Genomic DNA, 56,092 nt, shown 5'->3' on the forward strand with positions numbered 1-56,092 from the left:
TAGCCAATCCGCCGATGGCCGAGATTGATCAGATAGCTGATGGCGTCGAACACCGCGCGCTGGTTGTCGAGAACCACGGCGTCGGTGTCGACGCCCTCGCACAGACGGTCCAGCAACACGACCGGCACATTGGCGTCGACGACGATCCGCTCGAGGATCGCGCCGCCACCGACGCGCGCCACGATAAGCCCGTCGACCATGCGGTCGAGCAGCAGCCTGATCTGGTCGTCCTGGGTGTTCAAATCCTCGTCAGTGCAGCACAGCATGACGGCATAGCCGGCGCGGTCGAAGGCCTGCTGGATCACCGAAACGACGGCGGTGAAGAATGGGTTGGTGATGTGCGGGACGGTCAGGCCGATGGTGCGGGTCGTGCCCATCTTCAGGCTGCGGGCGATGGCGTTGCGCTTGTAGCCGATATCGCGGATTGCCTGTTCGATACGCTGGCTGAGTTCCGGGCTGACGGTCGCCGTACCATTGATCAGCGCCGACACGGTGGCGACCGAGACACGCGCGGCCTCCGCCACGTGAAGCATGGTGGGCGCGGTGGATTTGCGCTGTTTTTTTCGCCCTGACGCTGTCATTTTCGAAACGTTTCGTCCCCCCTCTGCCGCCAATACCTACGGAATCCTGTCTTTTTAAGCAAGAATCGAAATGCATCAAACTTCTGGCACCTGATATCGGCTTGACACTATCGAAACGTTTAGATTAGCGTTTGCCTGGAGTTGACGACGACGGAAGGGAGGCCGCCATTGTCATGCAAGAGAGCAGTTCCCCTTCTTCGACGCGCAATGCGGCATCGGATCGGCCGGACATCGTTCTGAGCGCCGAGCACATTTCCAAGAGTTTTGGCGGCATCGCCGCGCTCGTCGATGTCGGCTTCGAACTGCGACGCGGCGAGGTCCATGCCCTGATGGGCGAGAACGGCGCCGGCAAATCGACGCTGATGAAGATCCTCTCCGGCGTCTATACCGGCTATGAAGGCACGGTCAGCGTCGATGGCCGGCCGGTCGGCTTCGCCGGCGTGCGCGACGCCGAGGATGCCGGCATCGCCATCATCCACCAGGAACTCAACCTGGTGCCGGAGCTCAGCGTCGCCGACAACATCTTTCTTGGCCGTGAAAAGCTGATCGCCGGGCTGATCGTCGACCGCAAGGCGAGCAGCCGCGCGGCAAGCGCCCTCCTGCAGCGGCTCGGCATCGAACTCGATCCGGACGCTCGCGTCGGCGCCTTGCGTGTCGGCGAACAGCAACTGGTCGAGATCGCCAAGGCGCTGTCGATGTCGGCGCGCATCCTGATCATGGACGAGCCGACCTCGGCCCTGTCCCCGGCCGAATGCCAGCGGCTGTTCCGCATCATCGGCCAGCTTGCCGATAGCGGCGTCGCCATCGTCTACATTTCGCACCGCATCGACGAGGTGATGCATCTGGCCGGTCGCGTCACCGTCTTCCGTGACGGACGCCATGTGCTGACGCGGCCGATGGCCGAACTCGACGAAAACGCCATCATTTCTGCGATGGTCGGACGGGACCTGCTCGCATCCTCCCAAGGTGAGCGGGATCCCGGCGGCAGGACCGTGCTTTCGGTCAGCGACCTGTCGCTGTCGAAGCCCGACCGCCAGGGCTGGCGGCAGGTGGTCGGCGGCGTCAGCTTCGATCTGGCCGCCGGAGAAATCCTCGGCATTGGCGGGTTGCTGGGCTCAGGCCGCACCGAGATCATGGAAGCGATCTTCGGCTCGAGCGATGGCCGTGCCGGCGGCGAGATCCGGCTCGACGGCCAGCCAGTGGATATCCGCTCGCCGCGCGATGCAAGACGCCTCGGCATCGCGCTGGTGACCGAGGACCGCAAGACGCAGGGCTTGCACCTGCAGGCCTCGATATCGGACAATGTGGCGCTGCCGCTGGTCGGCGCGCTGGCGCGCTTCGGCATCCGCTCGCTGGCCGGCGAGCAGGGGCTGGCGCGGCAGGCGGTCAAGGCGCTCGGCATCCGCTGCCGGGACATCGACCAGCCTGCCGGCACGCTGTCGGGCGGCAACCAGCAGAAGGTCGTCATCGGCAAGTGGCTGGCGACCAGGCCGAGGGTGCTGTTGCTCGACGAGCCGACGCGCGGCATCGATGTCGGCGCCAAGCGCGAAATCTACGACCTTATCTTCCGGCTGGCGCGCGATGGCCTGGCCATCGCCGTCATCAGCTCCGAGCTGCCGGAATTGCTGCATCTTTCCGACCGCATCCTGGTGATGGCCGACGGCCGCCAGACAGGCATCCTTTCGCGCGGCGCGGCGAGCGAGGAGGCCATCATGCGCCTCGCGGCACCGCGCCGGACCCTATCGAGACCCGCCGCATGACCGCACTGAAACTCCTGTCCCGCACCAAGCTCTACTGGGGCCTGATCGCCATCTTCCTGATCGGCGTGCTGGGTTCGCCGGTGAGTTCCAAGGGCAACAACATCTTTCTGTCCTACGGCAATCTGCTCGACGTGCTGCGCCAGGTGTCGACCACTGGGCTGATCGCCACCGGCATGACCGCGGTGATCATCACCGGCGGCATCGACCTTTCCGTCGGTTCGCTGATGGCCATCTGCTCGGTGGTGTGCGCCATGCTGCTGACGGTTCCGGGCGTGACGCCCGGCGTCGTTCTGGGCGTGCCGACCGTCGCGCTGGTCGCGCTGTGCCTCGGCTTCGTCGTCACGCGCTTCATCTTCCTCAATGTGGAGAAGTCCCGCGCCGGCGCGGATGCCGCCGTTCGCGATGTCAGGCTGGACACCGTTCGCGGGCTGGTCACGCCGGCAACCGTCGGCGTCGTCCTGTGCTGTCTTTCGCTGTGGTACCTGTTGCCGCAGATCGAGCCCAAATTCGGCGTTCTCGGCGTGCTGCTGGTGGCGCCCTGCGTCGGCCTGCTGTTCGGCGCCATCAACGGTTTCATCATCGTTGGCGGGCGGCTGCAGCCGTTCATCGTCACGCTGGCAATGATGGTGACGGCGCTCGGCATCGCCCGGCTCACCGCCGGCCAGAACAATGCCGTGCTGCCGGTCTATACCGGTTCCAACGCAACCGCCGATTTCGAGCTGCTGCGCTCGCTGGTGTTCGGCGTCATCCCGATGCCCGGCCTGTTCTTCCTCGGCGCCATTGTCATCTATGGCGCGATGCTGCGCTTCACGCCCTTCGGCCGCTATGTCTATGCGATCGGCGGCAACGAGGAGGCGGCCAGGCTCTCCGGCATCGCCGCCGGCCGCGTCAAGATCGCCACCTATGCCATATCAGGCCTGCTCGCCGGAATCGCCGCGGTGCTCTACGTGGCGCAGTACCGGCAAGGCAAGCCGGATGCCGGCGCCGGGCTGGAACTCGACGCCATCGCGGCCGTGGTCATCGGCGGCACCAGCCTGATGGGCGGGCGCGGCAGCCTGACAGGCACCTTCTGCGGCGTGCTGATCTTCGGGCTGCTGTCCAACATATTGCAGCTCCACAACATCAATTCGAACCTTCAGCTGGTGCTGAAGGGGATGATCATCATCGGCACCGTGCTCGTGCAGGAGCGCAATGCCGGCGATCTCATGGCCTATCTGCGCCTGCCCGGGGCGGCGCACAAGGAAACGGCCGCCGCAAAACGGCCGTCGCAAGAGACACCGTCTCTCAATCTCGGAGGAAACAAGAAATGAAACGACGTGACATGCTGAAGCTTGCCGCACTCGGCGCGGCATTGCTGACCACCACGGCACTGCTGTCCACCGGCCATGCCTTCGCCCAGGACAAGAAGTGGAAGATCGGCTTTTCGCAGGTGACCACCATCGAGCCCTGGCGCGCCCAGTTCAACAAGGACATCATTGCCGAGGCCGCCAAGCATCCGGAGGTCGAGCTGATCATCACCGACGGCGAGGACAAGACGGAGAAACAGGTCGCCGACGTCGAGAACCTGATCCGCCAGGAAGTCGACGCGCTGCTGGTCTCGCCGAAAGAATCCGCCGGCCTGACCGGCGTCGTGCAGCAGGCGATCGACGCCAAGATCCCGGTCTTCGTGCTCGACCGCAATGTCGACACCAAGGACTACACGCAGTTCGTCGGCGGCGACAACAAGCTGATCGGCCGCGCGGCCGGCGAATACGCCGTCGAACTGCTCGGCGGCAAGGGCAAGGCAGCAGGCAATGTCGTCGAGATCTGGGGCGGCATGGGCACCCAGCCGGCGCATGACCGCCATGACGGCTTCCATGAATTCACCGACAAGGAACCGGGCATCAAATATTTGCTCGACCAGCAGTCGGGCGACTGGAAGCAGGACCAGGCCTACAATCTGATGGCCAACGCGCTGAAGACCAACGAGAAGATCGATCTCGTCTACGGCCACAACGACCCGATGGCCTACGGTGCCTATCTGGCCGCCAAGGATGTCGGCCGCGAGAAGGACATCAAGTTCATCGGCATCGACGGCCTGCCCAACGAAGGCGTGCAGATGGTGAACAAGGGCGAGCTGACGGCGACCTTCACCTATGTCACCCCAGGCGCGGAAGGCTTGCGCCAGGCGATCAAGTTCCTCAACGGCGAGAAGGTGGAAAAGACCATCACCTTGCCGACGCAGAAGATCACCAAGGAAAACGCCGCCCAGGTGCTGAAGGACAACGGCCTGTGAGTGCTGTTGCCGGAGAAGGTGGCTCCGGTGTTTAGAACTCGGCCATAGCTCTCCTGCTTCTTGGTGGGACAGCTGTGGCCGGACCTTCCTCAGCCGCCTGATTCGATAACGGAAGCTTCATCACCTTGAATTAACCATCAGCGTGAAGGAGAATCTTCCTATGGCTGAGACTTCAATCGAATGGACCGACGCAACGTGGAATCCTGTGGCCGGCTGCACGATCCTGACCGCCGGCTGTAGGAACTGCTACGCGATGCGCATGGCGGCACGACTAGATGCCATGGGCATGAACAAGTACCAGGGTTTAACACGCAAGACGGGTGGTCGAGCGAAGTGGACCGGTAAGGTCATCACCGATCCGAAATCGCTGTCGATCCCCGCAACTTGGTCAAAACCACGCCGCGTCTTCGTGAATTCGATGTCCGATCTCTTTCATGTAGATGTGCCAGCCGATTTCATTCGGCAGGTATGGACTGTGATGGAAGAGACGCCGCGGCATACGTATCAGATTCTAACGAAGCGTCCGGAAGTCATGGCTAAGGTTCTAACACGGGGTGACTTTCCTGTTCTGCCGAATGTCTGGCTCGGAACCAGCGTTGAAGACCATCGAGTGCTGGATAGACTCGACGACCTTCGCCGAGTGCCAGCAGCAATCCGTTTTGTTTCTCTGGAGCCATTGATTGGATCTGTAGCCGGTGCCGATCTCGTCAATATTCATTGGGCGATTGTTGGCGGTGAAAGCGGGCCAGGGGCACGGTATATGGATCCTCGCTGGGTTGGCGAGATCGAAACAATGTGCCGACACGCGGGCACGGCATTCTTTTTCAAGCAGTGGGGAGGCAACAACAAGAAAGCCGCCGGCCGTATGCTCAACGGTCGTATCTACGATGAGATGCCGGCAGCTACCGCCTAGAAAAGGTTGCCTTGCCTCTGCTTGTTGGCAGCCACCTTCCAAAACGCTAGAGCGAGCTCATGCTTGGCGGCCAGCAGAAGCCAATATAGCGGCTGGTTGCCCGGCCCGGTTACTAGTTTGGGTTCCAAGGAGGGCCACACGCCTAGTCGTCCAACAAGCTCGGACCAATAACGCAGAATTGCCTGACGTGTTGCGCTGACGTTCCCCGCTTTGATGGTGTCACGCCAGCCAGGAATGAAGGCATCGAACACCGTTGAGTCGCCCGACGAATATTTGTCGAGGTTCCGCTGCAGGTCCATCTGGCTGACATGTACAAGCATGTCGACGTACCGAAGGCCTGACAGCGTCCTGATCATCTCAAAATTCAGTGTCTCCAGGTTGTATGGATCCAGGTACGCGAAGTTCAGGCTATGAGGGTTCACAACGCTGACGACCGTCTTGATGGTGGCCACAGCATTACCTGTGAAAGCTACGACTGGGGCGTTCAGCGCACGTAGCCGTTTCTCGCAAGCCTCAACCCGCTCGGCTTCGATGTCTCCGATATATACCGCAGAGAATGGCGTTTGGCCGTCTGCACTCTTCTTCCAGGCAGCAACAACTCCGCCATCGATGAACTCATTGGTGCCGCGAATCTTGCATCTGCCCGGTCCACAGAACGGATCAATCAGAGTTGCTCCGGCCTTTCCGTGATCGAGCCATTTCGATCGGACACCACGACTGATGTCGACATAACGACATAGATATTCGTGTTTGGTTTTGGCCCAGGCGCCGACCTCCTCTACAGGCGATCCATCGTCGCCTTGAATAAGTTGTCCCACCAGCACCCCCGTTTTGATCGATCCAACCATCTTTAGTGTCAATCGACAAGTGGCGAGCCAACCACATTCTCCGGAGGCGACCTCCTCTCCTATCGCTATATTACATAAAACCTTGCTAGCCGGGCCATCCTCGCGGCAGGATCGCCCTATGCCAGCTTCGCCAGCAGCTTCGTGAAGGTGGCGATCTCCTTGGCCGAGAGCGGCGCCAGTGTTTCCCTGGTGATCTCGTGGGCCAGCGGGATCAGCCGTTCGATGGCATCGCGGCCTTCGGCGGTCAAATTGACCAGCAGGCGCCTTTTGTCGACCTCATGCCGGGACAGCTCGACCAGGCCACGCGCCTTCAGCCGGTCGATGACGCCCTTCACCGTCGCGGCATCCATGGCGATCAACGTGCCAAGCTGGTTCTGCGAGGTCTCGCCGACATCGCGCAGCTTGGCCAGTGCGGCGAATTGCGGCGGCGTCAGATCGGCGATACGGGCGGCGAAGATCGAGACATGGCGCTGGTGCGCCTTGCGCAGGATGAAGCCGACCTGTTCCTGCAGGAGGTAGTCGTGATCGTCGGCCTCTTCGGTCTCGACCAGCTTGAGCAGGTTGTCCTCGCCGCTCACCGCAGCCCGTCCCAGGCTTTTATGTCATCCGCAGCGAGGCCACCCATGCGGTTGTGGATGCGCGGGCCACAGGTCATGGCGAGGCAGAACAGTATCTCGTCAGGACGCGGGCCGTCGCTGATGCCGACCTCCATGGCGTCGAAATGGCTGCGCACATAGGCGGCGTTGATGTGGCCGAGCGGTACGTCGAGCTTTGATCCGAAGGCGCCGACCTTCTTGGCCGAGGGCACGATCGCCTTGGCATCGCCCAGCCGCTCGCGCATCGCGTAACCGCCGGGTACATGCCACAACGCGCCGTGTTCCAGCTCGCCTGCGCTGCCGACAATGGCGCCCTTGCCGTAGCCGTCGATCTGTTTCACGTCGCCGCCGAGCGCCGCGATCAGCCGGTCGGCAAGAAGCAGGCCGAGCGGCTTCAGATCGTCCATGGCGCTCTGCAGCTCCTCGACATAGCGCCCGGCGAAAGGGTTCTTGACCACCGCCATGGCGGCGGCACGCCGGCGCGGCACGTCAGTGACAGGCCCACCGTCGTGAAAAATCTCTTCGCTCAGCACCGCGATCTTGCGGATCGGAAACTCAGGCATGGGCAACTTCCTCCGGTTCGTGCTTGTTGGGCGGGCCGAGTGCAACGGAGCCACTGATGCGGGCCTCCCCGCCGAGAAACAGCGCCGATGCGGCAATCAGGCCGCGCCGGCGAAAATCTTCGGCGACGGCGAGGCCATTGTCCAGCGCCCGCGCCACCTCGCCAGAGGCGAGCGTGCCGACGCCTTGTGTCACCAGCCGTGCGCCAAGATCGCTGTCGGGCGACAGGTCGCTTGCGGGAGTGCGCCTGATGGCAGGATTGCCGGGCAGGTCGACGGCGTTGGCGATAAGCGTCGCCGCCGCATCTGCCTCGGCGCCGGTGCGTGCGAGCACGGTGACGGCATCGGCAATGCCAAGCGAGAAGGAGCGGCCACGCCAGCCGCTGGTTGCGACACCACGCACCCCATCTTGCGCGCGGATCGTGATCCGGTCGGCCATGCCGTTGCCGGTCCCGGCGACCGCCAAGCCAATCGACGTGGCCTTGTCGAGATGGAGGGCGCTGTCGCCGCCATTGTTGACATAGGCGCGGTCGAGCTTGCGGCCGGCAAGCAGCGCGGCAAGCATTTCGTCGGCTACCGATCCGGCGACGGCGGCCATCGGCGTGATGAAGCATTCCGCCAGGGGCATGACGGCTGCTTCCATGCGGCGCGCCGTCGGGCCGGTGAAGGTTCGCGGCGCCAAGAAAAATGCTGGGAGGCGCAGTTCGGGAAGCTCCTCGACCAACTCGATCAGGATCGTCTGGAAGCGCGCGACGGCTTGGGCATAGGCGGCGCGACACTCGTCAGCCTCGCCAAAGGCCTCGACGATCAGGTCGATCGGCCCATGGTTGAGATGCAGCCGCTTGCCATCCTGCAGCCAATGCGCTTGCGGGCCCTCCATCAGCCGGCCCCATCCGAGCCCGCGCGGCGCAACTGCGCCAGCGGCGGCCATGGATTGCTGGCCAGGGCACCCGTGCCGCGCCGGGGATTGAGGTACTCCCCGCCCTTGGCGACAATATCCGCGACGCTGCGGATTTCGGCCTCGTAGCCGCCAAGCCTGACATAGTCGTCGCGGCGCAGCGTGAACTCGATCGGCGCCACGAGCGCCGGCGTCGGCACATAGCCGAAGGCGCCTGGCGGAACCCTGGTGACATCGACCATCAGCGTGATGCCGCCACCCGGCCAGACATAGACCGGCGCGCCGCCGACGGTGACGTAGGTTTTCAGGCCTTGCACGGAACGGGTGAGATTGACCGGGTTTTCGGTGACGCCGGCACGCAGTGACCCGCCGGCGCCGCCGATGAACAGCACGGTGCACAAAGCCGGCTCGCAATTGTCCTCGATCAGGTTGACCGATTTTCGCAGGCGCTCCGGAAACGGTTTTTCGACCGGTTTCAAGTCGTCGTCGAGCTCGTAATAGGCGAACTGCTCGCCGGTGGTCGAAACCATCAGCAGCGACAAGCCCGGCCGCGCGCCCTTCTTGGCGTTCCATTCGCCGAGGATCGACAGCGGATCTGAAATGCTGGTGCCTCCCCAGCCGAGGCCGGGCTCGGAGACCTTGAAATAGCGGCCCGGTGTCGAGCGGCGGCCGACGATCTTGATACCGGTATCCTGCCAGCCCAGCACCTTGCCGGCCTGGTGTTCGGAAACGACGCCGGTAATGTGGTCGTCGACCACCACCACCTCGTCGACCAGCCCGCGCCATTGCGTGGCGAACATGCCGATGGTGGCCGAACCGCAGCCGACGCGCATGCGATGTTCCTGCTTGCCGTCGATGACGGGCGGTTTGCCGGCTTCGACAATGACCGTGGCGCCGCCGTCGATGGTGAGTTCCACCGGTTTGCAGTTGCACAGGTTGAGCAGCGCGTCGCAGGTGGCGCGGCCTTCCGCCTTGGAGCCGCCCGTCAAATGATGCACGCCGCCCAGCGACAGCATCTGCGAGCCGTATTCTCCCGTCGTGACATGGCCGATGGCTTCGCCCTCAGCCCGCACAACAGCCGTTTCGGGTCCGATATGACGGTCGGTATCGATCTTCACCTTGACGCCGCAATAGGAGAAGATGCCTTCGGTCACCACGGTGACGAGATCGACGCCTTCCACTTCCTGGCTGACGATGAAGGGAGCGGGCTTGTAGTCGGGATAGGTTGTGCCGGCGCCGATTGCGGTGACGAAGCGGCGGCCGGTGTTGATGAGTTCGCCATCCCACTGCTCGCCCTCGGCGACAAAGGGCACCATGGCGGCCCCGGTCTCGGCCGCATGGTCGAGGATGGTCAGCGGGTCCATGCGCACGATGCGGCCCGCGATATTGCCATAGCGGTCGCAGGCTCCGGTCCGTCCGTCAGCGATGTAGCACATGACGGGACAGGCGTCGCAGCGGATCTTCTCCGCCACCAGCTTCTCGCCGGGATGATGGGTTTCGAAACGCTCGGCAAGCTCGCTCATGCGCGTGCCTCCTTCTCGCGGATGGCCGCCAGGATGCGGCTTGGCGTTGCCGGCACCTTGGTGACCAGCACGCCGGTGGCGTGACGAATGGCATTGAGGATCGCCGGCGCCGTGGGGATCAGCACGTGCTCGCCCAGGCCCTTGGCGCCGAACGGCCCTTCGGGATCGGGCACCTCGACAAGGATGGTCTCGATCGGCGGCACGTCGCCGATGGTCGGGATGAGATAGTCATGCAAATTCTCGGTCCGGCCGGGGATGTATTCTTCCATCAGCGCCATGCCGATGCCTTGCGCGATGCCGCCCTCGATCTGGCCCTCGACCAGCAGCGGGTTGATCGCCTTGCCGACGTCGTGCGCGGCGATGATCCTGATCAGCGTGACCGTGCCGAGCCTGAGGTCGACCTCAAGTTCGGCGATCTGCGCGCCATAGCCATAGACCGCATAGGGTTTGCCCTGGCCCTTGGCATCGAGCGGCAGCGTCGGCGGGTCGTATGTCTCCTCGGCGTGGAAGACGAAACCGTGCGCATCCACGTCGAGTAAGCCAACATCGATGCTTCGTGTCGCCTCGCCTTCGCGGATGACGATCGCCGGGCCATCCAGTTCAAGCGAAGCCTTTTCCGAGACATTGGCAAAGCGCAGGATCTTCTCGCGCAGGGCGCGGCCCGCCTTCTCGGCCGCCTTGCCGGTGACGAAGGTCTGGCGCGAGGCCGAGGTCTTGCCAGCGTCGGGACTGATCGCCGTATCGGCGCTCTTCAGCCGGAATTTTTCCAGCGGCAGGCCGAGCGCGTCGGCGCAGATCTGCGTGATGACGGTGTTGGATCCTTGACCGATATCGACCGCGCCCTGGTGCAGGATGACCGCGCCGTCAGCCGCGATGCCGACCCGGATGGTCGACGGATTGGGCAGCGAGGTGTTGCCGCAGCCATACCAGCACGAAGCGACGCCGACGCCGCGTTTTCTGTCCAGGTTGGCGCTGTTGAAAGCGTCGGCATCGGCTGTCGCCCGCGCCCAATGCGGTCGCAACGCTTCGAGGCATTCGGCGATGCCAACTCCGGACTCCAGGACCTGCCCGGTAACCGTTTCGAATCCGTTCCGAAGGCAGTTCTTCAGCCGGAAATCGAGCCGATCGATACCGAGTTTGCCGGCGAGCTCGTCATAGAGCGTCTCTTGCATGATCGTCGCCTGCGGCACACCGAAGCCACGGAAGGCGCCGGCAATCGGCCCATTTGTGTGGATGGCGCGGCCCTCGGCGCGGTAATTCGGCGTGAAATAAGGACCGGAGGCATGCACCGGCACGCGGTTGGCGACCGTCGGCCCCCAGCTCGCATAGGCGCCGGTGTTGAAATCGCCTTCGAAGATCATACCGGTGACATGGCCCTCGGCATCCGCGCCGACGGAGGCCTTCATCCGCGCCGGATGGCGCTTGGTGGTCGACATCATGGATTCGTTGCGGGTGTAGGCGAGGGCCGCGGGCCGCCCGGTCTTCAGCGCGACAAGGCCGATCAGCGGCTGCAGGGAAACGTCGAGCTTGGAGCCAAAGCCACCGCCGGTCGCGGTCGGCACGATGCGCACCTTGTCGACGGCAAGGCCGAGCACTTTCGCCGTATCGTCGCGATCCATGTAAGGCGCCTGCGTGCAGGCGACGACGACGAGCGTGCCGCCGTCGAGATATGCATAGCCGGCTTCCGGCTCGATATAGGCGTGCTCGACATAGGAGGTTTCGATCGTATCGCTCGCGATGAACGCCGCATCGGCAAGTGCCGACTCGGGATCGCCGCGTTCGACGAAGCCCTTGGTCAGCAAATTGGCCGGGCGGTTTTCATGGATCAGCGCCGCACCTTCGGCCTGCGCATCGCCGGGCTGGAGAACATGCGGCAGTTCGGTCCAGCGGACGGGGAAATCCGACAGATCGAGATCGAGGATCGCCTCGCGTTCGCCGGCGACCAGCGCGACAGCCTCGCCGCGAAGCCGGGCAAAGCCCTCGGCCAACGCCGGCTGGTCGGCGAACGGGCCGATAACGCCGAAGCAGTTTTTTCCCGGGATATCGGCGGCCGTGAAAACACCCGTGATACCGGGATGGCTGCTTGCCCAGCCATCGATCTCGCCGAATGCGAAGCCGGCATGATGATGCGGCGAGCGGATCACCAGCACCGCAAGCGCATCGGCCGGGAAGGAATCGCCGCCGAATTTCTCGGCACCGGTCACCTTTGGCACACCGTCGAGCCTGACCGGCGACGCGCCGATGGCGTGGCCGGACCGAGGCAGACGGAAGTCCAGGCTCGCGGTCTGGAGGGAAGCCTCCATCACCGCGGTGATGATCTTGCGGTAGCCGGTGCAGCGGCAGAGGATGCCGCCCAACGCATCCTGCACCTCGGTCTCGGTCGGCCTGGGTTTCGTGTCCAGCAGCGCTGACGCCGCGACCAGCAGCGCCGGCGTGCAGATGCCGCATTGCGCGGCGCCATGCGCCAGGAACGAGGCTTGCAGCGCCGACAGGCGCCCATTGGCGAGGCCCTCGACCGTCGTCACCATAGTGCCGGAAGCAGAGGCCGCCGACATCAGGCAGGCGCAGACGGGAGCGCCGTCGACCAGCACCGTGCAGGCGCCGCAGTCGCCGGCGTCGCAGCCGACCTTTGTTCCGGTCAGCCGCAATTCGTCACGCAGCACCGAGGACAGCCGGCGCAGCGGCGGCACGTTGACCGAGACGGCGGCGCCATTGACCGCGAAGGCGATGTCGGCGCGTTCCATGCTCATGCGGCCACCTTGTCGTCCGTAGGCTTGCCCGCGGCCTCAAGGGCGGCGCGCGCAACGATTTCGCGCACCGCGTCGAGCCTGTATTCGGCGCTGCCGCGCACGTCGGCGATCGGCTGCAGCTCAGCCATCGGCGCAGACCTGACCGCGGCAACAAGCCCGGCGTCCAGGGGAAGCCCGAGCAGCGCCGCCTCGACACCGGCAAGCCGCCTCGCCACGGCCGAACACGAGCCGACGGCGACGGCCGCCTGCGCGACAGTGCCATTCTCGGCAACCAGACGCACCGCCACCATGGCAATGGAAATAACGAGATAGCGCCGCGCCCCGAGCTTGACGAAGGCCGATGTGCCGGCGGGCTTCGGCACGTGGATGGCCGTCAGCATCTCGCCAGGCCGCAAGGCCGTACGGCGGTTGCCGAGGATGAACGCCGACAAGGGCAGACGGCGCGTCGCCGTCGCCGAGCGCAGCTCGACCTCGGCATCAAGGACCAGCAGCCCCGGCACACCGTCGGCGGCCGGCGAGGCGTTGCAGAGATTGCCGGCGACCGAGGCGACGTTCTGGATTTGTGGTGAACCCACTTCCCGCGCGGCCTGTTTCAGCGCATCAAAGGCCGGCGGCAACGGATGGCGGATGATGTCGGTCCATGTCGTGCGCGCGCCGATGATCCAGTGGCTGCCGGTCTCGGCGATACCGCGCAGCGCTGTCAGGCCGTTGATGTCGAGGACATTGTCACGAAACGGTTTGCTGCCCTGCGCCGGATAGAAATCCGTACCGCCGGCAAGGATACGCCAAGCGCCCCCGCCAAGCAGCGCGAGCGCCTCGTCGACCGTGGTGGGTTTCGCGTAACGGATCACGCTTTCCTTCCCAATAAGGTGGGCCTTCCCAATAAGGTGGGGCTTCCCGATAAGGTGGGGCTTCCCGATAAAATGGGCTTTGCCCGAAACTGGCCCTCCCGAGGCACTTGCCTAGGGAAAGTCTTTACCGGCTTTGACCGGCAAATTCATTCGTATGCAAATGATATCAAGACGGCGGAAATTGTCAAAGCCAGAGTTTGCGCCGGCATCCGTCCGGCTGGCATCGCCACGCATTTGTTATGCCGCTGGAGGTTGACGCGGACCGCCATCTGGTCAAGTTTCTCCTCCAGTCGCGCCAGCGGCTTTTTCTTTCGCCGGGTGCCTCGTTCGGAGCCCGACCCCAGCCTGACAGGAAGGAAGCCCATGGCCGACGAAGCGCTCGTTGTCATCGACCTGCAGAACGACTTTTGCCCGGGCGGCGCGCTGGCCGTTGCCGGCGGCGACGAGATCGTGCCGCTGGTCAATGACATGATCCGGCGGACAGACCATGTCGTGCTGACACAGGACTGGCACCCCGCCGGCCATTCCAGCTTCGCCTCCAGCCATCCTGGGTCGCAGCCCTATTCGACGATCGAGATGCCCTATGGTCAGCAGACGCTTTGGCCGGACCATTGCATCCAGGGCAGTCTCGGCTCGGATTTCCATTCCGGACTTGCCTGGACCAAGGCCGAACTCGTCATCCGCAAAGGCTTTCGCCCGGCCATCGACAGCTATTCCGCCTTCTTCGAGAATGATCATGCGACGCCCACGGGGCTCGCCGGCTATCTGCGGGAGCGCGGCATCGACACACTGACCCTGGTCGGCCTGGCGACCGATTTCTGCGTCGCCTTCTCGGCGCTGGACGCGGTCAAACAAGGGTTTAGAACCACGGTCAGGCTCGATGCCTGCCGTGGCATCGATCTCAACGGATCGCTCGAGACAATGCTGGCGAAGATGCGCGATGCCGGCGTGACGCTCGAAGATCGCACTTCGGGCTGACTCGTGGGGGGTAGAAGGGGATACTTGCCGATAGCGACCGGGGCGGGCGGCGCGCTCATCGTCGCGATGCTGTTGCCAGCCCAGGCCTTCGCGGCCGAAGAGCACGGCCTGCCTGGCGGCGCGATGTCGCTGTGGTGGGCGCTGCCTTTTGCCGGGCTGCTGTTGTCGATCGCGACCGGTCCGCTGCTGTTCCACCATGTCTGGGAACACCACTACGGCAAGATCGCGGCCTTGTGGGCGGCGCTGGTGATCGTGCCGCTCGCGATTGCCTTCGGTACTCCCGCGGCAACCGAGGCGGTGCTGCACGCGCTGCTGACGGAATACATGTCGTTCATTGTCCTGCTGTTTGCGCTCTACACGATTTCAGGCGGCATCCTGCTTGCCGGCAACATCCACGGCACACCGCTGGTCAATGCCGGGCTGCTGATCGTCGGGGCGCTGCTGGCCTCGGTGATCGGAACGACGGGCGCCTCGATGATCCTGATCAGGCCGATCCTGCGCGCCAACGACAACAGGCCTTTCAATGCCCATGTCGTCATCTTCTTCATTTTCCTGGTGTCCAACATTGGCGGTTCGCTGACGCCGCTCGGCGACCCCCCGCTGTTCGTCGGCTTCCTGCGCGGCGTCGATTTCTTCTGGACGACCACCAACCTCTACCGGGAGACGCTGTTCGTTGGCGTCGTCGTGCTGGCGGCGTTCCTGGCGATCGACCTCATCCTGCACCGGCGCGAGGCCGGCGCACCGAAGATCAAGGATCCGACACCCGATACGACGGTGCGCCTGCGCGGCCTGGCCAACCTCCCGCTGCTGGCCGGCGTGATCGGGGCCATCCTGCTGTCGGCGGCGTGGAAGCCGGGCGTGAGTTTTTCCGTGTTCGGCGTCGGTCTCGAACTGCAGAACCTGGTCCGCGACGCGATCATCCTCGCGCTGGCCCTGCTATCGCTTCCGCTCTCCTACAAGAGCCACCGAGAAGCGAACGGCTTCAACTGGGGTCCGATCGCGGAAGTGGCCAAACTGTTCGCCGGCATCTTCATCTGCATCGTCCCGGTCGTCGCAATTTTGAGGGCCGGCCACAACGGTGCGCTGGCGCCGCTGGTCGCGCTCGTCACCTCGGCGCAAGGCACGCCCAACGACCTCGCCTATTTCTGGCTGACCGGTGCATTGTCGTCCTTCCTCGACAATGCACCGACCTATCTGGTGTTTTTTGAGCTGGCGGGCGGCGATCCCCGCCACCTGATGACGGAGTTCGCCTCGACGCTTGCCGCGATCTCGGCCGGCGCCGTGTTCATGGGCGCCAACACCTATATCGGCAACGCACCCAACTTCATGGTCTATGCGATTGCCAGACATCGCGGCGTCAAGATGCCGGGCTTCTTTGGGTACATGCTGTGGTCCGGGCTGGTGCTGGTCCCGACCTTCTTGGTCGCGGGTTTTCTGTTTTTCGGTTGATCAACCCACGCCGACATAGCGCCGGACCGCCGAGGGGTCGACGCGCAGGGCCTCGATATCGACCGTCTCGCGGTTGCGGCCGTTTTCGATGAAGCAGACACGATCGGCGACCGACAGCACGGCATCGACCCGCTGTTCGACCAGGATGGTGGAGACATCCATCTCGCGCAGCTTCGACACCGTCTCGCGAATCCTGGCGATCATCGACGGCATCAACCCTTCGGTCGGCTCGTCGAGCAACAGCACCTGCGGCTCGAGGCAAAGCGCGCGCGCCATGGCCAGCATCTGCTGCTCGCCGCCGGACAAGGTGCCCGAGCGCTGCCGTAGCCGCTGACGCAGCAGCGGGAAGAGGTCGAGAACGTTCTCGCGCGTCGCCTTGCCCTTGCCGCGCGCCATCAGTCCGATCTCGATGTTTTCGGCCACCGTCATCTCGGCGAACAGGCGCCTGCCCTGCGGCACGTAGGCGACACCGGCCTTCGGCACTTCATGGGCCGGCAGGCCGGTCAATTCCTGCCCTGCGAGCCTGATCGAGCCGGCACGCGCGGGAACCAGGCCCATGATCGCCTTCAGCGTCGTCGTCTTGCCGGCGCCGTTGCGGCCGAACAGGCACAGCACCTCGCCCTTGTTCAGCACCAGGTCGAGCCCATAGAGTACCTGGACCGCGCCATAGAAGCAATCGAGCCCGGAAATCGTCAGCGCTTCGACTGTGCTCGCCTCCGTCATGGCGCCGTTCCCAGATAGGCATCCTGAACCGCAGCGTTCTCGCGGATCGCCTCGGGCGTGCCCTCGGCCAGGATCCTGCCGGCGTTGAAGACGGTGATGCGATCGGCAAGCTGCATCACGACCGGCATGTTGTGCTCGATCAGCAGCACGGTGGCGCTCTTGGCGATGTCGCGCACGAGTTCGATGAAATTGTCGATCTCGCTGTCGGCCAGACCTTGCGTCGGCTCGTCGAGGATCAGCAGGCGCGGTTTCAGCGCCAGGCCCATCGCCACTTCGAGCAATCGTTGATGGCCGTAGGACAATTGCCCGGCCGGCATATGGGTGCGGTCGGCCAGCCCTGTACGTTCAAGCGCAGAGATGACGCCGGCACGCAGCTCAGCCTTCGAGCGGCGATCGCTGAGCGTGAGCTGCACCGGCAGCGCGACATTGTCATAGACGCTGAGATTGGCAAAGACGCTGGTGATCTGGAAGGTGTAGGCGATGCCCCGGCGGACCCTGGCATAGGTCGGCAGGCCGGTGATGTCGGCACCGTCGAAGACGATCGCTCCCGAAGACGGCTGGATGCGGCCGCTGATCAGACTGACGAAGGTTGTCTTGCCGGCGCCGTTCGGACCGATGACGGCGCGGATCTCGCCCGGCATCAGGGTGAAGTCGACTTTGTCGACCGCACGCAGGCCGCCGAAGCTGCGCGACAGGCCCTTGGTGGTCAGCAGCGGCGTCATGGCAGCCATCCGAGCCAGCGCTGGCGGATGGTGCCGAGAATGCCTTTCGGGAAAAACAGCACCAGCAGAATGAGTGCCATGCCGACGATCAGCAGGTAGGCCGACGTGTAGCCGCTGGTGACGTCGATGACATAGTACATGAACAGCGTGCCGATCAGTGGTCCAAGCGTTGTGGCCGCACCGCCGAGCAGCACCCACAGCAGCGGCAGGATCGAATACTGTACCGAGGCGAAACTCGACCCGACATAGCCGAACAGCAGCGCGTAGGCGGCGCCGGACGCCGCGCAGATCATGCCGGAGACGATAATGGCGGCAAGCTTGTTGGAGAAGGTGTCGTAGCCCAGCATCTTCGTGCGTTCCTCATTCTCCCGGATCGCGATCAGCACGCGACCGTATCTGGACCGGACGACGGCAAGCGTGATCAGCAGCACGAGCGAAAACAAGCCCAGCGCCGTCATGTAGCGTACGGTCGGGTTGGTGAGATCGAGCGAGGTGGCGCCGAGATTGAGGACACGCGCCGGCTGCGGCACGACCTGACCCTGATCGCCGCCGGTCCAGGCCGCGAAGTAGAGAATGGCCAGATAAAACACCTGCGCGAACATCATGGTGACGATCATGAAGGCCACGCCCGTGGTGCGCAGCGCCAGGAGCCCGATCACCAGCGCCAACGCCGCGCCGCAGGCAATGCCGGCGAGGAACGCCAGCGGCACGCTCCAGCCGAGCTGGATGACGGCAAGGCCGGCGCCATAAAGCCCGGCGCCAAAAAACATCGCGTGGCCGAGGCTGAGCAGGCCGACATAGCCGAACAGCATGTTGTAGCCCATGGCGAAGACCGCCAGCACCATGATGCGGGCGAGCAGGCCGTGATAATAGCCCGGCAAGAGGAAGCTCAGCATGAAGAGCAGGGCGATCACGCCGAGATGCAGCGCATAGGCCTTTGCCGGCGAAGCTTCGCTCATCGCGATGCCGTCCCGAACAGGCCTTGCGGCCGGAACACCAGCACCATGGCGACCAGCAGCGTGGCGATGATCTTGGCCAGCGTCGGCGAGAAGAACATCGAGATGATGCCATCGGAGAGGCCGATCAGCACGGCGGCGACGACCGTGCCGCGCAACGAGCCGAGGCCGCCGATGATGACGACGATGAAGGACAAGAGCAGCGGATCCTGACCCATCAGGTAGTGCGCCTGGCTGATGGGCACGATCAGCACCGCGGCGATCGCCGCCAGCATGGCGCCGAGCGCGAAAACGCCGCCATAGACGCGGCCGACCGGGATGCCGAAGGCCTGCGCCGTCTCGCTGTCATACTGCGTGGCACGCATGATGAGGCCGATCCTGGTGCGCGTCAGCACCAGCCGTGTCGCGATCAGCAGAAGAGCGGATGCGGCGATGATAGACAGCTTGTAGCCGGAATAGCCGAACCACGGCAGAAGGATGCGATAGCTGAACGGCGGCTCCACGGGCCGCGCTTCGGGGCCATAGAAGGTCAGCGCCAGCTGCTGGATGATGTAGAGCATGCCGATGGTGGCGACGATGGTGGCTTCCGGATTGTAGTTGAGCCGGCTCAGCACCAGCCGTTCGGCGACCAGCGCGATGGCGCCGACGATCAGCGGCGCGATCACCAGCGCCGCCAGGAAGCCAAGAGCCGGATGGCCGCCAATTGCCGATGTGATCGCCCAGGCAAGCACGGCGCCCAGCATGAAGAACTCGCCATGGGCGACGTTGACGACACGCATGACGCCGAACACCAGCGACAAGCCCAGCGCCGTCAAGGCCAGCACGGCCGAGGTGACGAGGCCTTCAAGGGTTGCGAGGAGAAGGTGGGGTCCAAAGTGCATTTGTTATGCACCAACGGATGCGCGAGGCACCCCCCTCTGCCCTGCCGGGCATCTCCCCCGCAAGGGGGGAGATGCGATGTCCTCGCTGGTTTCGCCAATCATCAACGCGGGCAGATGGGCGCTGCCATACGAACTGCCGATCTCCCCCCTTGCGGGGGAGATGGCCGGCAGGCCAGAGGGGGGTGCCTTGGCGCTCACGCTTGCTAGATGGCCAAGTTCACAGCGCCTGCGTCGTGTAATCCCCTTCGGCCTCGTAAAGGCCATCCTCGATCTTGGTCTTGTGCACGACTTTCAGCTTGCCGCCCTCGACCTTGGAGATGTTCTGGATGCCAAAGCACTGGTGGATCTTGCCATTGAAGGTTTTTGGCCCCTGCGGATGCTCCGGGCCTTCGGCGAATTCCTTCAGCGCCTCGGTCGCCTCGACCAGCTTGGCGCGGTCTTCCGGCCCCTTGTAGCCGGCGTCTTCCATCGCCTTCTTGACGACGTAGAGCGTTTCCCAGCAGCCGAACATGTGCGCGGCGGTGGAGACATCCTTGGCGTCGCCGACGGCGGCGCCATTGTCGTCGATTCCGACAGCGGCCCGATAGGCTTTCTGCGCTTCGGTGTCGTCGGGCTGGGCGTAGCGCGGCGAGCCTTCCCAGAAATGGCTGCCGTCGAGGAATTCGAGGCCGGGGCTGTTGATGTCCACGGCTTCCAGCGAATCGATGAAGCCGAAGAGTTGCGGCCGGTTGGAACCGTAGAACTCGCCGAGTTCCTTGACGAAGGTGAGCACCGCCGGGCCGACCATGACGTGGTAGATCACCTCGGTCTCGGGCGGGATTTGCGGGAAGTACTTGGTGAAGGACGATTCCGTCGGCGGAATGGCGATCTGCGCGATCACCTCGGCGCCTTGCGCCTTCAGCGCCGGCGGCAGGTAGTCGCGATGGTCGTAGCCGAAGGCGAAATCGGGGAATATCTGCGTCACCTTCTTGCCGGCATTGGCCGCGATCCATGGCGCCATCGACTGGATCTGGCTCTTCACGTCGGTGATGCCGGGCTGGAAGACATAGCGGTTGAGCTTGGTCGAGGCGACGTGGTGACCTTCGCTGACGACGAAGTAGGGCATCTTGTTTTCGCCGGCGGCAGGCGCCGAGCCGATGACGACATGCGAGAACAGCGTGCCGAAGACGATGTCGGTCTTGTGCTGGGTGGCGAACTTGCCGACCACTTCGGCGCCGCGGCCGGGATCGGTGCCGTCATCCTCGATGATCACCTCGACCTGGCGGCCATTGATGCCGCCGGCGGCATTGATCGCCTTGATCGCGGCGGCGGTCGTCTTCTCGTACCAGCGGCCATAGGCGGCGCCAATGCCGGTGCGGTGCGACTGGAAGCCGATCTTGATCGGCGCCGAACTCTGTGCCTGGGAGTAGCGGACGAAGCCGGGCGCCATGGCGAGGCCAGCGCCGGCGGCGAGGCCCTTCAGCGTGGTACGGCGGGTGAGTGTGGTTTTGGAGAGATCGAAAAATCCGTTCTTGTCAGTCACGTTCGTTCCCCTGTTTTTGTGTTTTGACCAACGATAAGGCGGCTCAAACATCCTCGGCAAGAGGATGCAAAATTGCATGTGTACAAACTAAATCACCAAAGGCTTGGCCTGGCAAGCGAGCTTTCCGTCGGGGCATGGCTCACAGGAGATGGCTTGTCTCATCCGACTGTCGGCGTGGCAAGCAGCCAGAGACCGAAAATGGTGTAGGCGATCATCAACACGGTGAGCGGAACCTGACTGAGCGCGGCGCGGGCCGGCTGGGGATGCAGGCGCCAGGCAAAGCCGTGCGCGACGAGGACAGCGAGCACATGGCCAAGGATGATGGCGCCCGCCTGGACATTCCACAGCCCCCATGCCGACGCCGCGCCGGCGACGATGCCGGCCTCGACCTGCATGTCGGCGGTGCCGAACAGGTTCCAGCCCAGCGCGAAGGGATCGGATAGGGAGGCCAGCGCATATTGGCCGTCGACCAGCAGCGCCGTCAGATAATGCGCGACATGGTAGGCGAGCGCGATCGGCACGATCGACCACACCAGCATGCCGGCTGCCTGGGCGAAAGGCTGGCCGCCGCGGGCAAGACGCTGGCCGAGGACGACGGCAAGCAGGAACACCGCCGCGAGCAGCACGAATGTCATAACGAGCCCAAGCGTGCCGCTGCCGATCACGGCCGTGCGGCCCGGAAACTCGAGCGGATTGATGCCGAACAGGCCGAGCCAGGAGAAGGTCTTCGACAGGCCGTCGAAGGAGACCGAGGACAAAGCGAGCAGCAGGAAGGCGATGCCGCTGGCGGGCAGCGGCTGGGCCCGGAGCAGTTTGGCGCCCGGCCAGCACAGCGCAAGACGGCCTTTGTCGCCGCGCTCGATCGGCGCGAAGCGCGCCACCACCGAAAAGAAGATGCCGAGGAATTCACCGCTTCGACCCCATCTGTCGTAGCCGAACACCAGCATCGCCACCAAGGTGAACAGCCAGTAGAGGCCGGCGGCGAAGGCCAGCCGCGCCGGATCGTCGGGAGCGGGATAGACGAGTTCGAACCAGGCGAAGGCAAAAAACAGCATGACAGCCGGCCAGCAGCCGAGCCATTGCGGAAGTTGCCTGAACCCGTCATCGCTTCCGCCGGTCAGCCGCGACAGTAGCCGCCACGGGCCGTACCAGGGGTTGAGCCACGACCAGATATCGCCGAACACGCCTTGCAGCAGTGTCAGGCCGGCCCATAGCAGCGTCCACACCACCAGTGGCAGCGGGTTGGAGAGCGGGTCGCGGCTGCCGATGAAGCCGGCGGCGAGGAGAATTGCAAAGCCGGCAAAGGATGCCAGGCTGATGGCTGCGCGGACGCTGTCGCCGAAGGCGAATAGCGGCAGGCGTCGGCGCCAGAAACGGTCGAGGGTGTCGGACGGCAGCAATGCCAAGACAAGGAAACTGGCGGCCACGGCGAAAGCGCCGCCGGCGAGATAATAGCCGGTAGGAAGGAGCAGGACGTGGCCGCGGTCGGAGGCGTGGGCGAAGGCGAGAGTGGGGGAGACGAGCCACAAGGCCGAGAACCATAAGGCGAACGGCAGACGGAGGCGTTCTACGACAGAACTCGAACTGTCCAAGAGCCCGACCACCCTCAAACCTTGACCAGTTGCTCCACGCGATCCTTCTGCCCAAATATCCTCAAATACCGCTCGATCTCCTTGAGATCGCCGGTCGCCTTGGCCGGGTTGTCGGAAAGCTTGACCGCCGGCCGGCCATTGGCCTCGGTGACCTTGCAGACCAGCGATATGGCGTCGAGGCTGTTGGTTTGCGTCGGCGCGCAGCCTTCGAAGTCGTTGGTCAGGTTGGTGCCCCAGCCGAAGGACATGCGCACCTTGCCCTTGAAATGACGGTAGGTCTCCTCGATGGTCTCGACCTCAAGCCCGTCGGAGAAGATCAGCAGCTTCTGCCTGGGGTCCTTGCCCTTCTCGCGCCACCAGTCGATGATTTTTTCGCCACCTTCGATCGGCGGCGCGCTGTCGGGGCGGAAGCCGGTCCAGTCGGCGACCCAGTCCGGCGCGTCGCGCAGGAACGAGGCGGTGCCGAAGGCATCGGGCAGCACGATCAAGAGATTGCCGCCATAGTAGCGCTGCCAGTCCTGCAACACCTTGTAGGGCGACTGCTTCAGCTCTTTTTCCGAATTGGCAAGGGCGGCAAACACCATCGGCAGTTCATGCGCGTTGGTGCCCAGCGCTTCGAGATCATTGTCCATGGCCAGCAGCACGTTGGAGGTGCCGGTGAAAGCCTCGCCGATGCCTTCCTTGAGCGCCTCGACGCACCAGCGCTGCCACAGGAAGGAATGGCGCCGGCGGGTACCGAAATCCGAGATGCGGATGCCGGGCAGCGCCTTCAGCCGTTCGGTCTTGGCCCACATCTTGGCCTTGGCGCGGGCATAGAGCACGTCGAGCGTAAAAGGCCCGAACGATCGCAAAGCGGCACGCGAACGCAATTCATTGATGATGGCGAGCGCGGGGATCTCCCAAAGCGTGGTGTACATCCAGGGGCCGGAGAAAGAGAGCTCGTACTGGCCGTCACGCTTGGAAAGCTCATAGTCGGGCAGCCGGAAGCCTTCCAGCCAGGCGAGGAATTCCGGCTCGAAAATCTGCTTGCGGCCGTAGAAATTGTTGCCGGCCAGCCAGATCATTTCCTTCTTGGAGAAGCGCAAGGTGCGGGCATGGTCGAGTTGTTCGCGCAGCTCGCCTTCATCGATCTCGTCGGCGAGGCGGACCGAAGTCGTCCGATTGATCAGCGAGAAGGTGGTGTCGACCTTGGGGTACATGCCCCAGATCATCTGCAGCATCAAAAGCTTGTAGAAATCCGTATCGAGCAGGCTGCGCACGATCGGGTCGAGCTTCCAGGTGTGGTTATAGACACGCCGCGCAATATCGGTCTTTGCCATGCTTGCTGCCGCCTTCGCTGCCTGCCACCCACAATCGCGACAGGCCTCATAGCATCGAATTGGCAAAAACGCTGCCCGCTTTCAGGCTGGCCCGACAAAAAGAAAGCCCTGCATGCGGCTATGTGGGTTTGCCGCCCATCACCTTGAGCGCGGGACGTTTGCGGCGGGTGACGAGGCGGCCCGCAACCGGGGCGTCGGCGCGGCCGTCATCCCCGGCCTTCTCGGCAAACAGCCAGTCGATGAACACCTGCACGATCGGCGTCGCCCGCATTTCATTGCGGCAAACGACATAGAAATCGTCGACCGCCGGCACCGACAGGCTGAACGGCGCGACCAGCATGCCCCTGGCCAGCAGGGCGCTTGCCGTCACCGAGTCGCCCAGCGCCACGCCGTGGCCATGGACGGCGGCTTCCGCCGTCATGCGTGCATCGCCGAGATGATGACGCCGGCCGCGCTCCAGGTCCAGCGCGTCGGCGGCGGCCAGCCAGGTGTGCCACTCGCGGCCATCGTCGCCATGCAGCAAGACATGTTCGGCGAGGTCGCGAACATTGCGGATCGGCCGGTTGTTGATCAGCGTCGGGCTGACCACCGGGAACAGCTCCAGGCCAGACCATTTGCGCATCCAGCAGTCGGTCCAGCTGCCATCGCCATAGTGCACGCAGACATCGATATGCGGCGCCCGGCTATCCCTGGGATCGTTGGAGGGAATGAGCGTCAGCTGGATGTCGGGATATTGCGCGGTGAAGCTGCCCAGCCTCGGCGTTATCCACAAGAGCAGCAACGCAGGCACGCAGGACACCGACAGCGCGCCGCTGCTTGCCGGCCGCGTCAGCCGTTGGGTGGCGGCGGCGATACCGTCGAAGGCGACCGATACCGCCGGCAAAAGTTCGGCGCCATGCGGGGTCAGCTTGACCCGCTGGCCGACGCGCTCGAACAGCTTGACGCCAAGCGATTGCTCCAGCGCCTTGATCTGGTGGCTGACGGCGCCGTGCGTGACATTCAGTTCGTTCGCCGCCTTGGTCAGCGAGGCATGGCGGGCCGTGGCCTCGAAGGCGCGCAGCGGGTTGAGTGGTGGCAGGCGCTTGGCCATGGATGCTCGGCTTTACTGTGAGATTTTCTCACAGGAAACACCCTAACAATATCAATTGCTTTTTCAAAGCGGCTGCCGGACACTTTGATCCGGAGCAATATCAAGACGTGAAATCTGCAGACTGCCAGCGGGACAACGGCCCGGCCGGATGACGGTCGGTTCGCCCGAAATGACCGCCGGCACCACTGCATCAGCCGAGGAGAAGCGGATATGGGATACGATCGCGGCAAGCTCGATGCGCTGCGTCGCAAATATGGCGAGAGCCATGGCGGCGAGATGTTCGACCCGAAATTCCGCAAGGTCGCCGACAAGATCTTTTCCAAGAGCGGCACGCGGCTGGCGCCCTATTCCGGCATCCCGACTTTCCTCACCGCGCCCTACCGCGAAATTGCAGCGGACAATCCGGACTTCGGCGACCTGCAGGTGGCGATAACAGGCGTGCCGATGGATCTCGGCGTCACCAACCGGCCGGGCTCGCGCTTCGGGCCGCGCGCCTTGCGAGCGATCGAGCGCATCGGCCCCTACAATCATGTGCTGGAATGCGCGCCGACGCATGAACTCAGGGTCGCCGACATCGGCGACGTTCCGTTCCAGAGCCGCTACCGACTGGAGACCAGCCATGAGGATATCGAGCGGCGCATCAACCAGATCGTCGACGCCGGGGTCATCCCGTTGTCGGTCGGCGGCGACCACTCGATCACCCACCCGATCCTGAAGGCGGTCGGCAAGAAGGCGCCGGTCGGCCTGATCCACATCGACGCCCATTGCGACACCAGCGGCCTGTTCGACCTGACCAAATTCCACCATGGGGGCCCGTTCCGCAACGCGGTGCTGGACGGCGTGCTCGATCCGACGCGCACCATCCAGATCGGCATCCGCGGCTCGGCCGAATATCTGTGGGAATTCACCTACGAGTCCGGGATGACCGTGGTCCATGCCGAGGAAGTGACCGGTCTCGGCATTCCCGCCATCATCGAGAAGGCGCGCAGAATAGTCGGTGACGGCCCGACCTATGTGTCCTTCGACATCGACAGCGTCGATCCCGCCTTCGCACCGGGCACCGGCACGCCGGAAGTCGGCGGGCTGACGACGCGCGAAGTGCTCGAACTGCTGCGCGGCCTCAAGGGTCTCAACATTGTCGGTGGCGATGTCGTCGAGGTGGCGCCGCAATATGACGCCACCACCAACACGGCGCACGCCGGCGCGCAGGTGCTGTTCGAGATCCTGAGCCTGATGGTGTTCAGCCCGGCAGTATCAGGCAAGGGGGCCTGACAGAGAAAGGCGGCCGCCGCACTGGAGCCGGCGGCCGACCCAAACAATCAAAAGCTTCCAGAAGGGGAATGACAATGACAATCCACCGCAAATCATCCATCGCCGCCGTTCTGCTCGTGGGGTTAGCCGGCTTCGCCACGCAAGCCGCCAATGCCGACGCGCTGGCCGACATCACCAAGGCCGGCACCATCAATGTCGGCGTCTTCGCCGACTTCCCGCCTTTCTCCTCGGCCAGTGCCGACATGAGCCTCAAGGGCTATGACATGGATGTGGCGCAGTACATCGCCGACACGCTCAAGGTGAAGCTCAACACCGTTGCCGTCACCGGCCAGAACCGCATCCCCTATTTGAACGACCATCGCGTCGACATCCTGATGAGCGTCGGCTACTCGAAAGAGCGCGAGCAGGTCATCGACTTCGCCGCTGCTTACGCGCCCTATTACATCGCGGTGATCGGTCCGGCGGCAATGCCAGTCAAAGGCAAGGAAGATCTCGGCGGCAAGTCGATCGCCGTCAATCGCGGCACGCTGGAAGACACCTCGCTCACCGAGGCAGCACCGGCCTCGGCGGACATCAAGCGTTTCGACAACTACAATTCAGTGATCCAGGCCTTCATCTCAGGCCAGACCCAATTGATGGTCGTCGGCAACGATGTCGGCGCGCAGGTGCTGGCCAAGCAGGATGCGCTGAAGCCGGAGCAGAAGTTTCAGCTTCTGACCTCGCCTTCGCATATCGGCCTCAACAAGCATGAGGATGCCCTCAAGAAGGCGGTCAACGACGCCATTGCCAAGATGCTGGCCGACGGCAAGCTTGACGAAAGCTCGAAGGCCTGGCTGAAGACGCCGCTCAATCCCGACAACCTCAAGGATTGAGTTGCCGTGGCCTTCGGCTGGCTTCCAGGTGCCGTGGCCGACATCGCGCACGGCGCGGCGACGACGATCCTTTTGATCGCCGTCACCACGCTTGCGGGCACGCTGCTCAGCATCCTCGGTGCCGCCGGGCGGCGAAGCGGCCCCGCGCTGCTGCGCCGGGCCATCGGCTGGTATGTCGAGGTGATGCGCAACACGCCGTTCCTGGTGCAGCTGTTCTTCATCTTCTTCGGCCTGCCTAGCCTCGGCATCAGGCTCGATCCGATCCTGGCCGCCATGCTGGCGATGACGCTCAACATGGCCGCCTACACGATCGAGATCGTCGGCGCCGGCCTTGACGCGGTGCCGCACGGGCAGACAGAAGCGGCCCTGGCGCTTGGGCTGAGGCCGCGCCAGGTGTTCATCAAGATCGTGCTGCCGCAGGCGCTCAAGATCATCTATCCCGCGCTGACCAGCCAGATCGTCATCATGATGCTGGAATCAGCCGTGGTGTCGCAGATCGCGGTGCGCGAGCTGACCTATGAGGCCGACATGCTGCAGGCGCGCACTTTCCGTTCTTTCGAGACGTATTTCGTCGTCACGCTGGTCTATCTCTTGATGTCGATGGCCTTGCGGCGGCTGCTGGTTGCAGGCGGCCGCCGCGCGCTCGGAGCTGGCGTGTCATGATCGAATTCACCCTCTGGGACATTGTGCGCAACCTTCTGCTTGCCGCGCGCTGGACGGTGCTTTTGTCGCTGGCCGCGTTCGTCGGCGGCGCGGTGGTCGGAATGGCGGTGCTGTTCCTGAGGATCGCCAAAAACAAGTGGAGCCGGCGCGTTGCCTCCGGCTACATCGCCTTGTTCCAGGGGACGCCGCTCTTGATGCAGCTGTTCCTGATGTTCTTCGGCCTGCCGATGCTTGGCCTGCGCATCGAGCCGTGGACGGCGGCGGTGCTCGGCCTCACCTTCTTCGCCAGCGCCTATCTGGCCGAAATCTGGCGCTCCGGCGTCGATGCGCTGCCATTAGGCCAATGGGATGCCGGCGCCAGCCTCGGCCTTCACTATCTGCAGGAGCTCAGGCTGATCATCCTGCCGCAGGCGTTTGCGATCACCCGCGCGCCGACGGTCGGTTTCCTGGTGCAGCTGATCAAGTCAACCGCGCTGACCTCGATCATCGGCTTCGAGGAGCTGGTGCGAACCTCCAACGCCATCAACAACGCCACCTTCGAGCCGTTCAAGGTCTATGGGCTGGTGGCGCTGATCTTCTTCGCCCTATGCTTCCCGCTGACGCAGTATGCGCGACGGCTCGAGAAGCGGGCTCCGGTGCGCTGAGTCCGACGGCGTGTTGCGCTGGCCAACATCGACGGCGGCCGCAAACTCCCGGTGCCTGGCGTTCGAACGCCTCTTGAAGGTCATTTGATCTGTTGGATGCTCAGCTTTCGACCGAAGAGGACCCTTGCCCCTCGCCGTTTCCAAATCCTCACGGACGAACGCGGATGATCGTCTTCCCAGTGCGTCGCCCGGTAGGGTTGAAGGCGGCGACGGCATCGTTGAGGGTCGAAACGTTGCCGATGTTCGTCCGCAGTCGTCCGTCCCGCACCCGCTGGACGATCTCGCTCAGCTGGGCACGATCGGACTCGACAACGAAGTCAACCGCCAGGCCGTCGGCAGGCCGCGCCTCTGTCGATCCGACGACGGACACCAGTGTTCCTCCGGCTCGAATCAGGCCGGCGGACCGCTTCCCGATTTCCCCGCCGATCACATCGAACACGAGAGCGACTTCGCCCACGTCTTCGAGGGCGTCGTTTTCGAGGTCGACGAACTCATTCGCGCCAAAGTCGAGCACCGTCTGACGGTCGGCGGCGCGTCCGGTGCCGATGACGTAGGCGCCCGCCTCTCGTGCAAGTTGCGTCACCATCGACCCGACCGCGCCGGCCGCACCGTGCGCGAGGACGCTCTGCCCCGCCTGAAGGCGGCCATGCTGGAAGAGTCCCTGCCACGCGGTGAGACCCGAGATCGGCAGGCTTGCGCCCACCGTGAAGTCGACGTCGCCCGGCAGCGGCGCGAGGTTGCGTGCTTCCATGGCTACATACTCCGCGAGCGTGCCGTCGCGATGCCAGTCGGCGAGGCCGAATACTCTCTGACCTACCGACAGTCCCGTTGTGCCGTACCCGAGTGCGATGACAACTCCGGCCAGCTCGTGCCCAAGGATCGACGGTGTTCGGTCAAGGCCGCGGCGGTCGGTCCAGGTCGAGGGCCATGCCAGCTCGGTCGGGACGAATCCCGAAGCATGAACCTGAACGACGACATCGTTTATCGCTGGCTGCGGCTCAGGCCGCTCCACCAGCTTCATCCCGGCCGTTCCCGCAGCCTGGTCCGTCACCACAATTGCCTTCATGATAATTCTCCTCGGTCATTTGTCTCTTGGTGGAAACGTTTGCCGCTTGGGAACCGTTCAATATCTTATGCCAGGGCCTTCTCTTAGCGGGCGTCCGTGGTCCGGTCTGAAGGCGTCGTTTTAATGGGCGGCAATGTTAGGACATGCCGGAAGGCTGGCAACCGGCCACCGGGTTCAATGTCCGAACGCGCCTGACGGCACGATGCGGTCGCGGCGCAGCCAGCGGGCCAGAAGCAGCGCTGCTACCACGGCCAGCCCCGAAGACAGGCCGATCCAGATGCCGACGCCGTGGAAGGCGAAATGGAAGGCGAGCAGCACGCCGAGCGGCAGGCCGACACCCCAATAGCCGATCGCGGCATAGATCATCGGGACCTTGGTGTCGTGCAGGCCGCGCAGCATGCCGGCGGCAACCGCCTGCGCGCCGTCGAAGACCTGGAACAGGGCAGCGAAAACCAGGAACGAACCGGCTAGCGCGATCACCCTGGCATTGGCGGGATTGCCAAGGTCGATGAAGGCGCTGATCAGGAGATGCGGCCAAAGCACCATCACCAGCCCCATCAGCGCCATGAAGGAAACGCCGATGACGAAGGCGGTCCAGCCGGCACGCGACACACCTTCGGGATTGCCGGCGCCATGGGCAAGCCCGACCCGCACCGTCACCGCTTGGTTGAGGCCGAGCGGCACCATGAAGGAAATCGAGGCGATCTGGATGGCGATGGCGTGCGCGGCCAGCGAATCCGCGTCGATCAGGCCCATCAGCAGGGCGGCGGCATTGAAGATCGTCACCTCGAAGGCAAGGATGCCGGCGATCGGCAGACCGAGCCGCAGCAGGCCCTTGAAGCGCGGCCAGTCGGATCGCCAGAAGCGGCCGAACAGGTGATAGCGCCGGAATTTTTTCTCCCACATCACCACGACAGCCATGCCGGCGAACATCAGCGTTGAGGACAGCGAGGTCGCAAGGCCCGAGCCGGCGATGCCCATGGCCGGAACACCGAGATTGCCGAACATGAACACCCAGTTGGCGAACACGTTGAAGGCCACGGCGACGAAGACGATGACCAGCGCCCAGCCCGGCCGCTCCAGCGCCGAGATGAACGAGCGCAGCACGATGTAGCCGTAGAAGGGCAGCACCGCCCACTCCAGCCAGCGCAGGTAAATGCCGGCCTGGCGCGCCAGCGCCGGCTCTTGGCCCATGGCCAGCAGGATGGCCTCGCCGTGCCACAGCACGAGCCAGATCGGGACCGAGATCAGGATCGCCAACCACAGGCCCTGGCGCACGGTGCGGCGCAGGTCACGTACGGAATAGCGGCGGCGGCCAAGCTCGGTCGCGATCATCGGCGAGGTCGCCAGCATCAGGCCGAGGCCGAAGATCAGCGGCATGAAATACAGGTTGGCGCCGAGCGCGCCGCTGGCCAGCGTGTCCGCGCCGAGGCGGCCCATCATCATGACGTCGGTGGCGGTCATCGCCGTCTGGCCGAGATTGGTCAGCACCATCGGCCAGGCCAGCGCCAGCGTCGCCCTGATTTCCTGACGCCAAAGATTTTCCGGCGCGCGAGCGCCGGCTTCGATCGCGGACATTGTCCTGCTCTTTCAAGGTTGCGGCGCGTCGGCAAAGAGCCGGAAGCCGCATTGCAAACGGCAAAACCTTCGGTTTCGCGGCGTTTGCGCCGTCTCTTGAACGAAATGCGACATGAAGGCAAGGGAGGGGCGCGAGAACAGATTGAGCCAGCGCCATTGCCGGGAGGCGTCGCCTCGTTCCCTTGCCGGCCCGGACTGCTCCGGATTAAAACGTCGGCGGCGGGCGAATATGGGAGGCAGGATGGCGTTCAGACGCAGAAAGAACACGGCGGCGATCCCGCGCACGGCGCCTTCCTTCGAGCATATCGTCACCGAGGCGAGCGACAGTTTCCTGTGGCGGCTGGACGACTATCCCTGGGAGCGCAACGTCTGGAACTTCCATCCGGAATACGAGATCCACCTGCTGCGGAAATCCTCCGGCGTGGTCCTGGTCGGCGACCATATTGGCGAGTTCGGGCCGGGCTACCTCACCATCGTCGGTGGTGGCCTGCCGCATGACTGGGTCACCGCGGTGCAGCCAGGCGAGTTGATCGAGGGTCGCGACATCGTGCTGCAATTCGATGCCGAGCGGCTGCGAGGATCGGCTGACATGCTGCCGGAATTGCGCGAACTGGAGCCGTTCCTGGAACGGTCGCTGCGCGGCATGGTCTTCCACGGCGGGACCGCGCTTGAAGGCGCCGCGCTGATGGAGCGGATGGGTACGGTGCATGGGCTGGCCCGGTTCTGCCTGTTCCTCGAACTGGTCGACCTGCTGGCCCGGACCGATGAGTATGAGCTGTTGTCATCACCGAACTTCCAGCCGGTTCTCGATGCCGCCTCGCTCGACATCATCCAGCGCACGCTGACCTATCTGTTCCAGCATTTCGCGGAGGATCTGAAGCTGCCTGACGTGGCCGAGCTGGCCGGCATGAGCGAAAGCACCTTCTCGCGGTTCTTCCAGAAGAACACCGGCAATTCCTTCAGCGACCATCTTGCCAAGCTCAGGCTGTGGCAGGCGTGCAAGCTCCTGGCTGATACCGATGTGCCGATCACCGACATCTGTTTCCAGGTCGGCTACATGAACATATCCAACTTCAACCGCGCGTTCCTGCGCAAGCACAAGATGACGCCGTCATCCTATCGCAAGCTGTCGCGGCAGCGTCTGGCGATGCGCGCATAAGCGCATCCTGAATCACCATTTTGGACCAGATCGATACTCGTGTGACGCGTCCCCTATGTGGGTGCCGTTTTTTGCGCTGCACAATGCATAAAAGTACAGGTCTGCTGCAACGGGGCTTCTAGCTTGACCCCTCACAACTGCGCATTTTGGCGATGGGTGGCATGTCGTTCGGGCGATGGTGAGGATCGCGCAACCCGAGGACCTGCGTTTCCTGCGACGTATTCCTGGAGGAGAAAAAGATCATGAGACCAGTTCGGCTCGCTGCCAGCCTTGGCGCAGTTTTCGTGCTTTCCGCTACCGTTTCAACCCTAGCCCTGGCGCAGGCGCCGGTCTGTTCGGCACCGGTCAAGGTGCTGGCGCAGCCACGCGACGGCCTGACGCTTCTGGAGGACTCAAAGGCCGAGTTCGAGAAGCTCTCCGGCGCGAGCTTCAAGATCGATTATCTCAACGAGAACGATCGCCGCGCCAAGTCGCGCGCGGACGCGTCCACCGTCGGCAACTACAACGTCTACTATGTCGATGAAGCGAATGTGGCGCTTTTCGCCTCGTCGAAGTGGATCGTGCCGCTGACCGATTTTTATCCGGCCGACTACGACTATGCCGACTTCGACCCAGGCCGCCAGAAGGTCGCGACCTATGACGGCAAGGTCTGGTTCGCGCCGCTGACCGGCGGCGGCGACCTGATGGTCTACCGCAAGGACGTGCTGGAGGCCGCCGGCATCCAGCCGCCCAAGACGCTGGACGAGCTGATCGCCGACGTGCCGAAGCTGACCAATGCCGACAAGGGCATGTATGGCATCGCGTTGCGCGGCGCCCGCGGGTCGGGCGCAAATGTCTGGCGCTGGATGCCGTTCTTCAAGGCCTATGGCGGCAAGTGGTTCGACGGCGACAAGCCGGCCTTCAATTCGGAGGCCGCGGTCAAGGCAACCGAGACCTATCTGAAGCTGTTCAAGGATTCGGCACCCGGCACGCAGACCGGCAGCTGGGACGAATCGACCGGCGCCTTCCTGTCGGGCCAGGTCGCGATCCTGGTCGAATCGACGCCGCTTTCGGGCATGGCGGTCGATCCGAAAACCTCGCAAGTGGTCGGCAAGATCGGCTTCCTGCCGCCGCCCTCGCCACTTCCCGGCGGCGGTTACGGCCATGGCCTCGCCATCGCGGCGAAGGCCAATGCCGACGACGCTTCGAAGAAATGCGCCGGCCTGTTCATCGCCTGGGCAACGTCGAAGGAAAACGAGAAGCGCCGGCTCGACGCCCACCAGTTCGGTGAGCTGAACCGCACCAGCATCCTGGCCAGCAAGGAGTTCGCCGACATCTACGGCGCCGATCTCGGCCAGGCGCTTGCCGAAACAGGCAAGGTGACGGCGGTGAACTTCTGGCAGGATCCACGCTGGCCGGATCTCGGCGACCGCTGGGGCATCATCCTCGAGGAATTGATTGCCGGCACGCGCACCGACGTCAAGGGCAGCCTCAACGAGCTCGAGGCCTATGCCAATGAGCTGGTGAAGAAGTAGGTCCCTCCCTCTTGCGGCGCGCGGTTCGCGGCAGTCTCGGGACCGCCGGAACCTGTGCGTCGCAGGAGGGCCTGCCCGTCATGTCCAGATATCAGAGACACAGCAAGGCCTGAGACCAATGCCTCGACGTTCATCCCTGCCGGTCACCTTTGTCGTGCCGACGCTGGTCATTCTGCTGATCCTGTCGATGGTGCCGACGCTTTACGCGATCATCATCGCCCTGCAGAACCGCGAGCTGAGCTCGACGGCCTATTCCTGGGTCTGGTTCTCGAACTTTTTGGATCTATTCTCCGACCGCCGCTTCCTCAACGCCGTCTGGGTGTCAGTGAAGTGGGAGGTGGTCACCGTCGTGGCAACGATGGTGGTGGCGATCGGGCTCGGCGTGCTGATGTTCGAGGCCGCCTCGCCGCGCCTGCGCAATCTCTACTGCCTGCTGTTCATCATCCCGGTGCTGCTGCCGCGCGTCTCGGCGGCCTTCGTCTGGAAGTTCGCCTATCATCCACTCTACGGCATCGCCACCTACCCCTACCGGCTGCTCACCGGCGGGCTGATCTTTGATCCGCTGTCCAAGCCTTCGACGGCGCTGTTCGCCGTCGCCTCGGTCGATGTCTGGCAGTGGGGCCTATTCTTCGCCGTCATCGTGCTCAAGCTGCTGGAGACGTTGCCGCCGCAGCCGATCGAGGCGGCCCGACTCGACCACGCCCGGCGCTGGCAGATCCACGCCTACGTCACCTTGCCGATGCTGAAGGCGCCGCTGATCAGCCTGATGTTCGTCAAGATGATCGAGTCGCTGCGCTCCTTCGACCTGATCTATGTGATGACCCGCGGCGGGCCGGGCGTGGCAACCGAAACGCTCGACATGTACGCCTTCTCGCAAGGCTTCATCGAGTCCGGCAAGGTCTCCTACGCCTCGGCGATGGCCGTGCTGATGATGATCGCCACCGTCATCACCTTCACGATGCTGTGGAAGCGGGTGCAGGCATGAGGCCCGGCCGCATCATCGCCAAGGCCGTCCTGGCCTTCGCCGGCTTCCTCGCGGTATTCCCGCTGCTGTGGACGGCGCTCAATTCGCTGAAGAACAGCGTCGACATCATCACCCGCGTTCCCCGCCTCGTGTTCACGCCGACGCTTGCCAATATCAGCTATATCCTTGGCCGCGACAGCGTCATCACCGGCCTCTACAATTCGGTCATCGCCTGCGGCTCGGCCGTGCTGATCGGCGTCGTGCTTGGCCTGCCCGCGGCCTACGCGGTGGCGCGCTATCCCAACCGCTGGGCCGGCGACATCCAGTTCTTCGTGCTGTCGCTGCGTTTCCTGCCGCCGGTGGCGGTGGCGATCCCGCTGATGGTGATCTGGTTGCAACTCGGCCTCTACGACACTTTGCCGGCTTTGATCGTCACCTACTCCCTGCTGACCATCTCGGTGATCATGTGGCTGGCCATTCCAGCCTTCCAGGCCGTGCCGAAGGAAGTCGAGGAAGCCGCCTTCGTTGACGGTTACGGCGCTTACGCGGTGTTCTGGCGGATCGCGCTGCCCGTGGCTGCCCGTTCGCTGATCGGCGCGATTGCCTTCAGCTTCGTGCTGGTCTGGAACGAGTTCCTGATCGCGCTGATGCTGTCGAGTTCCAATGCCAAGACCTTGCCGATCGTCGCCTCCGAACTCTCCCAGCAAGGCATGAATGTGCCGTGGGGGATTTTGAACGCCTCGGTCGTGCTCCTGTCGCTGCCGCCGCTGCTTTTCCTCGGCGTGCTCAGCGGTTTCCTGAATTCCGTTTTCCGGCAAAAAAAGACTTGAAGTGAGGACGACCCGATGCGGGCTTTGGTACTTGAAAAAAAAGGCGAACTGTCGCTGCGCGAGATCGCGTTGCCGCTCGATGTCGGACCCGACGACGTCAGGATCGCCATCCACACGGTCGGCGTCTGCGGCAGCGACGTGCACTATTACACCCATGGCGCCATCGGCAGCTATGTCGTGCGGGCGCCGATGGTGCTCGGCCACGAGGCCGCCGGCACAATCGTCGAGGTCGGCGTCAATGTCAGGAGTTTGAAAGTCGGCGACCGCGTCTGCATGGAGCCCGGCGTGCCGAACCTGTCGTCGCGCGCGACAAAACTCGGCATCTACAATGTCGACCCGGACGTCACTTTCTGGGCGACGCCGCCGGTGCATGGCATCCTTGCTCCCTATGCCGTGCACCCGGCGGCTTTCACCTACAGGCTGCCCGACAATGTCTCCTTCGCCGAGGGCGCCATGGTCGAGCCCTTCGCCATCGGCATGCAGGCGGCTAGTCGTGCCCGCATCGTTCCAGGCGATGTCGCCGTCGTCGTCGGCTGCGGCCCGATCGGCATCATGATCGCGCTTGCTGCCCTTGCCGGCGGCTGTTCGAAAGTGCTGATTTCCGATTTTTCCGCGCCCAAGCTGACGATCGCCGCGCAATATGCCGGCATCGTGCCGGTCAATATCGGCGAACAGTCGCTGGTCGACGTCGTCGCGGCGGCCACCGACAATTGGGGCGCCGACATCGTCTTCGAGGCGAGCGGCAGCCCCAAGGCCTTCGCCGACCTGTTCGATGTCGTGCGGCCAGGTGGCGCGGCGGTGTTGGTCGGGCTGCCGGTGGAGCCGGTGGCCCTCAACGTACCGGCGGCGATCTCGAAGGAAGTGCGCATCGAGACGGTGTTCCGCTATGCCAACATTTTCGACCGCGCCCTGCAGCTCATCGCCTCCGGCAAGGTCGACCTCAAGCCGCTGATCACCGGCACCTATGATTTCGCCGACAGCATCAAGGCGTTCGAACGGGCCGCCGAAGGCAACCCGCAGGACGTCAAGCTGCAGATCCTGCTTACAGGCGAAAAGGGCTGACCATGTCCGCGATCGTTTGCTCCCACGTCGACAAGGCCTATGGCTCCACCACGGTCATCCGCGATCTCAACCTCAGCATTGAAGAGCACGAATTCGTCGTGTTCCTAGGCCCGTCCGGCTGCGGCAAGTCGACCTTGCTCAGGATGCTGGCGGGGTTGGAGGACATCAGCGGCGGCGAGGTCTCGATCGGCGGCAAGGTGGTCAACGACCTCGATCCGGGGGATCGCGGCATCGCCATGGTGTTCCAGAACTACGCGCTCTATCCGCACATGACGATCTTCGACAACATCGCCTTCGGGCTGCGGCGCCAGAAGGTGCCGGCGGCCGAGATCCGCAAGCGGGTCGAAGCGGTGTCGGGGACGCTGGGGCTCGACCCCTATCTCGGCCGCAAACCGGCCGAACTTTCCGGCGGCCAGCAGCAGCGCGTGGCGATCGCCCGGGCCATGATCAAGACGCCCAAGGTGTTCCTGTTCGACGAGCCGTTGTCCAATCTCGACGCCAAATTGCGCAACCATATGCGCGTCGAGATCGCGCGGCTGCACCAGTCGTTGAAGACCACCACCGTCTATGTCACCCATGACCAGCTGGAGGCGATGACGCTCGCCGACCGAATCGTGCTGCTCAAGGACGGCGTCATCGAGCAGATCGGCTCGCCGGCGGAAATCTACCGGCGGCCGGGCAATATTTTCGTGGCCGGCTTCATCGGCACGCCGAACATGAATTTTGTCGATGTGACGGTCGCCCGAGCCGGCAACGGCTGGACGCTGACCGGCGCCGGAACGGTGCTTTCGATGGACGGGGCGGGTTTTCATGTCCAGCCGGGCGATCGCGCCGTGCTGGGCATCCGCCCGCCGGACCTGAAGACGGCCGGCGCCGGCGCCGCCGGCATATTGCAAGGCACCGCCGATCTCATCGAATTCCATGGCAATGACGCGCTGGTGACCTTCGGCTCCGGCGGCAAGGAGATCAGCGCACTGGTTCCGGCACGCGAATGCCCGGTGCTGCATGCGCCCGTCCGCTATACGTTCGAGGAGGAAGCGATCCACCTGTTCGACGCGACATCGGGCGCGTCCCTGCGCAAGCAGTAGAGCGACAAAACCTACCGGATGGCGTCGAGCACCTGCCGCTGCCGGTGCATTTCCAGGAAAATGCGGTAGTCGCGATCGAAGCGGGCGCCGGCCGCCGGGTTGGCGGCGCGTGCCTTGCCGCCCTGCTGCATGGCAAGGCAGGCGGCGTTGAGATCGGGGAACAGCCCGGCAGCGGTCGCCGCCACCATGCCGGTGCCGAGCAGAACCGCCTCGTCGGCCAGCGGCTCGACCACCGTACAGCCGGTGGCGTCGGCATAGAGCTCCATCAAGAGCGGGTTCTTGGTGTGGCCGCCGGTGACGTGCAGCGTGTCGATCAGGTAGCCGTTCTCATTCAGCGCCTCCAGCACATGGCGCACGCCGAGCGCGATGCCGACGGCGGTGCGCCAGTAGAGCTTGCACAGGCTGTCGAACGACGAATCCAGCGTCAAACCGCTGACGACGCCGACGGCGTGCGGGTCGGCCAGCGGCGAGCGGTTGCCGTGGAAATCCGGCAGCACATGCAGCCGCGCGGCAAGGTTCTCGCCCTCGGCGGCGCGCAGTTCGGCGACGCGCCCGGCAATCCTGGCATGCATGGCCGCGTTCGGCTCGCCGCCGGCGCCGTGCCAGCGGATGATGTGGTCGAGCAGCGCCCCGGTCGCCGACTGGCCGCCTTCCGATAGCCACAGCTTCGGCAGCGCGGCGCCGTAGTAAGGGCCCCAGACGCCGGCGAAAGGCTGCGGGTCGGGCGACATCGCCATGACGCAGGAGGACGTGCCGGCGATCAGCGCCAGATGGCGGCCGATATTCTGGTCGTCGCCGGCAAAACCGCCGAGCACGCCAAGCGCCCCGGCATAGGCATCGATGACGCCTGCGCCGACGCGGCAGTTTTCGGTCAAGCCGAGTTCCGCCGCTGCCTGCGCCGTCAACGGACCGATATCGGCGCCAACCGGGCTTGCCTTTTCGGGCAGATTGCCATGGTCAAAAAGATCGTCGAGGCCGACGAGTTCGAAGAAATCGCGCTGCCATGCGCTGTCCTGGTGCGCCAGATAAGTCCATTTCGCTGTCAGTGTGCATTGCGAGCGGGCCAGCGAGCCCGTTGCCTGCCAGGTCAGGAAATCGGCCAGGTCGAACAGGTAGCCGGCTTCATTCCATGTCTTCGGTAGATTACGCTTCAGCCACATCAGCTTCGGCGTCGCCATCTCGGGCGACATGACGCCGCCGATATAATTCAGCACCTCGTGGCCGCTCGCCGTGCATTCGTCGGCTTCGGCGATGGCGCGGTGATCGAGCCAGACAATGGTGTCCCAGCGCTTGTCGCCGGTGGTCGACACACTGAGCTGGCCGCCTTGCCTGTCCCGCACGACCAGAGAACAGGTGGCATCGAAGGAGATGCCGGCGATATCCCCGGCGGCGACGCCGGCCTTTTCCCGCGCGGCACGCACGGCGGTGCAGACGGCGGACCAGATATCGCGCGAATCGTGCTCGGCATGATCCGGCTTCGGCTGGTTCATGGCGATCGGCCGCTCGGCACGGCCGAGCAAGGTGCCACTGGCGTCGAGAATGCCCGCGCGAGCGCTCCCGGTGCCGACATCGACCGCGCAGACAAACTGTTTCGTCAAGATGCTCTAACTCTCGCTCCCAGGCCTGCAATCAGATCGGGCAATTGCAGCATGTCAGCGAATATAAAGTCCGGTTCGGTCGACGCAAGCCGCGCTTTCAATGCCGGATTGCCAGCGTGCGCGCCGCCGGTAAAGGCAAGGACGCGCATGCCTGCCGCGCGTGCGGCGGCGACACCGGCCGGGCTGTCCTCGATGACGAGACACCTGCGCGGATGGGCTCGCATGGTGGCGGCGGCGTGGAGGAAAAGGTCGGGCGCCGGCTTTCCCTTGGCAACCATGGCCGCGCTGAACAGATGCGGCTCCATCAGCGTCAGCAGACCGGTGACGTCGAGCGCGTAACGAATGCGTTCTAGCGTGCCGGAAGAGGCGACGCAGTACGGCAGGCCGAGCTTCGGCAGCATCTCCTTGACGCCGGGGATCGGCATCAGCTCCTCGCGGAACTTTCGCATGAGGTCGACGCGCATGGCGGTGAGATGCTGGTCGGTGATCTCCAGGCCGAAGTCGCGGCTGAGGATCTCGCGCACGCTTTTCATGCTCTTGCCGAGGAAATGCTCGTAGGCAGCGTCCTCGCCAAGACTGCCGCCGGCAAGTTCGATCATGCCGAGCAGCGCCGAGACGGAGAGCGCCTCGCTATCGACCAGCACGCCGTCGCAGTCGAAGATGACCAGTTCAGGCGTCATGATGCCGGCTGGCTCTCAGAGCTTGCCGGCGAGGTAGCGCGTCAGCGTGGCGCGCGTGCCATTGGCCCAGAGCACGTTGAGCGCGTGGGCGAAGGCCTCGACGAAGGCGGCGGCGCGGCCGACGTCGCCATAGATATCGTCCATCGCAAGCCACGCGGCGGGCGCGTCCTTTGCCGCCTTTGCCGTTGCCTTCAGCCGGTCCCAGCTCGGGTCGTTGGGCTCGATGACGGCGCCGCTGTCCGTCGTGCCGAAGCAGTAGCGGCACCAAAGGGCCGATTCCAGCGCCAGTCCGGCAACGCCTTTGCCGGCCTTCAGCCGGTCGGCGATGGTCGGGATGATGAATTTCGGCTGGCGATTGGACCCGTCGAGGCAGAGCCGGCGCACCGTGTCGCCGATCTTGGGATTGGAGAAGCGCTTCTCGATGAGCTGGTAATAGTCTTCCAGCACCGTGTCCGGCACCGGCGGCACCGTCGGGATGATCTCGTCGTGCTCGAGCTTGTCGAGGAACCCGCGCACCAGCGGCTCCTGCATCGCCTCATGGACGAAGTGGATGTCCATCAGCCCAGCCGGATAGGCTATCGTGGCATGGCCACCATTGAGGATGCGGATCTTCATCAGCTCATAAGGGGCGACGTCCTTGACGAACTGCACGCCGACCTTTTCCAGCGGCGGGCGGCCATCGGTGAAATGGTCTTCCAGCACCCATTGCCGGAACGGCTCGCAGAACACCGGCCAGTTGTCCTCGATGCCAAAATCGTCGGCGAGGATCTTGCGCTCGCGGTCGCTGGTGGCCGGCGTGATGCGGTCGACCATGGCGTTCGGGAAGGCGACCGTCTCGCTGACCCAGCTCGCCAGATCCTCGTCGATCAGGCGGGCAAGGCCGATAACACCATCCGACGTGACATGGCCGTTGTGGGGAATGTTGTCGCAGGACATCACGGTGAACGGCACGATACCATCCTGGCGGCGTCGCACCAGCCCGGCCAGGATAATGCCGAACACAGTCTTCGGTGTGGCGCCCGGCTGCGCGTCGGCGACGATGTCGGGATGGGTCGGGTTGAAGACGCCGGAGGCCGGGTCGATGAAATAGCCGCCTTCGGTGATGGTCAGCGAAACGATCCTGATCGCCGGATCAGCCAGCCGATCGATGATGGCGGCGGCATCTCCCGGCATCAGGAAATCGATCATCGCGCCGGTGACGCGGGCGCTCATATGGCCCTCGTCCTGCTCGACCACTGTGGTCAGCCAATCCTGCTCTTCAAGCTTGCCGCGGCCGATCTTCTCGCCGTCGAACACGCCGGCGCCGACCAGCGCCCAATCATGACCGATGCCCTGACCGAACAGGTCGTCGAGATAGACGGCCTGGTGCGAGCGGTGAAAATTGCCGACACCGAAATGCACGATGCCGGCTTTCAGCGCCGAGCGGTCATAGTTCGGACCTGCGACCTTAGGCGGAAGCCTGACGAGGCTCGAGGACGAAAGTTTCACGGTCATCTGCTTTACCCTTTGGCCGATTTGCAGCCCGACTGTTTCGCCTCCTTCGGGAGGGCGAGGATGAGGGGCCGCACCTGGTGTTCCAGCATGCGGCCCCTCACCCGCCCCCGCGGCGCCTTCTCCGGAGGAAAGAAAGAGGCGCCGTCCCCCTCAAATCGTTCTTTTCAACTCATCCATTGGCCGCCATCGACATTGTAGGTCTGGGCGACGATGTATTCGGCTTCGTCACTGGCGAGGAACACGGCCATGCCGGCGAGGTCTTCCGGCTTGCCCATGCGGCCGTAAGGCACGCCTTCGCCGACCAGCCGCTTTTTCTCGCCCTTCGGCCGGTTCTCGTATTTGGCGAACAGGGCATCGACCTCGTCCCACATGTCGCTGTCGACGACGCCGGGCGCGATGCCGTTGACGTTGATGCGGTGCCTGATCAGATCGAGCCCGGCCGACTGGGTCAGCGAGATGACCGCGGCCTTGGTGGCGCAATAGACCGCGACCAGCGGCTCGCCGCGACGCCCGGCCTGGCTTGCCATGTTGATGATCCTGCCGCCCTTGCCCCGCGCGATCATCGACCGGGCGGCTGCCTGCAGCATGAACAGCGTGCCCGCGACATTGACGGAGAAAAGCTTTTCATAGCTCGCCCGAGATATCTCCACGATCGGGGCCAGGTCGAACAAAGCGGCGTTGTTGATCAGGATGTCGAGACCGCCCGCCTTGTCCTCCACCGCCTTCACCGCGGCATCGATGGATGCCTGGTCGGTGACGTCGAGTTTCAGGGCATAGGCGTTGTCGCCGATCGCGGCGGCCGTCTTCTGCGCGGCTTCAAGATTGATATCGGCGATCGCGACAGTGGCGCCCTCGCGCACATAGGCTTCGGCGAAAGCCCTGCCGATGCCTCGCGCCGATCCCGTGACCAGTGCCGATTTGCCTTGCAGCCTCACTGTCCCATCCTCACCGGCCCATCCTCACTGGCCCACCCTCACTGGGCCATCGCCTTGCCATCAGCGCCGAAGCGATGCAGCTTGGCCTTGTCAGGGGTGAGATAGATGGTGTCGCCATGGCGGACCGCCAGTTCGCCGTCGGCGCGCACCGTCAGCGGCCCGACGCCGTCGGCTTGAACGTGCAGGAACGTGTCGGAGCCCAGATGCTCGGCCACGCCGACCGTCGCCTTCCAGTCGCCCGCCGTGGTCGATATCTGCATATGTTCGGGCCGGATGCCGATGGTCTTGGCGGTGTATTTGCCAGCCGGCGCGCCTTCGATCAGGTTCATCTTGGGCGAGCCGATGAAGCCGGCGACGAACAGGTTCTTCGGCGTCTTGTAGAGTTCCATCGGCGAGCCAACCTGCTCGATATTGCCGGCGTTGAGCACGACGATCTTGTCAGCCATGGTCATCGCCTCGACCTGATCGTGGGTGACGTAGATCATCGTGGTTTTCAGCTGATGGTGCAGTTCGCTGATCTCCAGCCGCATGGTGCCGCGCAGTGCCGCGTCGAGGTTGGACAGCGGTTCGTCGAACAGGAAGGCCGAGGGCTGGCGCACAATGGCGCGGCCGATGGCGACGCGCTGGCGCTGGCCGCCGGAGAGCTGGCCGGGGCGGCGTTCGAGGTAGTTGGTAAGGTTGAGCACGCGCGCCGCGTCCTTCACCTTCCTGTCGATGGTCGCCTGGTCCTCGCCCGCCATCTTCAGCGGGAAAGCGATGTTCTTGGCCACCGTCATATGCGGGTAGAGCGCGTAGGACTGGAACACCATGGCAAGCTTGCGCTTGGCCGGCGCCTCGCCGGTGACGTCGCGGCCATCGATGTTGATGGTGCCGCCGCTGGTGTCCTCAAGGCCAGCGATCAGCCTGAGCAGCGTGGACTTGCCGCAACCCGACGGGCCGACGAAGACGACGAACTCGCCGTTTTCGATCACCAGGTCGAGGCCGGGGATGATGGACGTCGAACCAAAGGACTTGGAGACGTTCTTGAGCGTGATGTTTCCCATGGTTTCCTCCCCGAGGGCTGTTTTTCGCCGATTGCTTCAGGCAATTTCCGTCACTTCACCGCGCCAAATGTCAGGCCGCGCACCAGCTGCTTCTGGCTGAACCAGCCCATGATCAGGATCGGCGCGATGGCGAGGGTCGAGGCGGCCGAAAGCTTGGCCCAGAACAGGCCTTGCGGGCTGGAGAAGGAGCTGATGAAGGCGGTGAGTGGGGCGGCTTCCGTGGTGGTCAGCCGGATCGTCCAGAACGCCTCGTTCCAGGCCAGGATGATGTTGAGCAGCATGGTCGAAGCAATGCCCGGCACCGCCATCGGCGTCAGCACGTACCAGATTTCACCCCACAAGGATGCGCCGTCCATACGCGAGGCTTCCAGGATTTCGCCTGGGATTTCGCGGAAGTAGGTGTAGAGCATCCACACCACGATCGGCAGGTTGATCAGCATCAGCATGATCATCAGGCCGATGCGCGAGTCGAGCAGGCCGAGATTGCGGAAGATCAGGTAGATCGGGAACAGCACGGCGACTGCCGGCATCATCTTGGTGGACAGCATCCACATCAATATGTCCTTGGTCCGCTTGGTCGGCGAAAACGCCATCGACCATGCCGCCGGAATGGCGACCAACAGCGCCAGGATGGTCGAGCCGACAGAAAGCAGCACCGAGTTCAGGAAGAACTTGAAGTAACCGCTCTGCGCCTGGACCTCGGCATAGCTCTCGAAAGTCCCGGACGGGATCAGGTTGAAGCCCTGGATTGCCTCCTGTTCCGACTTGAACGAGGTGATGATCGTATAGAGGATCGGAAAGAAGATCAGCAGCGCGACGGTCCAGGCGGCAATTGTCGCGATTGTCTTGTGCTGGGTGGTGACTGAGCGTGCCATCGTATCCTCCCTTACTTGTCCAGGTTCTTGCCGACGGCGCGCATGGCGAAGAAGGCGACGATGTTGGCGAGAATGACGGCGATCACACCGCCCGCGGATGCCTGGCCGATTTTGAATTCCAGCAACGCCTTCTGGTAGACGAGGAAGGGCAGGTTGGTGGAGGCGTATCCAGGGCCGCCATTGGTGGTGACCAGGATCTCGGCGTAGACCGAGAGCAGGAAGATCGTCTGGATCAGGATGACGACGGTGATCGCCCGCGACATGTGCGGCAGCGTCAGATAGATGAAGCGGCTGATGAAGCCGGCGCCGTCCATCTCGGCGGCTTCCTTCTGCTCGCCGTCGAGCGACTGCAGCGCGGTCAAGAGGATCAATGTCGCGAAAGGCAGCCACTGCCAGGCGACGATGATGATGATCGCCGTCATCGGATGCTGGCCGAACCAGTCGATCGGCTGTGCTCCGAAGAAGCGCGCTATGTCGGCGAACACGCCATATTGCGGGTGCATGATCATGTTCTTCCACACCAATGCGGCCACCGGCGGCATGACGAAGAACGGCGAGATGACGAGGATGCGCACGATCCCCTGGCCCCACATCGGCTGATCGATGAGCAACGCCAGCAGGATGCCGCCGATCACCGTGATCAGCAGCACGCTGACCACCAGGACAAGCGTGTTGAGGATCGACTGCAGGAAGGCCGGATTGGAATAGAACAGCGCGTAGTTGGATAAGCCGACGAACCCGTCGCGCATTGGGTTGAGCGGATTGTACTGCTGGAAGGAGAACCAGATCGTGATGACCAGCGGCACGATCATCCAGACGAACAGCAGCACCACGGAAGGCGCCATCATGAATCGGGCAAGCGAACGGGTCTGCTGAGTAGCCATGACGGTCACCCTTCAAGGATCAGGCTGAATTTTCACAGGCTCTGGAAAGGCGGCCGCCCGAACTGGGTTTCGGGCGGCCGGTGCCGGTCGAGGAGGTGACCGGCGTTCGGCACCGGGAGGAGCCTTACTTGATGTAGCCGCCCTCGGTCATCGCCGCGGTGGAGGCGTCCTGGGCCTGCTTCAGCGCATCGTCGACGCTCGACTGGCCGGCAAGAGCCGCCGAGAAGAGCTGGCCGACGGTGGTGCCAAGGCCCTGGAATTCAGGGATGGCGACAAACTGCACGCCGACATAAGGCACCGGCTTGACGGTCGGATGCGTCGGGTCGGCGGCATTGATGGAGTCCAGGGTCATCTTGGCGAACGGAGCCGCCTTCTGGTACTCGGGATTGGCGTAGAGCGAGGAACGCGTGCCCGGAGGCACGTTTGCCCAGCCTTCCTTCGACGCGACGAGCTCGGCATAGTGCTTGCTGGTCGCCCAGGACACGAACTTCTCGGCGGCGTCGGCCTTCTGCGTGCCGGCCGGGATCGCCAGCGACCACGCCCACAGCCAGTTGCCCCGCTTGCCCAAGCCATTATCCGGCGCCAGGGCATAGCCGACCTTGTCGGCGACGGTAGAGTTCTTCGGGTCGGAGACGAAGGAGGCGGCGACGGTGGCGTCGATCCACATGCCGCACTTGCCCTGCTGGAAGAGCGCCAGGTTCTCGTTGAAGCCGTTGGACGAGGCGCCCTCGGGACCGTCGGCCTTCATCAGGTCGACATAGAACTGCAGCGTCTTCTTCCATTCCGGCTGGTCGAACTGCGGCTTCCAGTTCTCGTCGAACCAGCGGGCGCCGAAGGAGTTCGACATGGCGGTCAGGAAGGCCATGTTCTCGCCCCAGCCGGCCTTGCCGCGCAGGCAGACGCCGTTCACGCCATTGGCGCGGTCGGTCATCTTGTCGGCCGCCTGCTTGATGAAATCCCAGGTCGGGGCGTCGGGCATTTTCAGCCCAGCCTTCTCCATCAGGTCCTTGCGGTACATGACGAAGGAGCTCTCGCCGTAGAAGGGCGCGGCATAGAGCTTGCCATCGACCGAAAGGCCGCCGGCAATTGCCGGGATGATGTCCTTGGCGTCATAGTCGTCGCCGAGCTTGTCGAGCGGCAGGAGCCAGCTCTGCTTGGCCCAGATCGGAACCTCGTAGGTGCCGATGGTCATCACGTCATACTGGCCACCCTTGGTGGCGATGTCGGTGGTGACGCGCTCGCGCAGCACGTTCTCTTCGAGCGTGACCCAGTTGAGCTGGATGTCCGGGTTAGCCTTGGTGAAGTCGTCGGTCAGCTTCTGCATGCGGACCATATCGCCATTGTTGACGGTGGCGATGGTGATGGATTCGGCGTGTGCGGCGAACGCAAGCGTGCTGGCCGACAACAAGCCCAGGGTGAGCGTGCGAAGTTTCATCAAATTCCTCCCATAAACCAAGTTGAGCATTTGCCTTGGTTGTGAGCAATTACTCACTTAGTCTTAATTATGTCAAGCCGGATTCGATGCTGCAGCGCAGCACACGGCCGGCGAATGGGGCGGAGGTTCGAAGACAGGGCTCGGGTTGCCGCCGTCTGGAGTCCAGGCGGCGGGACCAAAGCCTCTCGAGCGGGATGTCGTTTGTTGCCCCGGTCCGACGTCAGCTTATGTGCCGGTCAGCAGGCGATCTCGGCCAGCAGCCAGTCGCGGAAGGCGCGGATCTTGGGCACGTTGCGGCGCGCCTCGGGGTAGACCAGCCAGTAGGCGTGCCCGTCGTCGCCGACCAGGTCGAATGGCTGGATCAGCCGGCCGTCGGCGAGTTCGGCCTTGAACAGCGCCCGGGTCAGGATCGCCACGCCATGGCCCGATATGGCCGCGTTGGCTTCATAGGCCTGCGCGCCCATGCTGCTGCCGGGCCGCCTGGCAAGGTCGTGGCTGTGCACGCCGGCGGCCTCGAACCATTGCGTCCACCAGATATCGCTGGGATCGAGGATCGGCAGCTTGAGCAGGTCGGCCGGTTCGTTGATGCCGCCGATGCTCGCAGCGAGCTTCGGGCTCAGCATGGGCGTGAAATCGGCATCGAGCAGCTTGTGGGCTTCCAGCCCCGGCCATTTGCCGCCGCCAGAACGAATGGCGAGGTCGACATCCTCGCGGGCGAAATCCGTCAGCCGGCTCGACGTGTCGAGCCGCACGGCAAGCGAGGGATGCGCGATCTGGAATGCGCCCAGATGGTGCGCCAGCCAGTTCGAGGCAAAAGTCAGCACCGTGGTGACGCACAACAACCCGTCCGCCCCGCCGCGCGCGGCGGCATAGGCCTGGCTAAGAATGGCAAAGGCCTCGCTGACCGCCGGCGCCAGGCGCTGGCCGGCTTCGGTCAGTTCGATCTGCCGCGGCCGGCGCAGGAACAGCGGAGCGCCGACGCGCTCCTCCAGCACCTTGATTTGATAGCTGACCGCCGCTTGCGTCATGGCGAGTTCGCCGGCGGCCTTGGTGAAGGAAAGATGCCGCGCCACCGCCTCGAACACCCGGATCGCCTGTAACGGCGGCAGCTGCGAAACCTGCGGCGCGCTGAGATCAGGCATAAAGCCTCCTTATGGATCGTTATCGACGTTCGATTGGCAAAAGCGGCCGGCAAGGCCGACATTCATCCTCAACCCGTCATTCGGGTTCAGGATAACGAAGGTTGACGATCATGACCATGGCGCAGCAAAAATGCACTCCCGCCCCCGATCATCGCTGGATTTCGTGGCTTGCGGACGGATTCGGCTGGTTCGCGACCCGAAAAAGGGCGCATCTCGACGTCAGGGACCTGTCGCCGCATCTGCAGCGCGACCTCGGTTTCCTCGATGGCAACGACCCTTTCGGCCGGCACCAATAGCCTTGCTGGCTTTATCGCGAAGCCGTCAGATACTGGCTAGCAGGGCGGCCGCCGTCCGCTCGTCGGTGATGAGCCCGTTGACCAGCCGTCGGTTGACCGCCGCCAGGATGCCGGGCAGCTTGCGCTCCCCCATGGCGAGCGCGATCACCAGCGACTTCTCCCGCGACGGCAGCGCCGCCGACGACACCCGGTCATTGGTGATGCCGTCGATCATGCGGCCCTCGCGGTCGAACACCCAGCCAACGATTTCAGCGACGCCGCCGGCCTTCTGCAAGGCTTTCAGTTCGCTTTCGGAAATGAAGCCATCCTCGTAGAGCGGCGCCTTCGGGCCGAGGTCGCCGATACCGATGAAGGTGACGTCGGCCTCCGCCGCAAGCACCAGTGTCGGCTGGATCATCGGCTGGTTGAGCAGCATCTCGCGCTCCTGCGGCGAAGAGGCGATGACCGGCAGCGGCATCGGGAAGGACCGCGCCTTGACCCTGTCGGCCATGGTGAAGATGACGTTGTAGAAGGCAGCGGACCCGTCCGGCGAGATGTTGCCGGTCAAGGACACCACCTTGTGCTGCGGGCATTCCATCGGCGGCAATTGTTCGATCGCCGCCTTCAGCGTCCGTCCGGTGCCGATGCCCATGACGATCGGCGTCGGCGACCGCAGCCGCCGCTCGATCTCAGCGGCCGCCGCTTCGGCGATGCCGATGGTCGTGGAAGATGAATTGGGATCGCTCGGCACCACCTCGACCACGTCGAGCGCAAAGCGCGATTTCAGCCGCGCGGCGAGATCCAGGCAGTTGGCGATCGGATGATCGACGCGGACCTTGATCAGGCCTTCCGACACCGCCAGCGACACCAGACGCTGCGCCGTCTGCCTCGATATGCCGAGCGTGGCGGCGATCTGGTCCTGTGTGTTGCCGGCAACATAATAGAGCCAGCCGGCGCGCGCCGCGTCGTCCAGCCTGTTGCTGCCGCCATCCTGCCGGGTATTCACGTCCTGCCTCCCCAAACCGCCGATCATCAGGCGGTCGTATCAGTTTCGCAGGGAATGACCGCCTGCGCAATTGTCAATCTCAAGAGCAAATGCTTGCGCCGAAGCAGCGGTGATTTCTCCGCCGACATCCTATCGGAGAAAGCGCCGCGGGTCCGTTTCTCCGTCTGAAGGCATGTTCAATGGCCGCCAAAGGTTTATCTCGCGGCGCAAACCCTTTAAGGGATCGAAAAAAGGAGCGCTGCATGACACCAAAGGCGGTTTTCTGGGACATGGACGGGACGCTGGTCGACAGCGAACCGCTGCATGAGGCAGCCCTCATCGCTGCGATGCGCAATGCCGGCCTCACGCCTCCGGCCGATCTGCACGAACGCGTGCTCGGCGTCGCCGCCTGGCCGGTTTACGAAATGATGCGCGACGAGTTCGGGCTGCAACTGCCCTTCGACGAATGGATCGTTCACAAATATGAGCATTACCTGCCGCTGGTCGAGGGGCTGAAGCCGCGCCCAGGCGCCATCGAGATCTTCAAGGAGTTGCGCGCGCTCGGCGTGCAGCAGGCGGTGGTCTCAAACTCGGATCGGATGATCGTCGACGCCAATCTGCATATGGTCGGGCTGACCTACCCCGGCATGAAGACGATCAGCCGCAACGATGTGCGGGAAGGCAAGCCGCACGCGGAGCCTTTCCTTCGCGCCGCCTATCTGGCAGACGTCGACCCCGCGCACGCCGTCGCGGTCGACGACAGCTGGCCGGGCGCCATGGCGGGCCTGGCGGCGGGAATGAAGACGATCTTCTGGCCTGAAAAGCCGATGGAAGGACCGCCCGGCGCCATTGTCATCAACAGCGCCGGGGAATTGCGGGCTCAGCTCGGACTGTAGCGTTCAGTTCCGGTACACCGGCTCCTGCTCGTCGAGGATCGCCTTCAACTCGGCGAGATGACGTTCGGCCTGGCCGGGATAGTTGTCCATCTCGCTCGCCGCCTTCTCGGCGATCGCGTCGGACAAGGTGCGCAGCGGCCGGCCCGTCCACAGGGCCTTGATGTAGGTCTCGGCGGCACGCTCGAAATAGAACATGCGGTTGAAGGCGTCGGCGACGGTGTCGCCGATGACCAGCACGCCATGGTTGCCCATCACCATCACCTTGACCTTGGGGTCGGCGAGAAGCTGCGAGCAGCGCTCGCCCTCTTCCTCGAAGGCCAGTCCGCCATAATGGGCGTCGACGACGTGACGGTTGAAGAACATCGCCGAATTCTGGTCGATCGGCGGCAGCGTCGAGTCGGCAAGTGAGGCCAGCACGGTGGCGTGGATCGAATGGACGTGCATGACGCAGCGCGCGTGCGGCACGTTGCGATGGACGGCGCCGTGCAGGCCCCATGCCGTGGGGTCGGGTGCATTCGGCCCGGAAAGCGTCTCGGGGTCGTTGGCGTCGATCTCGATCAGGTCGCTCGCCTTGATGCGCGAGAAATGCACCTGGTTCGGGTTCATCAGGAACCTGGTGCCGTCGTCGTTGACCGCCAGCGAGAAATGGTTGGCCACCGCCTCATGCATGTTGAGCCGCGCCGTCCAGCGGAAGGCGCAGGCGAGATCGACGCGCTCTTCGTAGAAGGGCAGGTTGGTGAGCGTTTCCTTCTGCAGGCGGGCGATGCTCATCGAAAATATCCTCCGGTTTGGCCCAGAATGCCGCGCGCCGCTGGTGCCCGCAACCGCTTTCGCTTGGTGCAGAAGGCCAGTTATGCCGCGGTGCTTGCGGCGCCAACGGTTCGCAGTCCGCCGTGCTCGATGATGAAATCGATTACCTCCCGCAGGCCCTTGCCGCGCGAAAGATCGGTGAAGCCGAACGGCCGCTTGCCGCGCATGCGGCCGGCGTCGCTCTCCATGACGTCGAGATTGACGTTCACATAGGGCGCAAGATCGCTTTTGTTGATGACCAGGAAATCGGACCGCGTGATCGCCGGGCCGCCTTTGCGCGGGATTTCTTCGCCCTGGCAGACCGAGATGACGTACAGCGTGAGATCCGCAAGGTCCGGCGAGAAGGTGGCGGCAAGGTTGTCGCCACCGGATTCGATGAAGATGATGTCGAGGTCGGGAAATTTGCGGTTGAGCTCGGCGATCGCCTGCAGATTGATCGAGGCATCCTCACGGATGGCGGTGTGCGGGCAGCCGCCGGTCTCGACGCCGACGATGCGGTCCTCCGGCAGCGCCTGCAGCCGGGCCAGCATCATGGCGTCCTCCCTGGTGTAGATGTCGTTGGTGACGACGGCGATGGAGAACTCGTCGCGCAGCGCCTTGCAGAGTTTTTCGGTGAGCGTCGTCTTGCCGGAACCGACGGGGCCGCCAATGCCGATGCGAAGGGGGCCGTTGGGTTGTGTCATGTCGGAAACTCCGTGATGGCAAGGACTGCGAAGCCGAGCCCGATCAACAGGCAGAGCGGCGAATAGAAACTGGAATCGAGCCGAGCGAAAGGCTGTTGCGGCGCCAGCCGGCGCCACCAGGGCGTGAAACCGGCAATGCCGCGCCCCAGGAACACCAGTCCGATCAGCATCGCGGTGGCCGCGAGGCCCTGCTTGGGAAACGGCGAGGCAAAGAAACCGATGAGCGCCAGCGGCCACAGCGTTGCCAGGCCGAGGCAGGCGGCAACGGCGAAACTGGCGAACGGCGTCGGCATTTCGTCGACGCCGCGAAAGCCGACGACAGCGTGGGCGCAGGACGCCGCGTCCCTGCCCGGCCAGACGCCGCCTATGCCCCAATAGACATGCAGCGCCGTGACCAGCAGCAGGACGAAGGAGAGGACGAAGGCGAGGAGGATCATGAGCGGAACAATCGCGAATACTGGGTTTCGTGCTTCATGGCCATGACGTCGGAGACGAAGGCGCAGCCGCCGAGGTCGTCCAATGTCGAGCGGGACGCGCGGGCAGCGGTCGAGAGCGCCAGCGGCTCGAAACCCGCGAGCAGCGTCGTCGCCTCGTTCTGGCCGATCATGCCGAGCCGGATCGCGGCCTGGACGAGGTTGGAGAAGAAGGCTTGCGCGAAGGCGCACAGCGCGTCCTCAAGCGCGATGCCATTGCCGCCGGCCACGGCTCCGACGGCCACGCAATAGGCGCAATCGGCCGGCAAGCGCTCCAGCACGGCAGTGGGCCAGGCGGCGGCTGCTTTGAGGAAGGCCGCGCCTTGCAGCATGGTCTCGGCGTGGCGTTCGCGCGAGCCGGCCAGTGCCTCGGCCAGTGCGACAACCTCGGCCAGATCGCCACCTTCACGGGCGCGGCGCCAGCTTTCGGCGAACAGCACGGCATCGTTCCAGCCCGAGCCCATCTCGACCAGCGCCTCCAGCCAGCCGGCAAGGCCGGCGGCATTGGTCACCAGCCCATCTTGCACCGCGCGCTCGAGGCCATGGCTGTAGGCAAAGCCGCCGACCGGAAAGGCCGGCGACAGCCACGCCATCAGCCGTAGCAGGGCGATGCCGGACGGCTGGTCAGTCATGATCATGGAGGTGATCGTGCGAATGCGCGTGGCTGTGCGCATGCGCTTCGCTATGGCTGTGGCCATGCGCGTGGCCGTGATCATGCCCGCCGGAATAGGCGCCGCGCACCGGTTTGAACGGCTCGGAGACGTCGCGCACCGTGGCGCCGAGTCCCTCCAGCATCGCCTTGATGACGTGGTCGCGCAGGATGAGGATACGGTGCGCCTCGATGCCTGCGGCGAGATGGCGGTTGCCGATATGCCAGGCGAGTTCGGCGAGATGCACGGCGTCGCGGGCGCGGATGTCATAGACCTCTTCGGGCGCCGCGATGATCTCGATATGGCCGCCATCCTCCAGCACCAGCCGGTCGCCATCGTTCAGAGCGACAGGCTCGGGCAGGTCGACCAGCACCTTGCCGCCGTCGGCAAGTTCGATGGCGCGGCGGCGCAGATGCCGCTCGTCATGGGCGAGAACGGCACGGCCGGACGGCGCGGTGGTTGCGGCCGTGCCGGCGGGCAATACGGAGACGGCGCGCGGGAATTTGGTGAAGTCGGTGTTGAGGTTGAGCTTCATTTCATGGAACCTCCATCAGAGCGCCGCGCGTCCCCTTGGACGCGCAAAGGATGCTCTAACATGTTTGAATCTATGCATCGTGCTTTCCGAAAATCGATTCCGATTTTCGGGCCGATGCATTGGCTTGCGCCCGGGTCCGGGCCGGCCGCGCCAGAAGGCGATCGAAATAGCTATTGACGCGCTCGGAGTCGATCGGGAAACTGCCGGCACGCGCCCAGCCGCCCATGTCGCCGAGCAGCACGTCGACGGCGGAAAACCTGTCGCCGAGCGCGAACGGCTTGTCGCCGAGCCGGCGCTCCAGCGCCTTGACCTCCGTGGCGAAGTCAAAGGCCGCGGCAGGACCGACATCGACCCGCACTTCCCTGGGCAGGAGGAAACGGTGGCGCAATTTGTTCCACAGCGGCGCCTCGAACTCGCTCTGGGCAAAATGCATCCAGGAATCCATTTCGGCGCGGCCAGCGAGACCGGGATTGGCGCCCATACCTTTATCGGCGTGCTTGTCGGCGAGATAGACGCAGATCGCCGCCGAATCCGTCACCGTCAATTCACCGTCTATGAGGATCGGCACCTTGCCCGACGGACTGAGCGCATAGGCTTCGGGCGAGCGCAGCTTGACCTCGACGAACTCATAGGGCTGGCCGAGTTCCTCCAGCATCCAGAGGACGCGACTGACCCGGGATCCGCGCGATCCGACGGCCTTGTACATCGTTGAACCCTGCCTTTCCCGAGCAGCCTAGTGCATCCGCGGCCGTCATACGATCGTGTCGAAGAGCCGCAGGATGAACGATATCTGGTAGATCAGCGCCGCCGCGACGAAGGCGATGTGGAACCGGCGGTCGCGCACCAGGATCGCGACGACGCACAGCACGACGAAGACCGGCGTGCGGAACAGATACTCGGTGCCGAAGCGTGCGAAATGCTCAGGCCCCTTCAGCAAAGTGTCGACCACGTCGAGCAGGTAAGTCGCCGCCAGCAGGCCGAAGAACCAGGCGCGGCGCGAATAGAAGAAATCCTCGTAGCTGGTGTAGTCGAGCATCGAATCCGGAAACAGCAGCGCGCAGAGCAGGAACAGGGTGATCGCGTAGAAGATGATGAACAGGTACTTGCCGAAGGTCCAGGTTTCGATGGTGTAGAGGCCGAACTCCCACCACCAGAAGTGCACCAGCATCAACAGCACCGAGGCGACCCAGGCCAGATGCACGGGGTAGAGACGGTATTGGCCGGGATGCTGGACAATGCGCGCCACCCCCGACAGCAGGCGCGCGACGCCAAGCCCGATCACCATGCCCATGACGATGCGAATATGCGGGAAAATGTCGTGGGCGGAGGCTATTTGCTGGTCCATAGGCAGCTAATAATGCTCTCGATGCTATGAAAAAGCTCTAGCGGACCACGTGGTGCTATTCGCGAATAAGCTGATCCGATGACCACGGCGTGCCGGGAAAATAGTCATGGTCGAGAATTTCCCTGATCGAATACGGACAGTCCGCGGGGAAATTGCCCTCCCTCAGGCCGGTCTCGTCCGCCGCCTTCAATCTCGCTATTTTGAATTCTCGTCCGAGCCGCTGTCCCGGATAGGCTTTCAAGCTAGGGCTTTCAACGAGCAGATCTTCGATCTGAAATCGCTGCTCGCGGATGGTCAGCAACCATCCAGTTTTGCGCCTTTCGGGCTGAAATTCCCATTTGAGCAAATGCAGGAGCAAGGTGCCAAGTCTACTCGCAATTTCTCTTTTGTCGCTCCGCCCCAAGCTCTCGATCTCCTCCGCCAGGTTATCGCGATCGAGGTCTGAGAGGCGACCTTCGCGCAACAGCGCGCCTTGCTCGGCGCACCACTGAGCATAATCGGCCTCATAGGGCGTCAATTGCTGTTTTCGAAAAATCTTGTTCATTTAAGTGATATTGCTCTCAAAGCACGTAATTTCCAAGCCAAACGGAAAAGGTAGACCCTTATCCGAACCCTTCGGCGCAACATTCCGCTGCCGCAGTTGACGAAGCGCATGCGCTTTCATGGCGGTTCATTGCCCATTCATGAATTTCAGCGGAACGTCTCAAAACAGAAAGTACCTTTGCGCCATCGGCAGCACGGTCGCTGGCTCGCAGGTCAAGAGTTCGCCATCGGCGCGAACTTCGTAGGTTTCCGGATCGACCTCGATATGCGGCGTGGCGTCGTTGAGCACCATCGAGTGCTTGCCGATGCCGCCGCGCGTGTTTTCGACGGCGACGAACTGCTTGTCGACGCCGAGCCGGCCGTGCAAACCGGACTCGAGCGCGGCCTTCGAAACGAAGGTCACCGACGAATTGGTCCGGGCTTTGCCATAGGCGCCGAACATCGGCCGGTAGTGCATCGGCTGCGGCGTCGGGATCGAGGCGTTGGGGTCACCCATCGGGGCGGCCGCGATCATGCCGCCGATCAGCACCATGTCTGGCTTGACGCCGAAGAAGGCTGGGTTCCACAGCACCAGATCGGCGCGTTTGCCGACCGCGATCGAGCCGATGTCCTTCGACAGGCCATGCGCGATGGCCGGATTGATGGTGTATTTGGCGATGTAGCGGCGGACGCGGAAATTGTCGTTGTCGCCCGTCTCCTGCGGCAACGACCCGCGCTGGCGCTTCATCTTGTCGGCCGTCTGCCAGGTGCGGATCGCCACCTCGCCGACCCGGCCCATGGCCTGGCTGTCCGACGAGATGATCGAGAAGGCGCCGATGTCGTGCAGGATGTCCTCGGCCGCGATGGTCTCCTTGCGGATGCGGCTTTCGGCAAAGGCAATGTCCTCGGGGATCGACGGCGACAGGTGGTGGCAGACCATCAGCATGTCGAGATGCTCGGCGAGCGTGTTGACTGTGTAGGGCCGCGTCGGGTTTGTCGAGGACGGGATGACGTTGGGCAGGCCGCAGACCTTGATGATATCAGGCGCATGGCCGCCACCGGCGCCCTCGGTGTGGAAGGCATGGATGGTGCGGCCCTTGATCGCCGCCACCGTGTTCTCGACAAAGCCGCTCTCGTTGAGCGTGTCGGTGTGGATCATCACCTGCACGTCGTAATCGTCGGCCACCGACAGGCAGCAGTCGATCGCCGCCGGCGTCGTGCCCCAGTCCTCGTGCAGCTTGAGCGAGCAGGCGCCCCCCAGCACCATCTCCTCGAGCGCGGCCGGCAACGAGGCGTTGCCCTTGCCCGACAGGCCGATATTCATCGGGAAGGC

The 56,092-nt window shown here is 63.9% G+C and carries 55 protein-coding genes (2 of these 55 running past the window's edge); 18 read left to right on the forward strand and 37 right to left on the reverse strand.

All coding sequences use genetic code 11. The features are described 5' to 3' along the window. Positions 1-533: the 5' portion of a LacI family DNA-binding transcriptional regulator gene (locus MESAU_RS02385; protein ID WP_015314450.1), read on the reverse strand. 487 nt of this gene lie to the left of the window's left edge; only the first 533 of its 1,020 coding nucleotides appear in the window; the start codon lies at positions 531-533; its stop codon lies off the left edge, out of view. A gap of 221 nt (positions 534-754) precedes the next feature. Between MESAU_RS02385 and MESAU_RS02390 the strand changes: the two genes are divergently transcribed. From MESAU_RS02390 to MESAU_RS02405, 4 genes are all read left to right on the forward strand, one after another. Next, a complete protein-coding gene (locus tag MESAU_RS02390) occupies positions 755-2,341 on the forward strand; it encodes a sugar ABC transporter ATP-binding protein (RefSeq protein ID WP_015314451.1) in 1,587 nt (528 codons plus the stop codon). Further along, positions 2,338-3,651: an ABC transporter permease gene (locus MESAU_RS02395; protein WP_015314452.1), complete on the forward strand. Its 1,314-nt coding sequence runs from the start codon at positions 2,338-2,340 to the stop codon at positions 3,649-3,651. Before MESAU_RS02390 ends, MESAU_RS02395 begins: the two co-directional genes overlap by 4 nt. Continuing rightward, the gene (locus tag MESAU_RS02400; RefSeq protein WP_015314453.1) at positions 3,648-4,616 is read left to right on the forward strand and encodes a substrate-binding domain-containing protein; all 969 of its coding nucleotides are present in this window, start codon (positions 3,648-3,650) and stop codon (positions 4,614-4,616) included. The genes MESAU_RS02395 and MESAU_RS02400 overlap by 4 nt, the downstream gene beginning before the upstream one ends. A gap of 160 nt (positions 4,617-4,776) precedes the next feature. Continuing rightward, positions 4,777-5,529, forward strand: coding sequence for a DUF5131 family protein (locus MESAU_RS02405; protein WP_015314454.1), 753 nt, complete (start codon positions 4,777-4,779; stop codon positions 5,527-5,529). On the opposite strand, the gene MESAU_RS02410 is transcribed toward MESAU_RS02405, so the two are convergent. The 7 genes from MESAU_RS02410 to MESAU_RS02440 form a co-directional block, all read right to left on the reverse strand. Beyond that, a complete protein-coding gene (locus MESAU_RS02410; RefSeq protein ID WP_015314455.1) occupies positions 5,526-6,377 on the reverse strand; it encodes a three-Cys-motif partner protein TcmP in 852 nt (283 codons plus the stop codon). The two genes, MESAU_RS02405 and MESAU_RS02410, sit on opposite strands and share 4 nt — an antisense overlap. 116 nt (positions 6,378-6,493) lie before the next feature. Continuing rightward, a complete protein-coding gene (locus MESAU_RS02415) occupies positions 6,494-6,955 on the reverse strand; it encodes a MarR family winged helix-turn-helix transcriptional regulator (RefSeq protein ID WP_015314456.1) in 462 nt (153 codons plus the stop codon). Further along, positions 6,952-7,536, reverse strand: a complete 585-nt coding sequence (locus tag MESAU_RS02420; RefSeq protein ID WP_015314457.1) for an amino acid synthesis family protein — start codon at positions 7,534-7,536, stop codon at positions 6,952-6,954. Before MESAU_RS02420 ends, MESAU_RS02415 begins: the two co-directional genes overlap by 4 nt. Next, positions 7,529-8,413, reverse strand: coding sequence for a UPF0280 family protein (locus MESAU_RS02425; RefSeq protein WP_015314458.1), 885 nt, complete (start codon positions 8,411-8,413; stop codon positions 7,529-7,531). The genes MESAU_RS02420 and MESAU_RS02425 overlap by 8 nt, the downstream gene beginning before the upstream one ends. Beyond that, positions 8,413-9,954: a hypothetical protein gene (locus MESAU_RS02430; protein WP_015314459.1), complete on the reverse strand. Its 1,542-nt coding sequence runs from the start codon at positions 9,952-9,954 to the stop codon at positions 8,413-8,415. Before MESAU_RS02430 ends, MESAU_RS02425 begins: the two co-directional genes overlap by 1 nt. Next, a complete protein-coding gene (locus MESAU_RS02435; RefSeq protein ID WP_015314460.1) occupies positions 9,951-12,704 on the reverse strand; it encodes a molybdopterin-dependent oxidoreductase in 2,754 nt (917 codons plus the stop codon). Before MESAU_RS02435 ends, MESAU_RS02430 begins: the two co-directional genes overlap by 4 nt. Next, complete coding sequence (locus tag MESAU_RS02440) at positions 12,701-13,555, reverse strand: FAD binding domain-containing protein (RefSeq protein WP_015314461.1); 855 nt, start codon at positions 13,553-13,555, stop codon at positions 12,701-12,703. Before MESAU_RS02440 ends, MESAU_RS02435 begins: the two co-directional genes overlap by 4 nt. A gap of 363 nt (positions 13,556-13,918) precedes the next feature. On the opposite strand from MESAU_RS02440, the gene pncA reads away from it, so the two are divergent. Beyond that, positions 13,919-14,533 (forward strand): bifunctional nicotinamidase/pyrazinamidase, encoded by a 615-nt coding sequence (pncA, locus tag MESAU_RS02450; protein ID WP_015314462.1) that lies wholly within the window; start codon positions 13,919-13,921, stop codon positions 14,531-14,533. A gap of 66 nt (positions 14,534-14,599) precedes the next feature. Continuing rightward, positions 14,600-15,982 (forward strand): sodium:proton antiporter, encoded by a 1,383-nt coding sequence (locus MESAU_RS02455; protein WP_041163592.1) that lies wholly within the window; start codon positions 14,600-14,602, stop codon positions 15,980-15,982. Here the strand turns inward: MESAU_RS02455 and MESAU_RS02460 are convergent, their stop codons facing one another. The 8 genes from MESAU_RS02460 to gcvA (MESAU_RS02495) form a co-directional block, all read right to left on the reverse strand. Beyond that, the gene (locus MESAU_RS02460; RefSeq protein ID WP_015314464.1) at positions 15,983-16,705 is read right to left on the reverse strand and encodes an ABC transporter ATP-binding protein; all 723 of its coding nucleotides are present in this window, start codon (positions 16,703-16,705) and stop codon (positions 15,983-15,985) included. It abuts the gene before it with no gap. Further along, the gene (locus tag MESAU_RS02465; RefSeq protein WP_015314465.1) at positions 16,702-17,427 is read right to left on the reverse strand and encodes an ABC transporter ATP-binding protein; all 726 of its coding nucleotides are present in this window, start codon (positions 17,425-17,427) and stop codon (positions 16,702-16,704) included. Before MESAU_RS02465 ends, MESAU_RS02460 begins: the two co-directional genes overlap by 4 nt. After that, positions 17,424-18,386: a branched-chain amino acid ABC transporter permease gene (locus MESAU_RS02470; RefSeq protein ID WP_015314466.1), complete on the reverse strand. Its 963-nt coding sequence runs from the start codon at positions 18,384-18,386 to the stop codon at positions 17,424-17,426. Before MESAU_RS02470 ends, MESAU_RS02465 begins: the two co-directional genes overlap by 4 nt. Further along, the gene (locus MESAU_RS02475) at positions 18,383-19,264 is read right to left on the reverse strand and encodes a branched-chain amino acid ABC transporter permease (protein ID WP_015314467.1); all 882 of its coding nucleotides are present in this window, start codon (positions 19,262-19,264) and stop codon (positions 18,383-18,385) included. The genes MESAU_RS02470 and MESAU_RS02475 overlap by 4 nt, the downstream gene beginning before the upstream one ends. Positions 19,265-19,481: 217 nt before the next feature. Further along, positions 19,482-20,786 (reverse strand): ABC transporter substrate-binding protein, encoded by a 1,305-nt coding sequence (locus MESAU_RS02480; protein ID WP_015314468.1) that lies wholly within the window; start codon positions 20,784-20,786, stop codon positions 19,482-19,484. 158 nt (positions 20,787-20,944) lie between these two features. Then, complete coding sequence (locus MESAU_RS02485; protein ID WP_245262937.1) at positions 20,945-22,315, reverse strand: hypothetical protein; 1,371 nt, start codon at positions 22,313-22,315, stop codon at positions 20,945-20,947. Positions 22,316-22,392: 77 nt separating this feature from the next. Beyond that, on the reverse strand, positions 22,393-23,697 hold the full coding sequence (pncB, locus tag MESAU_RS02490; protein WP_015314470.1) for a nicotinate phosphoribosyltransferase: 1,305 nt from the start codon (positions 23,695-23,697) through the stop codon (positions 22,393-22,395). A 118-nt stretch (positions 23,698-23,815) separates the two neighbouring features. Then, positions 23,816-24,787, reverse strand: a complete 972-nt coding sequence (gene gcvA, locus MESAU_RS02495) for a transcriptional regulator GcvA (RefSeq protein WP_015314471.1) — start codon at positions 24,785-24,787, stop codon at positions 23,816-23,818. Positions 24,788-24,997: 210 nt separating this feature from the next. Here gcvA (MESAU_RS02495) and speB point away from each other — a divergent pair, with 210 nt between their 5' ends. The 4 genes from speB to MESAU_RS02515 all read left to right on the forward strand — a co-directional run bounded on the left by speB (position 24,998) and on the right by MESAU_RS02515 (position 28,238). Beyond that, a complete protein-coding gene (gene speB, locus MESAU_RS02500; protein WP_015314472.1) occupies positions 24,998-26,059 on the forward strand; it encodes an agmatinase in 1,062 nt (353 codons plus the stop codon). Between the two features lie 74 nt (positions 26,060-26,133). After that, positions 26,134-26,931: a transporter substrate-binding domain-containing protein gene (locus MESAU_RS02505; RefSeq protein ID WP_015314473.1), complete on the forward strand. Its 798-nt coding sequence runs from the start codon at positions 26,134-26,136 to the stop codon at positions 26,929-26,931. Between the two features lie 6 nt (positions 26,932-26,937). Continuing rightward, positions 26,938-27,594 carry an amino acid ABC transporter permease gene (locus MESAU_RS02510; protein ID WP_015314474.1) on the forward strand — a complete coding sequence of 219 codons (657 nt, stop codon included), beginning with the start codon at positions 26,938-26,940 and terminating at the stop codon, positions 27,592-27,594. Further along, complete coding sequence (locus MESAU_RS02515) at positions 27,591-28,238, forward strand: amino acid ABC transporter permease (RefSeq protein WP_015314475.1); 648 nt, start codon at positions 27,591-27,593, stop codon at positions 28,236-28,238. The genes MESAU_RS02510 and MESAU_RS02515 overlap by 4 nt, the downstream gene beginning before the upstream one ends. 148 nt (positions 28,239-28,386) lie before the next feature. Here the strand turns inward: MESAU_RS02515 and MESAU_RS02520 are convergent, their stop codons facing one another. Both MESAU_RS02520 and MESAU_RS02525 read right to left on the reverse strand, forming a co-directional pair. Next, positions 28,387-29,304 carry an NADP-dependent oxidoreductase gene (locus MESAU_RS02520; protein ID WP_015314476.1) on the reverse strand — a complete coding sequence of 306 codons (918 nt, stop codon included), beginning with the start codon at positions 29,302-29,304 and terminating at the stop codon, positions 28,387-28,389. 174 nt (positions 29,305-29,478) lie between these two features. Then, positions 29,479-30,882 (reverse strand): MATE family efflux transporter, encoded by a 1,404-nt coding sequence (locus MESAU_RS02525; protein WP_015314477.1) that lies wholly within the window; start codon positions 30,880-30,882, stop codon positions 29,479-29,481. A gap of 241 nt (positions 30,883-31,123) precedes the next feature. Between MESAU_RS02525 and MESAU_RS02530 the strand changes: the two genes are divergently transcribed. From MESAU_RS02530 to MESAU_RS02555, 6 genes are all read left to right on the forward strand, one after another. Continuing rightward, positions 31,124-32,041, forward strand: coding sequence for an AraC family transcriptional regulator (locus MESAU_RS02530; RefSeq protein WP_015314478.1), 918 nt, complete (start codon positions 31,124-31,126; stop codon positions 32,039-32,041). 242 nt (positions 32,042-32,283) lie between these two features. Further along, positions 32,284-33,555 (forward strand): ABC transporter substrate-binding protein, encoded by a 1,272-nt coding sequence (locus tag MESAU_RS02535; protein ID WP_015314479.1) that lies wholly within the window; start codon positions 32,284-32,286, stop codon positions 33,553-33,555. Between the two features lie 118 nt (positions 33,556-33,673). After that, positions 33,674-34,540 (forward strand): carbohydrate ABC transporter permease, encoded by an 867-nt coding sequence (locus MESAU_RS02540; RefSeq protein WP_015314480.1) that lies wholly within the window; start codon positions 33,674-33,676, stop codon positions 34,538-34,540. Continuing rightward, positions 34,537-35,349, forward strand: coding sequence for a carbohydrate ABC transporter permease (locus MESAU_RS02545; protein ID WP_015314481.1), 813 nt, complete (start codon positions 34,537-34,539; stop codon positions 35,347-35,349). The genes MESAU_RS02540 and MESAU_RS02545 overlap by 4 nt, the downstream gene beginning before the upstream one ends. 15 nt (positions 35,350-35,364) lie before the next feature. After that, positions 35,365-36,411 carry an NAD(P)-dependent alcohol dehydrogenase gene (locus tag MESAU_RS02550; protein ID WP_015314482.1) on the forward strand — a complete coding sequence of 349 codons (1,047 nt, stop codon included), beginning with the start codon at positions 35,365-35,367 and terminating at the stop codon, positions 36,409-36,411. A gap of 2 nt (positions 36,412-36,413) precedes the next feature. Further along, a complete protein-coding gene (locus tag MESAU_RS02555; protein ID WP_015314483.1) occupies positions 36,414-37,499 on the forward strand; it encodes an ABC transporter ATP-binding protein in 1,086 nt (361 codons plus the stop codon). A gap of 11 nt (positions 37,500-37,510) precedes the next feature. Here the strand turns inward: MESAU_RS02555 and MESAU_RS02560 are convergent, their stop codons facing one another. The 9 genes from MESAU_RS02560 to gcvA (MESAU_RS02600) all read right to left on the reverse strand — a co-directional run bounded on the left by MESAU_RS02560 (position 37,511) and on the right by gcvA (MESAU_RS02600) (position 47,585). Next, positions 37,511-39,097, reverse strand: coding sequence for an FGGY-family carbohydrate kinase (locus tag MESAU_RS02560; RefSeq protein ID WP_015314484.1), 1,587 nt, complete (start codon positions 39,095-39,097; stop codon positions 37,511-37,513). After that, complete coding sequence (locus MESAU_RS02565) at positions 39,094-39,777, reverse strand: HAD family hydrolase (protein WP_015314485.1); 684 nt, start codon at positions 39,775-39,777, stop codon at positions 39,094-39,096. The genes MESAU_RS02560 and MESAU_RS02565 overlap by 4 nt, the downstream gene beginning before the upstream one ends. A 15-nt stretch (positions 39,778-39,792) precedes the next feature. Continuing rightward, entirely contained in the window at positions 39,793-41,271 is a 1,479-nt protein-coding gene (locus MESAU_RS02570) for a mannitol dehydrogenase family protein (RefSeq protein WP_015314486.1), read from the reverse strand. Positions 41,272-41,435: 164 nt separating this feature from the next. Next, positions 41,436-42,206, reverse strand: a complete 771-nt coding sequence (locus MESAU_RS02575; RefSeq protein WP_015314487.1) for an L-iditol 2-dehydrogenase — start codon at positions 42,204-42,206, stop codon at positions 41,436-41,438. Positions 42,207-42,244: 38 nt separating this feature from the next. After that, a complete protein-coding gene (locus MESAU_RS02580; RefSeq protein WP_015314488.1) occupies positions 42,245-43,249 on the reverse strand; it encodes an ABC transporter ATP-binding protein in 1,005 nt (334 codons plus the stop codon). 50 nt (positions 43,250-43,299) lie between these two features. Then, positions 43,300-44,124 (reverse strand): carbohydrate ABC transporter permease, encoded by an 825-nt coding sequence (locus MESAU_RS02585; RefSeq protein ID WP_015314489.1) that lies wholly within the window; start codon positions 44,122-44,124, stop codon positions 43,300-43,302. An 11-nt stretch (positions 44,125-44,135) separates the two neighbouring features. Continuing rightward, positions 44,136-45,008: a carbohydrate ABC transporter permease gene (locus tag MESAU_RS02590; protein ID WP_015314490.1), complete on the reverse strand. Its 873-nt coding sequence runs from the start codon at positions 45,006-45,008 to the stop codon at positions 44,136-44,138. Between the two features lie 124 nt (positions 45,009-45,132). Then, on the reverse strand, positions 45,133-46,443 hold the full coding sequence (locus MESAU_RS02595; protein WP_015314491.1) for an ABC transporter substrate-binding protein: 1,311 nt from the start codon (positions 46,441-46,443) through the stop codon (positions 45,133-45,135). Between the two features lie 236 nt (positions 46,444-46,679). After that, entirely contained in the window at positions 46,680-47,585 is a 906-nt protein-coding gene (gcvA, locus tag MESAU_RS02600) for a transcriptional regulator GcvA (protein WP_015314492.1), read from the reverse strand. Positions 47,586-47,695: 110 nt separating this feature from the next. On the opposite strand from gcvA (MESAU_RS02600), the gene MESAU_RS02605 reads away from it, so the two are divergent. Further along, complete coding sequence (locus tag MESAU_RS02605) at positions 47,696-47,881, forward strand: hypothetical protein (protein WP_015314493.1); 186 nt, start codon at positions 47,696-47,698, stop codon at positions 47,879-47,881. A gap of 25 nt (positions 47,882-47,906) precedes the next feature. Here the strand turns inward: MESAU_RS02605 and MESAU_RS02610 are convergent, their stop codons facing one another. Continuing rightward, positions 47,907-48,866, reverse strand: coding sequence for a sugar-binding transcriptional regulator (locus tag MESAU_RS02610; protein WP_015314494.1), 960 nt, complete (start codon positions 48,864-48,866; stop codon positions 47,907-47,909). 242 nt (positions 48,867-49,108) lie between these two features. Between MESAU_RS02610 and MESAU_RS02615 the strand changes: the two genes are divergently transcribed. Beyond that, positions 49,109-49,741 (forward strand): HAD family hydrolase, encoded by a 633-nt coding sequence (locus tag MESAU_RS02615; RefSeq protein WP_015314495.1) that lies wholly within the window; start codon positions 49,109-49,111, stop codon positions 49,739-49,741. A gap of 3 nt (positions 49,742-49,744) precedes the next feature. On the opposite strand, the gene MESAU_RS02620 is transcribed toward MESAU_RS02615, so the two are convergent. The 9 genes from MESAU_RS02620 to ureC all read right to left on the reverse strand — a co-directional run. Beyond that, a complete protein-coding gene (locus tag MESAU_RS02620) occupies positions 49,745-50,512 on the reverse strand; it encodes a class II aldolase and adducin N-terminal domain-containing protein (RefSeq protein ID WP_015314496.1) in 768 nt (255 codons plus the stop codon). An 80-nt stretch (positions 50,513-50,592) separates the two neighbouring features. Continuing rightward, on the reverse strand, positions 50,593-51,234 hold the full coding sequence (ureG, locus tag MESAU_RS02625; RefSeq protein ID WP_015314497.1) for an urease accessory protein UreG: 642 nt from the start codon (positions 51,232-51,234) through the stop codon (positions 50,593-50,595). Then, entirely contained in the window at positions 51,231-51,671 is a 441-nt protein-coding gene (locus tag MESAU_RS02630) for a DUF3995 domain-containing protein (RefSeq protein WP_015314498.1), read from the reverse strand. The genes ureG and MESAU_RS02630 overlap by 4 nt, the downstream gene beginning before the upstream one ends. After that, complete coding sequence (locus tag MESAU_RS02635) at positions 51,668-52,339, reverse strand: urease accessory protein UreF (RefSeq protein WP_015314499.1); 672 nt, start codon at positions 52,337-52,339, stop codon at positions 51,668-51,670. Before MESAU_RS02635 ends, MESAU_RS02630 begins: the two co-directional genes overlap by 4 nt. Further along, positions 52,332-52,892 (reverse strand): urease accessory protein UreE, encoded by a 561-nt coding sequence (ureE, locus tag MESAU_RS02640; protein ID WP_015314500.1) that lies wholly within the window; start codon positions 52,890-52,892, stop codon positions 52,332-52,334. Before ureE ends, MESAU_RS02635 begins: the two co-directional genes overlap by 8 nt. A gap of 70 nt (positions 52,893-52,962) precedes the next feature. Beyond that, positions 52,963-53,598: a glutathione S-transferase family protein gene (locus tag MESAU_RS02645; RefSeq protein WP_015314501.1), complete on the reverse strand. Its 636-nt coding sequence runs from the start codon at positions 53,596-53,598 to the stop codon at positions 52,963-52,965. Positions 53,599-53,643: 45 nt separating this feature from the next. Further along, a complete protein-coding gene (locus tag MESAU_RS02650; protein WP_015314502.1) occupies positions 53,644-54,237 on the reverse strand; it encodes a hypothetical protein in 594 nt (197 codons plus the stop codon). A 55-nt stretch (positions 54,238-54,292) separates the two neighbouring features. After that, positions 54,293-54,781, reverse strand: a complete 489-nt coding sequence (locus tag MESAU_RS02655; RefSeq protein WP_015314503.1) for a DUF29 domain-containing protein — start codon at positions 54,779-54,781, stop codon at positions 54,293-54,295. 159 nt (positions 54,782-54,940) lie between these two features. Continuing rightward, positions 54,941-56,092, reverse strand: partial view of an urease subunit alpha gene (ureC, locus tag MESAU_RS02660; RefSeq protein WP_041163593.1) — the 3' portion only. Its footprint extends 561 nt past the window's final position; the window shows 1,152 of its 1,713 coding nt (coding positions 562-1,713); its start codon lies off the right edge, out of view; its stop codon occupies positions 54,941-54,943.

It is taken from the genome of Mesorhizobium australicum WSM2073 (assembly GCF_000230995.2).
Taxonomy (GTDB): domain Bacteria; phylum Pseudomonadota; class Alphaproteobacteria; order Rhizobiales; family Rhizobiaceae; genus Mesorhizobium; species Mesorhizobium australicum.

What these genes read in the sequence shown, in the direction of transcription:
- MESAU_RS02395 (WP_015314452.1), top strand. Translation starts at nt 2,338, where the DNA reads ATGACCGCACTGAAACTCCTGTCCCGCACCAAGCTCTACTGGGGCCTG.
- MESAU_RS02540 (WP_015314480.1), top strand. Translation starts at nt 33,674, where the DNA reads ATGCCTCGACGTTCATCCCTGCCGGTCACCTTTGTCGTGCCGACGCTG.
- ureE (WP_015314500.1), bottom strand. Translation starts at nt 52,892, where the DNA reads ATGAAGCTCAACCTCAACACCGACTTCACCAAATTCCCGCGCGCCGTC.
- speB (WP_015314472.1), top strand. Translation starts at nt 24,998, where the DNA reads ATGGGATACGATCGCGGCAAGCTCGATGCGCTGCGTCGCAAATATGGC.
- pncA (WP_015314462.1), top strand. Translation starts at nt 13,919, where the DNA reads ATGGCCGACGAAGCGCTCGTTGTCATCGACCTGCAGAACGACTTTTGC.
- gcvA (WP_015314492.1), bottom strand. Translation starts at nt 47,585, where the DNA reads ATGCCTGATCTCAGCGCGCCGCAGGTTTCGCAGCTGCCGCCGTTACAG.
- MESAU_RS02545 (WP_015314481.1), top strand. Translation starts at nt 34,537, where the DNA reads ATGAGGCCCGGCCGCATCATCGCCAAGGCCGTCCTGGCCTTCGCCGGC.
- MESAU_RS02425 (WP_015314458.1), bottom strand. Translation starts at nt 8,413, where the DNA reads ATGGAGGGCCCGCAAGCGCATTGGCTGCAGGATGGCAAGCGGCTGCAT.
- MESAU_RS02650 (WP_015314502.1), bottom strand. Translation starts at nt 54,237, where the DNA reads ATGGACCAGCAAATAGCCTCCGCCCACGACATTTTCCCGCATATTCGC.
- gcvA (WP_015314471.1), bottom strand. Translation starts at nt 24,787, where the DNA reads ATGGCCAAGCGCCTGCCACCACTCAACCCGCTGCGCGCCTTCGAGGCC.
- MESAU_RS02435 (WP_015314460.1), bottom strand. Translation starts at nt 12,704, where the DNA reads ATGAGCATGGAACGCGCCGACATCGCCTTCGCGGTCAATGGCGCCGCC.
- MESAU_RS02515 (WP_015314475.1), top strand. Translation starts at nt 27,591, where the DNA reads ATGATCGAATTCACCCTCTGGGACATTGTGCGCAACCTTCTGCTTGCC.
- MESAU_RS02590 (WP_015314490.1), bottom strand. Translation starts at nt 45,008, where the DNA reads ATGGCTACTCAGCAGACCCGTTCGCTTGCCCGATTCATGATGGCGCCT.
- MESAU_RS02595 (WP_015314491.1), bottom strand. Translation starts at nt 46,443, where the DNA reads ATGAAACTTCGCACGCTCACCCTGGGCTTGTTGTCGGCCAGCACGCTT.
- MESAU_RS02615 (WP_015314495.1), top strand. Translation starts at nt 49,109, where the DNA reads ATGACACCAAAGGCGGTTTTCTGGGACATGGACGGGACGCTGGTCGAC.
- MESAU_RS02525 (WP_015314477.1), bottom strand. Translation starts at nt 30,882, where the DNA reads ATGTCCGCGATCGAAGCCGGCGCTCGCGCGCCGGAAAATCTTTGGCGT.
- MESAU_RS02570 (WP_015314486.1), bottom strand. Translation starts at nt 41,271, where the DNA reads ATGACCGTGAAACTTTCGTCCTCGAGCCTCGTCAGGCTTCCGCCTAAG.
- MESAU_RS02455 (WP_041163592.1), top strand. Translation starts at nt 14,600, where the DNA reads ATGCTGTTGCCAGCCCAGGCCTTCGCGGCCGAAGAGCACGGCCTGCCT.
- MESAU_RS02410 (WP_015314455.1), bottom strand. Translation starts at nt 6,377, where the DNA reads ATGGTTGGATCGATCAAAACGGGGGTGCTGGTGGGACAACTTATTCAA.
- pncB (WP_015314470.1), bottom strand. Translation starts at nt 23,697, where the DNA reads ATGGCAAAGACCGATATTGCGCGGCGTGTCTATAACCACACCTGGAAG.
- MESAU_RS02390 (WP_015314451.1), top strand. Translation starts at nt 755, where the DNA reads ATGCAAGAGAGCAGTTCCCCTTCTTCGACGCGCAATGCGGCATCGGAT.
- MESAU_RS02505 (WP_015314473.1), top strand. Translation starts at nt 26,134, where the DNA reads ATGACAATCCACCGCAAATCATCCATCGCCGCCGTTCTGCTCGTGGGG.
- MESAU_RS02580 (WP_015314488.1), bottom strand. Translation starts at nt 43,249, where the DNA reads ATGGGAAACATCACGCTCAAGAACGTCTCCAAGTCCTTTGGTTCGACG.
- MESAU_RS02430 (WP_015314459.1), bottom strand. Translation starts at nt 9,954, where the DNA reads ATGAGCGAGCTTGCCGAGCGTTTCGAAACCCATCATCCCGGCGAGAAG.
- MESAU_RS02530 (WP_015314478.1), top strand. Translation starts at nt 31,124, where the DNA reads ATGGCGTTCAGACGCAGAAAGAACACGGCGGCGATCCCGCGCACGGCG.
- MESAU_RS02465 (WP_015314465.1), bottom strand. Translation starts at nt 17,427, where the DNA reads ATGACGCCGCTGCTGACCACCAAGGGCCTGTCGCGCAGCTTCGGCGGC.
- ureG (WP_015314497.1), bottom strand. Translation starts at nt 51,234, where the DNA reads ATGACACAACCCAACGGCCCCCTTCGCATCGGCATTGGCGGCCCCGTC.
- MESAU_RS02520 (WP_015314476.1), bottom strand. Translation starts at nt 29,304, where the DNA reads ATGAAGGCAATTGTGGTGACGGACCAGGCTGCGGGAACGGCCGGGATG.
- MESAU_RS02470 (WP_015314466.1), bottom strand. Translation starts at nt 18,386, where the DNA reads ATGAGCGAAGCTTCGCCGGCAAAGGCCTATGCGCTGCATCTCGGCGTG.
- MESAU_RS02475 (WP_015314467.1), bottom strand. Translation starts at nt 19,264, where the DNA reads ATGCACTTTGGACCCCACCTTCTCCTCGCAACCCTTGAAGGCCTCGTC.
- MESAU_RS02655 (WP_015314503.1), bottom strand. Translation starts at nt 54,781, where the DNA reads ATGAACAAGATTTTTCGAAAACAGCAATTGACGCCCTATGAGGCCGAT.
- MESAU_RS02400 (WP_015314453.1), top strand. Translation starts at nt 3,648, where the DNA reads ATGAAACGACGTGACATGCTGAAGCTTGCCGCACTCGGCGCGGCATTG.
- MESAU_RS02555 (WP_015314483.1), top strand. Translation starts at nt 36,414, where the DNA reads ATGTCCGCGATCGTTTGCTCCCACGTCGACAAGGCCTATGGCTCCACC.
- MESAU_RS02605 (WP_015314493.1), top strand. Translation starts at nt 47,696, where the DNA reads ATGACCATGGCGCAGCAAAAATGCACTCCCGCCCCCGATCATCGCTGG.
- MESAU_RS02460 (WP_015314464.1), bottom strand. Translation starts at nt 16,705, where the DNA reads ATGACGGAGGCGAGCACAGTCGAAGCGCTGACGATTTCCGGGCTCGAT.
- MESAU_RS02405 (WP_015314454.1), top strand. Translation starts at nt 4,777, where the DNA reads ATGGCTGAGACTTCAATCGAATGGACCGACGCAACGTGGAATCCTGTG.
- MESAU_RS02535 (WP_015314479.1), top strand. Translation starts at nt 32,284, where the DNA reads ATGAGACCAGTTCGGCTCGCTGCCAGCCTTGGCGCAGTTTTCGTGCTT.
- MESAU_RS02635 (WP_015314499.1), bottom strand. Translation starts at nt 52,339, where the DNA reads ATGACTGACCAGCCGTCCGGCATCGCCCTGCTACGGCTGATGGCGTGG.
- MESAU_RS02585 (WP_015314489.1), bottom strand. Translation starts at nt 44,124, where the DNA reads ATGGCACGCTCAGTCACCACCCAGCACAAGACAATCGCGACAATTGCC.
- MESAU_RS02645 (WP_015314501.1), bottom strand. Translation starts at nt 53,598, where the DNA reads ATGTACAAGGCCGTCGGATCGCGCGGATCCCGGGTCAGTCGCGTCCTC.
- MESAU_RS02420 (WP_015314457.1), bottom strand. Translation starts at nt 7,536, where the DNA reads ATGCCTGAGTTTCCGATCCGCAAGATCGCGGTGCTGAGCGAAGAGATT.
- MESAU_RS02565 (WP_015314485.1), bottom strand. Translation starts at nt 39,777, where the DNA reads ATGACGCCTGAACTGGTCATCTTCGACTGCGACGGCGTGCTGGTCGAT.
- MESAU_RS02630 (WP_015314498.1), bottom strand. Translation starts at nt 51,671, where the DNA reads ATGATCCTCCTCGCCTTCGTCCTCTCCTTCGTCCTGCTGCTGGTCACG.
- MESAU_RS02620 (WP_015314496.1), bottom strand. Translation starts at nt 50,512, where the DNA reads ATGAGCATCGCCCGCCTGCAGAAGGAAACGCTCACCAACCTGCCCTTC.
- MESAU_RS02550 (WP_015314482.1), top strand. Translation starts at nt 35,365, where the DNA reads ATGCGGGCTTTGGTACTTGAAAAAAAAGGCGAACTGTCGCTGCGCGAG.